This is a genomic window from Amycolatopsis sp. NPDC004368 (assembly GCF_053602515.1).
Map to the genome: position 1 here is coordinate 130,244 of NZ_JBSGDT010000016.1, position 43,307 is coordinate 173,550.

Annotated in this window: 41 protein-coding genes; 18 read left to right on the forward strand and 23 right to left on the reverse strand. The window is 71.7% G+C overall.

What is annotated here, in order from left to right; translation table 11 throughout:
* Positions 1-48: 48 nt before the first annotated feature.
* A complete protein-coding gene (locus ACWEOE_RS22895) occupies positions 49-735 on the reverse strand; it encodes a hypothetical protein (RefSeq protein ID WP_452012334.1) in 687 nt (228 codons plus the stop codon).
* Here ACWEOE_RS22895 and ACWEOE_RS22900 point away from each other — a divergent pair.
* A complete protein-coding gene (locus ACWEOE_RS22900) occupies positions 725-1,078 on the forward strand; it encodes a DUF488 domain-containing protein (RefSeq protein WP_452012335.1) in 354 nt (117 codons plus the stop codon). The two genes, ACWEOE_RS22895 and ACWEOE_RS22900, sit on opposite strands and share 11 nt — an antisense overlap.
* A gap of 117 nt (positions 1,079-1,195) precedes the next feature.
* On the opposite strand, the gene ACWEOE_RS22905 is transcribed toward ACWEOE_RS22900, so the two are convergent.
* From ACWEOE_RS22905 to ACWEOE_RS22915, 3 genes are all read right to left on the reverse strand, one after another.
* A complete protein-coding gene (locus ACWEOE_RS22905) occupies positions 1,196-2,821 on the reverse strand; it encodes a M4 family metallopeptidase (RefSeq protein ID WP_452012337.1) in 1,626 nt (541 codons plus the stop codon).
* A 212-nt stretch (positions 2,822-3,033) separates the two neighbouring features.
* The gene (locus tag ACWEOE_RS22910; RefSeq protein ID WP_452012339.1) at positions 3,034-4,062 is read right to left on the reverse strand and encodes a serine hydrolase domain-containing protein; all 1,029 of its coding nucleotides are present in this window, start codon (positions 4,060-4,062) and stop codon (positions 3,034-3,036) included.
* Entirely contained in the window at positions 4,052-4,858 is an 807-nt protein-coding gene (locus tag ACWEOE_RS22915; RefSeq protein WP_452012340.1) for an IclR family transcriptional regulator, read from the reverse strand. Before ACWEOE_RS22915 ends, ACWEOE_RS22910 begins: the two co-directional genes overlap by 11 nt.
* 81 nt (positions 4,859-4,939) lie before the next feature.
* On the opposite strand from ACWEOE_RS22915, the gene ACWEOE_RS22920 reads away from it, so the two are divergent.
* The 5 genes from ACWEOE_RS22920 to ACWEOE_RS22940 are packed head-to-tail and all read left to right on the forward strand — an operon-like array spanning position 4,940 to position 9,933.
* On the forward strand, positions 4,940-6,487 hold the full coding sequence (locus ACWEOE_RS22920) for an ABC transporter substrate-binding protein (RefSeq protein WP_452012341.1): 1,548 nt from the start codon (positions 4,940-4,942) through the stop codon (positions 6,485-6,487).
* Positions 6,484-7,458, forward strand: coding sequence for an ABC transporter permease (locus ACWEOE_RS22925; protein WP_452012343.1), 975 nt, complete (start codon positions 6,484-6,486; stop codon positions 7,456-7,458). The genes ACWEOE_RS22920 and ACWEOE_RS22925 overlap by 4 nt, the downstream gene beginning before the upstream one ends.
* Positions 7,455-8,348 (forward strand): ABC transporter permease, encoded by an 894-nt coding sequence (locus ACWEOE_RS22930; protein ID WP_452012344.1) that lies wholly within the window; start codon positions 7,455-7,457, stop codon positions 8,346-8,348. Before ACWEOE_RS22925 ends, ACWEOE_RS22930 begins: the two co-directional genes overlap by 4 nt.
* The gene (locus ACWEOE_RS22935; RefSeq protein ID WP_452012346.1) at positions 8,345-9,136 is read left to right on the forward strand and encodes an ATP-binding cassette domain-containing protein; all 792 of its coding nucleotides are present in this window, start codon (positions 8,345-8,347) and stop codon (positions 9,134-9,136) included. The genes ACWEOE_RS22930 and ACWEOE_RS22935 overlap by 4 nt, the downstream gene beginning before the upstream one ends.
* A complete protein-coding gene (locus tag ACWEOE_RS22940; RefSeq protein WP_452012347.1) occupies positions 9,133-9,933 on the forward strand; it encodes an ATP-binding cassette domain-containing protein in 801 nt (266 codons plus the stop codon). The genes ACWEOE_RS22935 and ACWEOE_RS22940 overlap by 4 nt, the downstream gene beginning before the upstream one ends.
* A gap of 2 nt (positions 9,934-9,935) precedes the next feature.
* On the opposite strand, the gene ACWEOE_RS22945 is transcribed toward ACWEOE_RS22940, so the two are convergent.
* Positions 9,936-10,865, reverse strand: coding sequence for an ROK family protein (locus tag ACWEOE_RS22945; protein ID WP_452012348.1), 930 nt, complete (start codon positions 10,863-10,865; stop codon positions 9,936-9,938).
* A gap of 41 nt (positions 10,866-10,906) precedes the next feature.
* Here ACWEOE_RS22945 and ACWEOE_RS22950 point away from each other — a divergent pair, with 41 nt between their 5' ends.
* Together ACWEOE_RS22950 and ACWEOE_RS22955 are read left to right on the forward strand one after the other, a co-directional pair.
* The gene (locus tag ACWEOE_RS22950; protein ID WP_452012349.1) at positions 10,907-11,656 is read left to right on the forward strand and encodes a creatininase family protein; all 750 of its coding nucleotides are present in this window, start codon (positions 10,907-10,909) and stop codon (positions 11,654-11,656) included.
* The gene (locus ACWEOE_RS22955) at positions 11,653-12,780 is read left to right on the forward strand and encodes a mandelate racemase/muconate lactonizing enzyme family protein (protein ID WP_452012351.1); all 1,128 of its coding nucleotides are present in this window, start codon (positions 11,653-11,655) and stop codon (positions 12,778-12,780) included. Before ACWEOE_RS22950 ends, ACWEOE_RS22955 begins: the two co-directional genes overlap by 4 nt.
* On the opposite strand, the gene ACWEOE_RS22960 is transcribed toward ACWEOE_RS22955, so the two are convergent.
* From ACWEOE_RS22960 to ACWEOE_RS22990, 7 genes are all read right to left on the reverse strand, one after another.
* On the reverse strand, positions 12,770-13,354 hold the full coding sequence (locus ACWEOE_RS22960; protein WP_452012352.1) for a TetR/AcrR family transcriptional regulator: 585 nt from the start codon (positions 13,352-13,354) through the stop codon (positions 12,770-12,772). The two genes, ACWEOE_RS22955 and ACWEOE_RS22960, sit on opposite strands and share 11 nt — an antisense overlap.
* Complete coding sequence (locus tag ACWEOE_RS22965; RefSeq protein ID WP_452012353.1) at positions 13,355-13,651, reverse strand: putative quinol monooxygenase; 297 nt, start codon at positions 13,649-13,651, stop codon at positions 13,355-13,357.
* 10 nt (positions 13,652-13,661) lie between these two features.
* Entirely contained in the window at positions 13,662-14,546 is an 885-nt protein-coding gene (locus ACWEOE_RS22970) for a sulfurtransferase (RefSeq protein WP_452012355.1), read from the reverse strand.
* Positions 14,547-14,620: 74 nt separating this feature from the next.
* The gene (locus ACWEOE_RS22975; RefSeq protein ID WP_452012356.1) at positions 14,621-15,793 is read right to left on the reverse strand and encodes a glycoside hydrolase family 64 protein; all 1,173 of its coding nucleotides are present in this window, start codon (positions 15,791-15,793) and stop codon (positions 14,621-14,623) included.
* A 19-nt stretch (positions 15,794-15,812) separates the two neighbouring features.
* Positions 15,813-16,331, reverse strand: coding sequence for a lytic polysaccharide monooxygenase auxiliary activity family 9 protein (locus tag ACWEOE_RS22980; RefSeq protein WP_452012358.1), 519 nt, complete (start codon positions 16,329-16,331; stop codon positions 15,813-15,815).
* A 182-nt stretch (positions 16,332-16,513) separates the two neighbouring features.
* Complete coding sequence (locus tag ACWEOE_RS22985; protein WP_452012360.1) at positions 16,514-20,362, reverse strand: ABC transporter ATP-binding protein; 3,849 nt, start codon at positions 20,360-20,362, stop codon at positions 16,514-16,516.
* Positions 20,359-20,832: a MarR family winged helix-turn-helix transcriptional regulator gene (locus ACWEOE_RS22990; protein ID WP_452012362.1), complete on the reverse strand. Its 474-nt coding sequence runs from the start codon at positions 20,830-20,832 to the stop codon at positions 20,359-20,361. The genes ACWEOE_RS22985 and ACWEOE_RS22990 overlap by 4 nt, the downstream gene beginning before the upstream one ends.
* Before the next feature lie 152 nt (positions 20,833-20,984).
* Here ACWEOE_RS22990 and ACWEOE_RS22995 point away from each other — a divergent pair, with 152 nt between their 5' ends.
* Positions 20,985-22,505 carry a long-chain-fatty-acid--CoA ligase gene (locus tag ACWEOE_RS22995; protein WP_452012364.1) on the forward strand — a complete coding sequence of 507 codons (1,521 nt, stop codon included), beginning with the start codon at positions 20,985-20,987 and terminating at the stop codon, positions 22,503-22,505.
* A gap of 76 nt (positions 22,506-22,581) precedes the next feature.
* On the opposite strand, the gene ACWEOE_RS23000 is transcribed toward ACWEOE_RS22995, so the two are convergent.
* On the reverse strand, positions 22,582-23,154 hold the full coding sequence (locus ACWEOE_RS23000) for a CGNR zinc finger domain-containing protein (protein WP_452012366.1): 573 nt from the start codon (positions 23,152-23,154) through the stop codon (positions 22,582-22,584).
* A 190-nt stretch (positions 23,155-23,344) separates the two neighbouring features.
* Between ACWEOE_RS23000 and ACWEOE_RS23005 the strand changes: the two genes are divergently transcribed.
* From ACWEOE_RS23005 to ACWEOE_RS23030, 6 genes are all read left to right on the forward strand, one after another.
* The gene (locus ACWEOE_RS23005) at positions 23,345-24,274 is read left to right on the forward strand and encodes a polysaccharide deacetylase family protein (RefSeq protein ID WP_452012368.1); all 930 of its coding nucleotides are present in this window, start codon (positions 23,345-23,347) and stop codon (positions 24,272-24,274) included.
* A 37-nt stretch (positions 24,275-24,311) separates the two neighbouring features.
* A complete protein-coding gene (locus ACWEOE_RS23010) occupies positions 24,312-25,160 on the forward strand; it encodes an alpha/beta fold hydrolase (protein WP_452012370.1) in 849 nt (282 codons plus the stop codon).
* A 30-nt stretch (positions 25,161-25,190) separates the two neighbouring features.
* Complete coding sequence (locus tag ACWEOE_RS23015; RefSeq protein ID WP_452012372.1) at positions 25,191-25,547, forward strand: hypothetical protein; 357 nt, start codon at positions 25,191-25,193, stop codon at positions 25,545-25,547.
* 91 nt (positions 25,548-25,638) lie between these two features.
* Positions 25,639-26,055: an ArsR/SmtB family transcription factor gene (locus tag ACWEOE_RS23020; RefSeq protein ID WP_452012374.1), complete on the forward strand. Its 417-nt coding sequence runs from the start codon at positions 25,639-25,641 to the stop codon at positions 26,053-26,055.
* Positions 26,055-26,546 carry an SRPBCC family protein gene (locus ACWEOE_RS23025; RefSeq protein WP_452012375.1) on the forward strand — a complete coding sequence of 164 codons (492 nt, stop codon included), beginning with the start codon at positions 26,055-26,057 and terminating at the stop codon, positions 26,544-26,546. The genes ACWEOE_RS23020 and ACWEOE_RS23025 overlap by 1 nt, the downstream gene beginning before the upstream one ends.
* Position 26,547: 1 nt before the next feature.
* Positions 26,548-27,108: a dihydrofolate reductase family protein gene (locus ACWEOE_RS23030; RefSeq protein ID WP_452012377.1), complete on the forward strand. Its 561-nt coding sequence runs from the start codon at positions 26,548-26,550 to the stop codon at positions 27,106-27,108.
* A 96-nt stretch (positions 27,109-27,204) separates the two neighbouring features.
* Here the strand turns inward: ACWEOE_RS23030 and hpnH are convergent, their stop codons facing one another.
* Genes hpnH through hpnC form a run of 7 tightly spaced genes read right to left on the reverse strand, consistent with a single transcriptional unit; the run spans position 27,205 to position 35,732 of the window.
* Positions 27,205-28,206 carry an adenosyl-hopene transferase HpnH gene (hpnH, locus tag ACWEOE_RS23035; RefSeq protein WP_452012378.1) on the reverse strand — a complete coding sequence of 334 codons (1,002 nt, stop codon included), beginning with the start codon at positions 28,204-28,206 and terminating at the stop codon, positions 27,205-27,207.
* Positions 28,207-28,210: 4 nt separating this feature from the next.
* A complete protein-coding gene (gene ispH, locus ACWEOE_RS23040) occupies positions 28,211-29,680 on the reverse strand; it encodes a 4-hydroxy-3-methylbut-2-enyl diphosphate reductase (protein WP_452012380.1) in 1,470 nt (489 codons plus the stop codon).
* Positions 29,677-31,596: a squalene--hopene cyclase gene (gene shc, locus ACWEOE_RS23045; RefSeq protein ID WP_452012382.1), complete on the reverse strand. Its 1,920-nt coding sequence runs from the start codon at positions 31,594-31,596 to the stop codon at positions 29,677-29,679. The genes ispH and shc overlap by 4 nt, the downstream gene beginning before the upstream one ends.
* Positions 31,596-32,645 (reverse strand): polyprenyl synthetase family protein, encoded by a 1,050-nt coding sequence (locus ACWEOE_RS23050; protein ID WP_452012384.1) that lies wholly within the window; start codon positions 32,643-32,645, stop codon positions 31,596-31,598. The genes shc and ACWEOE_RS23050 overlap by 1 nt, the downstream gene beginning before the upstream one ends.
* On the reverse strand, positions 32,642-33,994 hold the full coding sequence (gene hpnE / locus ACWEOE_RS23055) for a hydroxysqualene dehydroxylase HpnE (protein ID WP_452012385.1): 1,353 nt from the start codon (positions 33,992-33,994) through the stop codon (positions 32,642-32,644). The genes ACWEOE_RS23050 and hpnE overlap by 4 nt, the downstream gene beginning before the upstream one ends.
* On the reverse strand, positions 33,991-34,863 hold the full coding sequence (gene hpnD / locus ACWEOE_RS23060) for a presqualene diphosphate synthase HpnD (protein ID WP_452012387.1): 873 nt from the start codon (positions 34,861-34,863) through the stop codon (positions 33,991-33,993). Before hpnD ends, hpnE begins: the two co-directional genes overlap by 4 nt.
* Entirely contained in the window at positions 34,860-35,732 is an 873-nt protein-coding gene (gene hpnC, locus ACWEOE_RS23065; protein ID WP_452012388.1) for a squalene synthase HpnC, read from the reverse strand. The genes hpnD and hpnC overlap by 4 nt, the downstream gene beginning before the upstream one ends.
* Before the next feature lie 153 nt (positions 35,733-35,885).
* Between hpnC and ACWEOE_RS23070 the strand changes: the two genes are divergently transcribed.
* The gene (locus tag ACWEOE_RS23070; RefSeq protein WP_452012390.1) at positions 35,886-37,082 is read left to right on the forward strand and encodes a PucR family transcriptional regulator; all 1,197 of its coding nucleotides are present in this window, start codon (positions 35,886-35,888) and stop codon (positions 37,080-37,082) included.
* Positions 37,083-37,233: 151 nt separating this feature from the next.
* On the opposite strand, the gene ACWEOE_RS23075 is transcribed toward ACWEOE_RS23070, so the two are convergent.
* Entirely contained in the window at positions 37,234-37,995 is a 762-nt protein-coding gene (locus tag ACWEOE_RS23075; protein ID WP_452012392.1) for an SDR family NAD(P)-dependent oxidoreductase, read from the reverse strand.
* A complete protein-coding gene (locus tag ACWEOE_RS23080; RefSeq protein WP_452012393.1) occupies positions 37,995-38,648 on the reverse strand; it encodes a VC0807 family protein in 654 nt (217 codons plus the stop codon). Before ACWEOE_RS23080 ends, ACWEOE_RS23075 begins: the two co-directional genes overlap by 1 nt.
* A gap of 115 nt (positions 38,649-38,763) precedes the next feature.
* Here ACWEOE_RS23080 and ACWEOE_RS23085 point away from each other — a divergent pair, with 115 nt between their 5' ends.
* Complete coding sequence (locus tag ACWEOE_RS23085) at positions 38,764-39,750, forward strand: DMT family transporter (protein ID WP_452012394.1); 987 nt, start codon at positions 38,764-38,766, stop codon at positions 39,748-39,750.
* Between the two features lie 10 nt (positions 39,751-39,760).
* A complete protein-coding gene (locus ACWEOE_RS23090; protein WP_452012396.1) occupies positions 39,761-42,322 on the forward strand; it encodes a wax ester/triacylglycerol synthase domain-containing protein in 2,562 nt (853 codons plus the stop codon).
* A 4-nt stretch (positions 42,323-42,326) separates the two neighbouring features.
* On the opposite strand, the gene ACWEOE_RS23095 is transcribed toward ACWEOE_RS23090, so the two are convergent.
* Entirely contained in the window at positions 42,327-43,088 is a 762-nt protein-coding gene (locus tag ACWEOE_RS23095; protein WP_452012397.1) for a DUF427 domain-containing protein, read from the reverse strand.
* Positions 43,089-43,307 lie beyond the last annotated feature (219 nt).

Sequence of the window (43,307 nt, forward strand, 5' to 3'; positions counted from 1 at the left end):
GAAACCTCAGCGCCAAAACCTCAGCGCCGAAACCTCAGCGCCGAAACCTCAGTGGCCAGACCTCAATGCCGAAGCATCGATCTGCACCGGATAACCGGCGCGTAGCACGGCGATCGTCGCGGGTGGGGTGATGACCTGGGCGGTTCCGCGTCGGGGCAGTGGGTGCCGGGCACCGTAGCCCGACGTCGTCCACGCCGTGAGGCCACCGTCGACGACCACCGCGGGCACGCCGTCACGCAGCACGAACACCCCGGCCGGCAGCCCGGCCCACGACTGGGAGTGCACCCGCAGCCGGCCACCGGCGAGCCGTTCCCCGTGCAGCCGCCGGTTCATCTCCCGAGCGGACGGCGGGGGCACCGCCAGCGCCGAGGCCCACCCGTCGCGGTAACGCACGTACGACGAACGCCGGCACTCCCCACACGGCCGGTGACCGGCCGCGAACGACACCGCCTCGTCGTGGAAGTACAGGTGCGTGTAGCGGTGCGGCAGCCACTGCTCACGCCACCGGCCGCGGAACTCGAGCCGGCAGGTGAGCCACAGATCGCTCGCGTGGGAGCGCACGATCTCGCGTCCGGAGTGGAGGATGCCGCGGTTGCCCGTCCCCGCGCCGCGCAGCGGGATCGCGACGATCTCGCCCGGCGGCGTCACGCGGTTGCAGGCGGGCCCGGGCGCGCTAGCCACGATCGCCCCGGCGGTGCGCGACACCACCGTGGACAATGACGTGATGGTGCACATCGCCCGCGTCTACGACCCCGCCGCCCCCGGCGACGGAACCCGAGTCCTGGTGGACCGCGTCTGGCCCCGCGGCCTGGCCAAGGCGAAGGCCGCCCTCGACGACTGGTGCAAGGCCGTCGCCCCGACCACCGAGCTGCGCAAGTGGTACGGCCACGACCCCGACCGCTTCGCCGAGTTCACCCGCCGCTACCGCGCGGAGCTCGCGGAACCCGGCCCGGCCGCCGACGCCCTGGCCGACCTGCGGGCCCTGGCCGCGAAAGGACCGCTCACGCTGCTGACCGCGAGCCGGGCGCTCGACATCAGCCAGGCCGCCGTGCTCGCGCAGCTGCTTTCGCAGGAGTGACACAGGCTCCATGGTGCGCCAGCACCACCACACACGCCGGCAGGTTCGCGACGTCGCCGCAAAAGGCTGCCGGCGCCCGGAAAACCGAGCGCCGGCAGCGGCCGGGAGAGAAATCCCTCACGGAGCCAGGTTGAGCTGCGTTGCCTTCACCGCGTTGGCCACCTGGGTGCAGTCGGCCGTGGTGGTGCCGGCGATGCCGGTGCGGGCGTTGGTGGAGCAGGCGGAGTTCAGCGCCGTGCCGAGGTCCCTGAAGGTGGACGTGGGGCGCAGCAGGTTCTCGACCTTCCACCACAGCGCGATGGCCTTGTTCTCCCCGATGCCGCGCACGGTCTGGCCGTTGAAGGTCGCGCCGTCGGTGATGAGGAAGTCGGTCTTGTCGACGACGCCGGCGTTGATGTGCGGGTCACCGTTCGCGCCGACCCAGTACTGCCCGTTCACGCGATCGGGGCTGGGACCTTCGCCGGAGTTCGGCGGGTTCTTCATGTCGCGCACCTGCCCGATCGACGAGCCCGCGCCCATCAGCCAGCGGTTGGCGCCCTGCACGTTGACGTCACCGGCCTTGATGGCGATGAACTGGCCCATCACGTCGGACATGCCCTCGTTGAGCGCGCCCGCGTAGCCGCTGCCGAGCTGCGAGGTGTGCTGGGTGACGCCGTGGGTGAGCTCGTGCCCGGTGATGTCCATTGTGGTCACGCCCTCGCCGAAGGCCATCTGCTCGCCCTCCCAGAACGCGTTGGCCCACGGGCACTGCGTGTGGCGGCGGCCGTCGCTTTCGGTCTCGACCTCGCACATGCGCACGGTGCCGCGCAGCGCCTTGCCCTTGCCGTCGTGGTAATCGGCGCCGATGTTGGCGGTGAGGTCGTAGGAGGCGAACTGGGAATAGAAGTCCTGCGCCTTGCCGAAGAAGTCGTACACGCTGTTCACGTCCGCCGTCGCGACCGCGGCCTGGCCCTCGGCGCGCGTGACGCCGAACGCGGTGCCCACGCCGCAGCGCAGGTCGGCCAGGGTGGCGATGTCGAGGTCCACGACCTTGCGCTTGGCGTCGCACACCACGCGGTTGGTGGCGGCGTGCGAGTCGCCCCGCACCTGCAGCACCTGGCCGGTGTCGGCGCCGACGACGACCGTCCACTTGTCCTCGGGGTCCACGCCGTTGACGGGCACGAAATAGGTCGGCACGGCGGTGGCGCTCGTGCCCTCCCCGCCGAGGCTCGCGTCGTACCAGTAAGCCGTTTCAGCGCCGGTCTTGATCGCGCCGGCGTCCTTCTCCGCCACGGCGTCGTGTGCCGATCGGGCCGCGCGGGCCTGGGCGCCCTTCGCGTCGGCCGGGAACGCGCCCTGCGTGCGCCGCGTGGTCTTGCCGAGCGCGGCCATGAGCGCGCCGCTGCCGTCGAGGTCCTGCACGATCTGCGCGCCGTACACCGGCACGCCGCCCACCTTCTGCTGCAGGCGCGCGATGCTGCCACCCGGCACGGACTGCACGCTGGTGAGCGCGAGGTCGCCGACGGAAAGACCGAACTGCCGGGCCAGGTCCGCGGTGTGCGACCGGGCGGCCGCGGCGGCGTTGCCGGCGAGACCGCGCGCGGCGGCCAGCGGCGCCGCGGGTTGCACGGCGATGACGCGGCCGAGGGAGTCGGTGCTCACCTGGTCGGTCTGCCGGGGCGACGCGTTCGCGGCACCCGCGGCCACGAGGATCGATGACGCCGTCACGGCTGTCGCCAGCACGGCCAGTCGTTTCGAAGACATCCGGTCCACCTTCCGCACGGAGGACCAACCCGAGTGGCCCGTGGGAAGAGTTTCGGATTCAGGCGGAAAACCCAGAAGCGCCGAAAGTAGGGAGTGGATCGTGGTCCAGCCGTTGGGCGGAAAAGCCGCAAACCGGACATGACACAAGAGATGTCGTTCTCCGCCAACGACTTCCGAAGCGGAACAGTTTCCCGAGTGTCCAGGATCCGGGATCAGAGCAGGACGGCCGAACCGTGGAACTCACGCCGCACCCGCTCGATTCCCGGGGTGGCTCGCGACGGGTGCACGCGGTTGGTCAGCAGCACGTAGTACCGGCCGCGGTCCGGCTCCACCCACAGGCTGGTGCCGGTGAAGCCGGTGTGGCCGTAGGACGTGGGCTCCAGCGCGGTGCCGACGGGGGAGCCCGGCACGTCGAGGCCCTGCCACGCGAGCCCGCGGCGCAGCGCGAGTCCTTGTGTGTGGCAGGCGATCATCTCCGCGTGCGACGCGGGTTTGAGCAGTGCCTGCGCGCCGCCGGCGAGCACCTGCCCCAGCCGTTCGACGTCACCGAGCGGGGCGAACAGCCCGGCGTGCCCGCACACTCCGCCCAGTACCACGGCGTTCTCGTCATGCACCTGTCCACACACGACCCGGCCGCGCCACGGACAGTCCTCAGTGGCCACCGCGTCGGCCAGCAATCCTTTCGCCGGGCCGAAACCGGTGGCTTCGAGCCCGGCCGGTCGCGCCACGAGGTCGGTCACGAGTTCGTCGAGCGGTGCGCCGCTCGCGACCTCGGCGATGAGCCCGAGCAGGATGAACCCCTGCGACGAGTACTCGACCCGCGTGCCCGGCTCCGATCGCAGCGGTCCGGTACGGATCGCCTCCAGCAGCGCGGCGCGCGTGGTGTGCTCGCGGTAGAGCGGCGTCCCGCCCGGCAATCCGGACGTGTGCGTGAGCAGCTGCCGCACGGTGACGAGCGCCTTGTCGCCACCCGCGTACGCCGGCAGGTGGCGGGGGAGCGGGTCGTCGAGGTCGAGCAGACCGCGTTCGGCCAGGGCCACCACGACGATCCCGACGATCGGCTTCGTCACCGACGCGAGGTCCCAGCGGCTGTCCTCGGTCGCCTCCGGCCCGTCGTGCCAGCGCGTGCCGAGCACACCCCGGTCGAGCGCGCCGTCGGCCGTGCCCACGGACCACGCGGCAGCCGAGAACACGCCGGCTTCCCGGGCGCGCAGCAGCATCGAGCCGAGTTCAGTCCTCATCGGACACCGCCTGCAACGTGGCCGGCCCGAGCTTGGCCGAGATCCGGTTCGCCGCCTCCGCGACGAGCGGCCCGAGCTCGGCGAACGCGTCCGGCTGCAGCGTGAAGGTCAGGCCCGACACGCTTACCGCCCCGGTGACCTCCCCGGCGGCGTCGACCACCGGCGCCGCCACGCAGCGCACGTGGGCCTCGTACTGCTCGTCGTCGACGACGTAGCCGAGACTGTCCACAGTGGCGAGTGACGCACGGATCTCCGCCGGATCCGTGAGTGTCTTCGCGGTCCACGCACGCAGCGGCGCCGCGTTGAGCACCGCGGCGACGTCGGCGTCGGGCAGCCGGGACAGGATCGCGCGCCCGACGCCGGTGCAGTACAGCGGCACTTCGCCACCCGGCCGCGTGTTCAGCCGGTACGCCTGCTCCGGCTCCAGCTTCTCCACGTACACTGCCCGGTCGGCGTGGCGCACCGCGTAGTGCACCGTGTGCCCGGTGCGTCGCCGCAGGTCGGCCAGCACGGGCCGGGCGGAGCGGGTGGCGTGGCTGCCCGCGAGCACCGCGGCCGACAACCCGAGCAGTCGCGGCCCGACGTTGTAGCGACCGCTGCCGGCCGAGGCCGCGAAACCAGCGTCCGCGAACGTCTGCAGCATCCGGTGCGCGGTGGGTTTCGGCAGGTCACAGGCCTTCGCGAGGTCGGCGAGCCGGTGGGGTCCACCCGGGCGCGCGAGCGTCGCCAGCACTTCCAGCGCCTTGTCCACCGCGCCGCGGGGACTGGTCGCCGAGTCGTTGACAGCCTTGGTCACGGCGCCTACCTTAGCGCAATCGCATTCCGTCTGACGGAACGGTCTTTCACTTCACGAAACGATCGAAAGGAGTCGGCACCCGTGGCAGCTCCGCGTCCCCGCCTGTCCCGCCGCGACGCTCTCCGGCTCGGCGGCCTCGCGCTGCCCGCACTGGCGCTGCCGAGCCTGCTCACCGCGTGCGGCAGCGCCGCCGGCTCGTCCGGCAACGTGCTGCGCGTGGCCCAGAGCTCGGACCCCAAGACGCTGGACCCGCAGAAGCAGGGCGACCTGACCTCGATGAACGTGTTGATCAACATGTTCGACACGCTCACCACCCGAGGTCCGGACAACCAGCTGAAGCCGGGCCTGGCGCTGTCCTGGACCGCGCCCGACCCGCTGACCTGGCGGTTCAAGCTCCGGCCCGGCGTGAAGTTCCACAACGGCGAGCCGTGCGACGCGGCCGCGGTCGCGTTCAGCATCAACCGGCTGCTCGACCCCGCGACGAAGTCGCCGATCGTCGAGCTGCGGTACGTGAAGCACGCCGTCGTCGTCGATCCGCTCACGGTCGACCTGCGGTGCAGCATGTCGGACCCGATCATCCCCGCGAAGGTCTCGTTGTTCGGCGGGGTCGCGGTGCCACCGAAGTACCTGAAGCAGGTCGGTTCCGCGGGCTTCGCCAAGCACCCGGTGGGCACCGGGCCGTTCACCTTCGAGGAGTTCGAGCGCGACCACCAGCTGCGGATGCGCGCGAACCCCGCCTACTGGGGCGGCAGACCGGCCTACGACGAGCTCGTGTTCCTGCCGATGGCCGACCCGTCGTCGGCGCTCGCCTCGCTCCAGAGCGACGAGGTGGACATCGTCGCGGGGCTGACCCCGGACGCGGCGCTGCAGATCCAGGGCTACCCGGGTGTCGAGATCCGCCACTTCCCGGGCATCCGCACCTCATACCTGTCGCTGGACACCACCCAGGGCCCGCTGCGCGACGTGCGGGTGCGCCAGGCGCTCAACCACGCCGTGGACGTGCCGCTGCTGATCAAGGCGGTGCTCGACGGCAAGGCGCGCGAGGTGCCGACGATGTTCCCGCGCGAGTCGTTCGGCTTCGACCCGTCGATCGCCCCGTACACACGCGACCTCGGCGAAGCCAAGCGCCTGCTCGCGGAGGCCGGTTTCCCGAACGGGTTCGACACCTCGATCACCGCGCTCACCGCCGACTCCAACATCGCCGAAGCCATTTCCGGACTGCTGGCGAAGGTCGGCGTCCGGGCCCGGGTCGACCTGATGGACTCGGGCACCTACACGAGCCGGCTGACGTCGAACAACCGCAGCGCGCTCGGCCCGATCTACCTCGCCGCCAGCACCGGTTGGACGCTCGACGCCGAGAGCCTCGTGCAGTCCAACGTGCGCCACGACCGGCGCCAGAGCCGCTGGCACAACCCCGAAGCCGACCGCCTCGTCGACGCCGAGGAGCTCTCCCTCGCACCCGCCGACCGGCAGAAGGCGTTCACGTCCCTGCAGAAACTCCTCAAACAGGAGGCGCCGTTCGTGTTCCTCTACCAGATCGACAACACCTATGCGGTCAACACGCGACCGACGTGGCAGCCCGGTGTCGTCGGCGTGCTCGCCATGGCCTCGGCGAAGGTGACCCCGTGACGGCGCCGGTCACCACCGCCGTCCGAGCCCCCGCGCGGGCCGGCGCCGGGGTGCTGCGGGTGGTCGTGACGAAGGTGCTCACGGCGATCGTGGTGCTGTTCTTCGTGGCCACGGCGGCGTTCCTGCTCGTGCGGCTCTCGGGCGACCCGGTGAAGCTGATCCTGCCGCCCGACGCCACCGCGGCGCAGGAGGCGACGCTGCGCGCGAGCCTCGGCCTCGACCGGCCGCTGATCACCCAGTACCTCGACTACCTGGCGGGCCTGCCGCGGCTGCAGCTGGGCACTTCGCTCGTCTACGACCAGCCGGTGACCGACGTGCTCTTCTCCCGGGTCCCCGCGACGCTGGAGCTGGCCGGGGCCGCGCTGCTCGTGGCGCTGGCGCTCGCCGTGCCCGCGGGCACCTTCGCGGCGATGCGGCGCGGCCGCGCGGGTGACTCCGGCGTGATGGCCGGTGTCCTCGTCGGACAGTCCACCCCGGCCTTCTGGGTGGGGATCCTGCTGATCCTGATCTTCGCCGTGCAGCTGAAGATCCTGCCCGCGTCGGGCTACGGCGGCATCGAGCACCTGATCCTGCCGGCGGTCACGCTGGCCGTGTACTCGGTGGCGGTGATCGCCCGGCTGCTGCGCTCGTCGCTCATCGACGTGCTCGGCTCCGACTTCATCCGCACCGCGAAGGCGAAGGGCCTGGGCACCGGTGGCGTCGTGCTCGGCCACGGCATGCGCAACGCCGCGCTGCCCGTGGTCACGGTCGTCGGTCTCGAAGTCGGCTCGCTGCTGGGCGGCGCGATCCTCACCGAGCAGGTGTTCTCGTGGCCCGGCCTCGGCCGGCTCACGGTCGAGGCGATCCAGAACCGCGACTTCCCGCTCGTGCAGGCCGCGGTGCTGTTCTTCGCGGCCACGTTCGTGATCGTGAACCTGCTGGTGGACCTGTCCTACACGATTCTCGACCCGAGGGTGCGGGTGACGTCATGACCGCCATCACCGCTGTCGCCGCCGCCGCGCGGTCGGCCCGGCCGAGCGCCGTGCGCGCGATGCTGCGCAACCGGCTGGGCGCGGTCGCCGTGACCGTGTTGGTGCTGATGGTGCTCATCGCACTGTTCGCACCGCTGATCTCGCCGTACGACCCGGGCGCGCAGGACCTGCTGGTGCGCCTGCACCCGCCGGCGTGGGAGTCGGGTGGCGACGCGAGCCACCTGCTCGGCACCGACCAGCTCGGCCGCGACATCCTGTCGAGGCTCTTCTACGGCGCCCGGATCTCGCTGCTCGTCGGTGCCTGCGCTGCGCTGCTGGCGGGGATCGTCGGCGCCGCGATCGGGCTGGTGGCCGGGTTCCTCGGCGGCTGGTTCGACCGGATCCTCATGCGCCTGGCCGACATCCAGCTCGCGTTCCCGCCGATCCTGCTCGCGCTCGCGATCGTCGGGTTCCTCGGTTCCGGCCTGTGGTACGTGGTGCTCGTGCTCGGCTTCACGGGCTGGGTGTCCTACGCCCGCGTGATCCGCTCCGAGGTGCTTTCCCTGCGCACCAGGGAGTTCGTCACGGAGGCGCGGGCGATCGGCGTGACCGACCTCGCGATCATGCGCCGGCACCTGCTGCCCAACGTGATGGCGCCGCTCGCGACCATCGGCACGCTGCACGTGGCCGCCGCGATCGTGGCCGAGGCGTCGCTGAGCTACCTCGGCCTCGGGGTGCCCAAGCAGACGGTGACGTGGGGCGGCATGCTCAGCGACGGCCAGCTGTACCTGGGCACGTCGTGGTGGGTCGCCGTGTTCCCCGGCATCGCGCTGATGCTCACCGCGCTGGCCGTCAACATCACCGGCGACGTCCTGCGCGACGTCGCGGACCCGAAGGCGTACCGCTCATGAGCCTCGTGGAGATCAAGGACCTGCGGGTCGAGTTCCGGCTGGACACGGGCACCGTCACCGCCGTCGACGGCGTGAGCTTCGCCGTGGAGGAGGGTGAGACCCTGGCGGTGGTGGGGGAGTCGGGCAGCGGCAAGACCGCCACGGCCCTGTCGCTGCTGCGGCTCAACCCCGAACCGCCGTGCGTCTACCGGGGCGAGGTGCTGCTCGACGGGCGTGACGTGCTGCGACTGTCCGAAAAGGATCTGCGGAAGATCCGCGGCAACGACGTCGCCATGGTGTTCCAGGATCCGATGACGTGCCTGAACCCGGTGAAACGCGTGGGTGCGCAGGTCGCGGAAGTCCTGCGCCGCCACGCGAGTGCATCCAGGGCCGAAGCGGCCAAAGCTGCCGTCGAAGCGCTGGCCGAGGCCGGGATCCCGGACCCGCAGCGGCGCGCGGCCCAGTACCCGCACCAGCTTTCGGGCGGGCTGCGCCAGCGCGTGATGATCGCGATGGCGCTCGTCGGCCGGCCGCGGGTGCTGATCGCCGACGAGCCGACGACCGCGCTCGACGTGACCGTGCAGGCCCAGATCCTCGAGCTGCTCGTGGACCTGCAACGCCGGCACGGCATGGCGATCGTGCTCATCACCCACGACCTGGGTGTGGTGGCCGAGGTCGCCGACCGGGTCGTGGTGATGCGCTCGGGCCGGGTCGTCGAGACCGGCGACGTGCTGCCGGTGTTCGAGACACCGCAGGAGGACTACACGCGCGAGCTGCTGCGCGCCACACCGAAGCTGGAGCGGGTATGACGAACCTGGTCGAGATCCGGGGCCTGCGCAAGGAGTACGGCGCCCTCGCGGCCGTCGACGACGTCGACCTCGAGGTGGTCGCCGGCGAGACCCTCGCCGTGGTCGGCGAGTCGGGCTCCGGCAAGACGACGCTGACCCGGCTGCTGCTGCGGCTCGAAGAACCGACGACCGGCTCCGTCCGCTTCGACGGAGCGGATCTGGCGGCGCTGCCGGCGGCGAAGCTGCGCAAGGTGCGCCGCGAGATGCAGGTGGTGCTGCAGGATCCGTACTCCAGCATGAATCCGCGGCTGCGCGTGACCGAGATCGTCGGGGAACCGCTCGTCACGCACGAGCGGGGCCTGCGGGGCCGCGGCGGCCGCACGCGGTTGCGCGCCCGGGTCGGCGAGCTCCTCGACGCCGTGGGGCTCGCGCCCGAGGTGCAGGACCGCTACCCGCACGAGTTCTCCGGCGGACAGCGTCAGCGCATCTCCATCGCCCGGGCGCTGGCGCTGGAACCGCGGCTGGTCGTGCTGGACGAGCCGACGAGCGCCCTCGACGTGTCGGTGCAGGCACAGGTGCTCGACCTGCTCGCCGAGCTCCAGTCGCGGCTGGAGCTGACGTACGTGTTCGTGTCGCACAACCTCGCGGTGGTGCAGCAGATCGCCGACCGCGTGGCGGTGATGCGGGCGGGCAAGATCGTGGAGTTGGCGCCGAAACGGCAGCTCTTCTCGGCGCCGGGCCACGAGTACACGCGGAGTTTGCTCGACGCCGTGCCGGACCCGGACCCGCGGCGGGCCCGGCGACGGGTGGCGTCGTGAGCTCAGTGCCGCGACAGCACCAGGCCCGCGCCGCCGAGCAGCACGATGTCGTCGGCCGGGCCGGTGTCGACCAGCACCCGCGGGGGTTCCGCGCCGGTGGCCCACGACGAGTCCTCGCGCAGCCGGTGCTCGATGCGGGCCCGAAAGGCCTCGCCGCCTTCGGACGCTTCGCCGTGCAGGATGAACAGGCCGGGCGCGAACAGCTGCTGGATGTTGACCAGGCCGAGCGCGATGTTGCCCGCGTACTCCTCCAGCAGCGGATCTCCGGCCAGCTCGGCCACGCCGCGGCCGGCCAGGCCCCGCCGTGCGGCTTCCGCTCGCAGCCACGACGTGGTGGCGACGGTTTTCCAGCAGCCCCGCGCGCCGCAGGTGCACGGCAGGCCGCTGGCGGCCACCGTCATGTGCGCGCCGCTGCGCCCGCCGGGCGGGGCGAGCACCTCGCCGTCGTACAGGATGCCGACGCCGAGCACTTCGCCGGTGGACACGGACGCGAACGTCGTGCGCCCGCGGCCCGGGCCGAACCAGCGGTCGCCGAGCACCTGCACGCGGGCGCGGTGCTCCACGTGCACGGGGACACCCACGAGCCCGGTCAGCACGTCGGCGACCGGATAACCGTGCAGCGCGGGCACTTCGTGCACCTCGATGATCACGCCCGCCGCGGCGTCGACCAGGCCCGCGGCGGCGATCCCGACCCCGGTCGGCGGGCTGGGGAAGCGCGTCGCCGACGCGAGCGCGGCGTCGATCTCAGCGGGGTCGGTCGTGCCGTGCGGGTAGGTCGCCTCGGCCTGCCAGACGACCGTGCCCGACAGGTCGAGCAGCGCGGCGCGCACGCGCCCGGGCACCAGCTCGACGGCGCCCAACAGCGGCGCTGGAGCCTCGGCGGTGGCCGGGGCCGGGACCAGCCTCAGTGCTGGCCGTTCGCCGGAACTCATGCGGTCACGATGCCACGCCCGGCTCGACGAGGGGAGCCCACATGCCCGAACTGACGCGGATGACCTGGCGGGAGGTGCGCGCGGCCGCGTCGTCGGCCATCGCCCTGCTGCCGATCGGCTCGCAGGAGCAGCACGCCGGCCACCTGCCGATGGGTACCGACACGATGCTCGCCGAGGCCGTGGTCGACGGCGCGCTCGCGCGGCTCGACGGCGAGCCCGAGGTCGTGCGGCTGCCCGCGCTGCCGTTCGGGCACAGCCCGCACCACCTGTTCGCCGCGGCGGTGTCGCTGTCGGCCGCGACGCTGCAGGCGGTGCTCGCCGACGTGCTCGACTCGCTCGTGCGCAGCGGGTTCCGCCGGGTGTTCGTGGTCAACGGCCACGGCGGCAACGACGAGATCATGCGCCTGGCGGTGAAGCAGTACGCGCTGAAGGCCGACGTCGCGCTCGCCGCGTGCTCGTACTGGTCGATCGGGGACGCCGCTTCGCCGGGGCACGCTGGGCTGTTCGAGACCTCGCTGATGCTCGCCGCGGAACCGGACCTGGTGCGCGAAGCCGCACCGCGCCCGGACATCGCCCCGCCGCCGTTGTTCGACCGGCCGCCCTACCCCGGGCTCACGGTCGAGCGCCACGGCGAGTGGGCCCGCGTCGGCGGGTCGACCGACGACGCCACCGCGGCGACCGCCGAACGCGGCGCCGACCTGCTCGACCGCCGGGCGGCGGCGCTGGCCGCCGCGATCCGCGCCTTCGCGAGCGCCACTCGTGAACACGCACACACCGAAGGGGAGGCATGAAGATCACCGACGTCGACGTGCAGGTCGTGAACCTGCCGTTGACCAACCCGTTCACCAGCTCGTTCGAGACCAAGACGGGGGAGACCCGCACGGTCGTGCGGCTGCGCACCGACACCGGGCTCGAGGGCTGGGGCGAGACGATGTGGGGCCGCCCGGTCGCCGAGCTCACCCGGCAGCTCGGCGCGGAGCTGATCGGCCGGAGCCCGTTCGCGCTCGAAGCGTTCCACCGGCGCCACCACATGGTGCCGTTCTTCCACGGCTACCTGGGCTACGCGGCTCTGGCGGCGCTCGACGTCGCCTGCTGGGACGTGATGGGCAAGGCCACGGGGCAGCGCGTGACCGACCTGCTGGGCGGGCCGGTGCGCGAGGAGGTGCCGATCACCGCGCTCGTGACCCGCGCCGACGCGCCGGGCGCGCAGGGTCTTGAGCTGGCGCAGGGGATCGCCGAGCACGCCGCGAAGGTCGTGGCCGAGGGCGGGTTCTCGGCCGTGAAGCTCAAGGGCACCACCGACGTCTTCGGCGACGTGAAGATCATGCGCGAGCTGCGGCGCGCGCTGCCCGACGTCGAGCTGCGTGTGGACCCCAACGCCGCGTGGTCGGTGCCCGACTCGATCCGCGCCGGGCTCGCGATGGAGGAGCTCGACCTGGAGTACCTCGAAGACCCGTGCGTGGGCATCGACGGCATGAGCCAGGTACGCGCGAAGGTGCGGATTCCCTTGTGCACCAACATGTGCTTGGTGCGATTCGAGGAGTTCGCCCCGGCGGTGCGCCTCGGCGCCGTGGACGTGGTGCACGGCGACGTCTACAAGTGGGGCGGCATCGCGGCCACCAAGGCACTGGCCGCGCACTGCGAGACGTTCGGCCTCGGCATGAACCTCCACAGCGGCGGCGAGCTGGGCATCGCGACGGCCGCGCACCTCGCCGTGGTCGCGAGCACGCCCGTGCTGTCGCGGGCGATCGACAGCATGTACTACCTGCACGTCGACGACATCGTCGAGCCGCTGCACCTGGAGAACGGCCGGCTGCGCGTGCCGACCGGGCCAGGCCTCGGGGTGACGGTCGACGAGGAGAAGCTGGCCTTCTACGCGGCGAAGAACGCGGCCGAGGGTGACCTCACGGGCTGACGCTGCTCAGCACCCGGTCGAGGGACCGGGCCAGGGCCTCGGGCGAACCGTGCAGATGCGACAGCGCGGTGCCGCCCTGCTGGGCGGTGAGCAGCGCCAGGGCGAGGTCCTCGGCGGAGGCGTCCGGGCGGACCGCGCCCGCCGCCTGGGCTCGGCGGACGAGGGTGGTGATCGCGGCCAGCCAGCGGTCGAAGAGGCGCGCGAGCGTGGCGCGCAGCTCGGCGTCGTCGTCGACCTGGCCGACGAAGGCGCCGAGCGGGCAGTTGCCGTAGCCGCTGTCGGTGGCCGCGGCCAGCACCTCGTCCCGCCAGCGGCGCAGGTCGGCGCAGTTCTCGTCGTGCAGGGAAGGCTGCGCGGCGAGCACGCGCTCCAGCTGGTGCTCCAGCACGGCGACGGCGAGGTCGTGTTTGCCGCCGAAGTAGTGGTACAGCTGGGATTTTCCGGTGCCGCTCTCGGCGAGCACGTCCTCCAGCGGCGTGCCGCCGAGACCGCGTTCGTGCATCAGCCGCGCGGCCGTGGTCACGATCTTCTCGCGGGTGCGGCGCCCGCGGCTCGTGGTCGGTTCGGGGCGCATCTACGCGGGGTAGCGCTCGTAGTGGCGGGTGTCGAGCGACGCGGGGTCGAACAGGCCCGCGATCGAACCGATCCACTGCCGAAACAGCGGGCTCGCGCGAAAACCCTGTTCGTGCGCCGCGACCGAGGTCCAGTTCACCGACACGGTGAAGCGGCCGGGTTCCTCCAGGCACCGGCTCACCGACGCCGAGAGGCAGTCCGGGTGCCGGCGCAGGTAAGGCACACCGGCGGCGATGGCGCGGCCCAGGTCGTCCTCGCCGCCGGGCAGGGCGGTGAGGATGGCGAGCTCGGTGACCACAGTGGCCTCCTCAGGCGGTTTCGACGGGCAGGTCGGCACGGGCGCTCCACTCGTTCCACGAGCCGTCGTAGTTGGTTCCCAGGGGAAAACCGGCGAGCGCGAGTCCGAAGAGGACGCTCGAGGCCGCGACGCCGCCGTTGCAGTAGGCCAGGATCGGCCGCCGCGGGTCGAGGCCGGCGGCGTCGAAGCGGTCCATCAGCTCGGCCTCGGACAGCCAGGTGCCGGTGCCGAGGTCGACGAGGTCCTCGCGCGGCACGTTCACGGCGCCGGGAATGTGACCGGGCCGGTTGCCGGGCCGGGCGATCGCACCGGTGTACTGGCCGGGATCGCGCGCGTCGACGAGCTGCACGTCGGGTTTCTCCAGAGCCGCCAGCACGTCCTCGGCCGTGGCCCGCAGCTCGGGGCGCGGGCGCGGGGTGAACACCGCGCGCGGGTACTCCGGCACGGCGGTGCCGACGGGCCGGTTCTCCCGCAGCCACTTCGGGAACCCGCCGTCGAGCACGACCACGCGCCGGTGGCCGTAGTGGTGCAGCGCCCACCACAGACGCGTGGCGAAGGTCGACGCCGGGTGCGTGTCGTAGGCCACCACGAGGTGCTCGTCGCCGATGCCGGCGCGCGCCATGGCGTCGGCGAACTGCCGCTCGGTCGCCACCTGCACGGGCACCGGGTCTTCCGGGTCGACGATGTCGCGCGTCCAGTCGAGGAACACCGCACCCGGCACGTGGCCGGCGGCGTACTCGTCGGCCGAGCTCTCGTAGCCGAGGCCCGCGGGCTGCGACGCGCCCTCGCCGGGCAGCGGCGGCACGGAGCCGCGGATGTCGACGACCCGGACGTCCGCGTCGTGCAGGTGCTCGGCCAGCCATGCGGTGGTGACCAGGAAATCGGTGCGTGGCATCGGTTCGGCCCGTCGCCGGAGCAGGCCTCGCGCCCGCCGTCTGTCTGTACCATACAGTACAGTTTCGGGGTGCGTCAGCGCAGCGCGTTGATCGTGATGGTGAGCGTGTGCGGATCACCCGCCTGCACGGCGCCGCTGAAATCCGGGCCCGGGGAGACGTCGTCGTAGGGGAAGGCGTAGCCGCGGTTGTCGGGCAGGTGGCTGTGGACGATGCGGGCGTAGTGGTTGGTCTGCGCGGCGGTGTAGAACTTCGCCGGGTCTTCGGCGTCGGGCTGGTCCGGGTTGTCGAGCAGCGTCGTGCGGTTCAGTGCGGCCGCCAGAAGCGGGACGATGGCCTTGCGGGCGGCGCTGTCGCCGTCCTTCAACGCGAACGGGCCGCTGTTGCAGCTCCACACGTCGGCCGTGACCGGTTTGGTGAAGCGTTCGCCGTTGCCGAAGGTCAGGACGTCGTCGCCGCCGACGCGGCCGGTGAACTTCCCCAGCCCCGGGATCTGCGAGTCGACGGTGAGGTCGGTGCCCGCGTACTTCTCCCACACCGAGGCGAGGTAACCGTCGAGGTAGCCGGCGAAGCGATCGGCGCGGTGCTGCGCGGACAACGCGCGCAGCGGACGCCCGTCCGCACCCGCGTCGACCAGCTCGGCCCACGCACCGCCCTGGGCCTTGAGCGCGTCGCAGATCGGGCCGAGCGAGCCGGCGGGCAGGCCGGGCACGGTCTGGTCGCCCGAGCCGATGGTCGTGAGGTGCAGGCCCATCGGGATGGCGACGAAGTCGACGTAGCTGATGTTGGCGAACAGCACGGCGTCGTTGAAGGTGAACTCGCAGAACGACCAGTTGCGACCGTGGTTCGGGTCCGCGGTGTTCACGAAGCTCGGGTGCACCAGTGCGGGGCCGGGGTTGACGAAGAAGTCGAGCTTCGCGTCGGTCACCACGTAGATCCGCGCGCCCGCCATCTTCGGCACGCTCACCTGCGACAGCGAGTTCACCGGGATGGCGCAGTCCTCGGCGAGCGGGGTCTGCGGCGCCGAGGGTGACGGCGGGTAGTACGGCGTGCCGTCGGCCTTGAGGAGCACGGTGCGGCCGTCGGGTGCGATTCCCGTGACGTAGGCGTAGGTCTGGCCCGCGCCGGTGCGGTCGTCGAACGCGACCTTCACGGTGTCCGGGGTGGCGGCCCACGCGGATCCGCTGCCCCACAAGGGAAAAGTCGCCGCGGCCGCGGACGCGCCGAGGAAGGTTCGCCGGGAAATCACCGAGATCACCTCCGGGGAGTCAGCCGACCTGCAGGTCGATGCAGGAGTAGAACGCGTTGGCCGTGTCGGCGATGTTCCACACGGCGAGCACGGTTTGGCGGCCGGTGTGCCCGCTCAGATCCACCTGGTGCGTCACGGTTTCCGGCGGTTGCTGGTTGTGGCCGTCGAAGCTCGCGACCTGCTCGTTCCCGATGAAGTACTCGTAGCTCGCGGTGCTGTGACGCGCGGTGAAGGTCCACGTGAACGTGACCGTGCTGCCGACGGACGCGGCCTGCCACGGCTTCGAGTTGTCGTCGAGCTCGGCGTACTCCTGGTGCCCGCCGGCGCAGCTGTGCAGGCCCTTCGGCCCTTCGACGCTCTGCGGCTCGTACTTGATCGCGCCGCACTCGACCACGCCCTGCGCGCACTGTGCCTGGCGGCTGGCGGGGGAGTTGACGTACCCGTGGGCGCTCGCGATGCCGGCGGGCCCGATCAGCACGAGCACCGGTGCGAGCACGGCGCCCGCGAGGCCGGCGAGGATCTTCCGGTTCGCTTTCATCCCAGCTCCTTCGGGGAATGCCCGCGATCCGGCCGCGGCACGCCGGTCAGGCGCGACCGCGGGGTGTCACCGGATGCGAGCGAAGGGTGATATTGTGGTCTAGACCATAACTCCAGGATCCAACTTGGTCAACAACTGGCAAAGAGCTTTGTCGGGTTGGTGACTGGCCAACCGAAGATCGACTACGAACTCTGCCCCGACAGGAGTTCGAACGCCTCCCACATCCCGGCGTAGCGACCGCCGCGCGCCAGCAGTTCGTGGTGGGCACCGGTCTCGGCGACGCGGCCGCGGTCGAGCACCACGATGCGGTCGGCCGACTGCGCGGTCTGCAGCCGGTGGGCGATCACGATGGTCGTGCGCCCGGCCGAGAGCGTGCGCATCGCCTCGGCCACGTGGGCCTCGGCCGCGAGATCGAGGTTCGAGGTCGCCTCGTCGAGGAGCAGGATCGCCGGGTCCACGAGCTGCGCGCGGGCCAGCGCGAGCAGCTGGCGCTGCCCGGCCGAGAGCGAGCGGCCGCGTTCGGCGATCTCGTGCAGGTACCCGCCGGGCAGCGTGGCCACGAACTCGTGGGCTCCGACGGCCCGCGCGGCCGCCTCGACCTCCGCGTCGGTGGCGTCGGCCCGGCCGTAGGCGATGTTGTCGCGCACGGTGCCGGTGAACAGGAACGCCTCCTGCGGGACGTACCCGAGCGCACGGCGGTAGGCGGTGAGATCGAGCGAGCGCAGGTCGTGGCCGTCGACGCGGACGCTGCCGGTGTCGGGGTCGTAGAACCGCGCGAGCAGCTTGACCAGCGTCGACTTGCCCGCACCGGTCTCACCGACCAGCGCGACGGTCTCGCCGGGCGCGATCGTCAGGTCCACCTCGCGCAGCGCCTCCGGCGGTTTCGCCACGGCCGACGAGCCCGCCACCAGCCGCGGGTCCGCGGGACCACGGCGTTCGCCCGGGCCCGGCATCGGTGCCGACGGGTAGGCGAAGCGCACGCCGTCGAAGGTGACCTCTCCGCGCAGCCGGCCCGGATCGACCGGGTGGGCGGCGGACGGGGTGAGCGTCTCCAGGCGCATCAGGTCGGCGATGCGGCTCACCGACACGCGCGTCTGCAGCCAGGAGTCGAACACCTGCGAGAGCTGCTGGATGGGGGAGAAGAACAGGTCGATGTAGAGGATGAACGCGATCAGCGCCCCCGCCGTGAGGTGTCCCGAGTGGATCATCCCCGCGCCGACGCCGAGCACGATCGCATCGGCGCCCGCCGAGAGGAACTGCACGAACGGGAAGTACGTGGCGGCCAGCCGCTGCGCCGAATACCGCGAGTCGAGGTAATCGCGGCCGAGGCGGCGGAACCGGCGGATCGTCTCGTCCTCGTGCGCGAACGCCTGCGACTCGCGCACGCCCGAGAGGCTTTCCTGGAAATCGGCGTTGACGATCGCCACGCGTTCGCGGGCCACGTCGTAGAGCTTCGCCGCGCGCCGGCGGAAGATCACCGTGCCGATCGCCAGCGGCACCACCACCGTGAGCGTGCACAGGCCCAGCACCGGGTTGACCACGACCAGCGTCACGCCGACGCCGCCGAAGGTCACGAACGCGACCAGCGCCGAGAGCAGCCCGTTCTGGATGAGCGACTCGAACTGGTCGACGTCGGTGGTCATCCGCGTCATGATCCGGCCGGCCATCTCGCGCTCGTAGTAGTCGAGCGAAAGCCGTTGCAGCTGAGCCCAGATCCGGATGCGCAGCGACAGCATCACGCGCTGCGCGGTCCGGCCGGTGACGAACGTCTGGGCCACCTCGTCGAGGAACGCCACGAGCGTGATCAACAGGAACAGCCCCGCGGCACCGAACAGCACGGCCTGCGAGGCCTGCAGCACGCCGTCGTCGATGCCGCTCTTCACGAACACCGGCCCGATCACCGACGCCACGGCGTCGATCACCACCAGCAGCAGCCCGAACAGCAGCGGGCGGCGGAACTCGCGCAGCAGCGTGCGCAGGGAGAACGTGCGCTGCTGGCGGGATTCGGCGGCGAGATCGAGCTTCGCGAAGTCCCGCACGGATTTCAGCTCGTCGACTCGGGCGAGCAGCTGCGGCGTCGGGGGCAGCGCGGCGCGCCAGCCGCTGCCGCCGGCCGAGCCGCCGAGCCCGGCGCCGATGCCGGGGGCGCCCGTGGCGCGGGTGGTACCGCGCCGACCGTTGCGGCTCCGCCCGTTTCCGTTGTGGCCGTTGCGGTCCGCGCGCCAGGCCGACGCCGTGGTGCCGGAAGCGGTGAGGGCCTCGATGTGGCCGGCGGTGGCCCCGCTGCGTTCGGCGGCTTCCTCTTCGAGCCCGGTGAGCAGCGTGCGGTAGAGCGCGCTGCGGTCGAGCAGCTCCTCGTGCGTGCCCTGGTCGGCGACCACCCCGCCGTCGAGCACCACCACGCGGTCGGCCAGGTGCAGGGTCGAGCGGCGGTGCGCCACCAGCAGGGTCGTGCGCCCGGCCAGCACCGTGCGCAGGGACGCGTTGATCGACTCCTCGGTGTTGGCGTCGACGGCGCTGGTGGCGTCGTCGAGCACGAGCACCCGCGGGTCGGTGAGGATGGCGCGGGCCAGGGCCACGCGCTGGCGCTGCCCGCCGGAGAGCGAGAGCCCGCGTTCGCCCACCACGGTTTCGTAGCCCTGCGGCAGTGCGCGGATGAAGGCGTCGGCCTCGGCGACCTCGGCCGCGGCCACGATCTCCTCCTCGGTCGCGCCCGGGCGGCCGTAGGCGATGTTGGCGCGGATGGTGTCGGAGAACAGGAAACTCTCCTCGAACACCACCCCGACCTGTGACCGCAGTGACCGCAGGCGCACGGTGCGCAGGTCCTGGCCGTCGAGCAGCACGGCGCCGGAATCCGGGTCGTGGAAGCGCGAGACGAGGGTGGTCGCGGTGGTCTTGCCGCTGCCGCTCGGGCCGATCAGCGCCACGCGCTCGCCGGCGGCGATGTGCAGGTCGAAGCCCCGCAGCACCGGTGCGTCTGGAGAGTATCCGAAGTGGACGTCCTCGAACGTGATCTCGCCCTTCGCCTCGGGCAGGTCCACGGCGCCGGGGGCGTCGGCGATGTCCGGTCGCAGGTCGATCAGCTGGAAGATCCGCTCGACCCCGGCGCGGGCCTGCTGGCTGATCGCGAGCACGCCGGCGAGCTGGCGCGCGGGTGCCATGAGCTGCCCGACGTAGGTGGAGAAGGCGAGGAAAGTGCCGAGACTCAGACCGTGGTGCAGGGCGAGCCAGCCGCCGAGCACGAGGATCGCGACCTGCCCGAGCGCCGGGATCGCCTGCAGCAGCGGCTGGTAGCGCGACTGCAGCCGCACGGCCCGCACCTGCATGCCGTAGAGGTCGCCCGAGGTCTCGGCCAGCCGGCGCAGCTCGCGGTCCTCCTGGCCGAAGGCCTTGACCACCCGCACGCCGTTGACGTCCTCGTCCACGATCTGCACCACGTCGCCCTCCCGCTGCTGCGCGGCCCAGGTGGCGGGGAAGATCCGCCGGCGCATCCGGTAGGAGACCGTGAGCAGCAGCGGCACCATGACCAGGCTCACGAGCGCGAGCAGCGGCGAGAGGACCACCATCACGCCCAGCGACAGCAGGACGAGCAGGATGTTGCCGCTCATGATCGGCAACAGGCTGAGCAGGCCCTGCACGAGCGCGGAGTCGGACGTCGCACGCGACACCAGCTGGCCCGTGGGCATCCGGTCGAGGTTCGCGAAGTCCATGCGCTGCAGGTGAGCCTGGATGTCGTTGCGCAGGTCGTACTGCACGGCCAGCGCGACGCGGCCGCCGTGGTAACGCCGCAGGTAGGCGAACACGAAGGCGCCGGCGGCGAGCACGAGCAGCGCGATGAGCCACGGCCACAGCGAGGCCGAACGGCTGAGGATCACGCCGTCGACGATCTGGCGTTCCAGCAGCGGCACAACGGTCTGGCAGGCGCTGCCGAGCACGGCGGCGCCGAACGCGACCAGCAGTTCGCGGCGGTGGCGCAGGACGTAGCCGCCGAGGCGGCGCAACCAGCGGGACTTCCCCTCCTCGCCGCTCACCGGTTTCCGGCCTGCTTTTCGGCCTGCTTTTCGATCAACCGTTCGGCCGTGACCTCGTCGAGCGCGTCGCCGAGGCGGCCGAGTGACTCGAGCACCACTTCGGCGTCGGGTGTGCGGGCGACGAGTGCGCCGAGGACGTCGACCATCCGCGCTTCGGTGCTCGCGAGCAGGCGTTCGCCTTGCGGGGTCAGGGAAAGCGCCGTGGCCCGGTGGTCGGCGTCGACGTCGCCGCGGATCAGCAGCCCGCGTTTCGTGAGCGCGTCGACCGCGGCGCTGATCGCGGGCCGGCCGAGCGCGAGCCGCTGGGCCACGCGCGAGGCGCGCTCGTCGCCCGACGCGATGGCCGAGAGCACGCGGTAGTGGGCGAGGTTCAGCTCACCCGACGAGCGCTCCACCAGCCGCGACAGGCGGGCCAGGGCGCGCACGGCGTTCGTCGCGAGCTGCTCGCGGGATTCTCCGGGGGACGGCATGATCCCGACTGTAATCCGTGTTTGTTCGATCGTCGAACCAGTTCGTCTCGAATGACCGAACAGGATTCGGTAACCTGGTCTTGACCGGACTGGGTCGACAACGAAGTTTCCTGTCCGCGGGTGCTGCGGGCAGAACGAGGTTCGGAGGTAGCGTGAGCTTCAACCTGGCCACGATGCTGCGCAAGTCCGCTCTCGCCCATCCGGAAAAGGACTTTCTGCGTTTTCCGGGTGGAACCCACTCCTACGCCGAGGTGGACGAGGCCTCCGGCCGAGTTGCGACGGCGTTGCGGGCACGGGGTTTCGCGCCGGGGGACAAGATCGCGGTGCAGCTGGCGAACGTGCCCGAGTTCGTGTTCGCGTACTTCGGGATCCTCAAGGCCGGGCTCACGATGGTGCCGCTGAACCCGCTGCTCAAGGCCGACGAGATCGCCTACCACCTCACCGACTCCGACTCGCGGCTGCTCATCGCCGACGCCGCGCTCGTCGACGAGGTGACCAAGGCGCTGGCCTCGGTGCCAGAGGTCGCACCGGTCGTCGTGGGCGAACCGGCCGGCTGGCCGTCCTCGGCCGTCGAGTTCTCGGCCCTGCTTTCCTTCGGCGACGACGGTGATCTGCACCCGGGTGCGGCCGACGACACCGCTGTGCTGCTGTACACCAGCGGCACCACCGGGCGTCCGAAAGGCGCCGAACTGTCGCATTTCTCGCTGTACATGACGTGCACGATCGGCGGCGAGACCTTCGGCGCGCAACCCGACGACGTGGTGCTCGCCGTGCTGCCGTTCTTCCACGTCTACGGTCTGTCCAGCATCCTCAACTCCGCGGCTCGCCACGGGCGCACGGTGTCGGTGGTGCGCCGCTTCGAAACGACGGCGGTGCTCGAGGCCATCGAGCGCGACCGCGTGACGATCATGGCCGGCGTGCCCACGATGTACCACGCGCTGGCGGTCGCCGACAGCTCGCCGTACGACACGAGCAGCCTGCGCATCGGCAGCTCCGGCGGCGCCGCGATCCCGGAGCAGGTGCTGCTCGCGTTCGAGGAGAAGTACGGCATTCCGGTCCTGGAAGGCTACGGCCTGTCCGAGTCCGCGTCGACGACCACCGTGAACCCGGGTGCCGCGCATCGCAAGGTGCTCTCCATCGGCAAGCCGATCTGGGGCGTGCAGCTGCGGATCGTCGACCAGCAGGACCGTCCGCTGCCTCCCGGCGCGGAGAACGTGGGCGAGATCGTGCTGCGCGGGCACAACATCACCAAGGGCTACTACAAACGCCCCGCCGAAACCGCCGAAGCCTTCCGCGGTGGCTGGTTCCACACCGGCGACCTCGGCTACGTCGACTCCGACGGGTTCGTGTTCGTGGTGGACCGCAAGAAGGACCTGGTGATCCGCGGCGGGTACAACGTGTACCCGAGGGAGGTCGAGGAACTGCTGTACCGCCACCCGGCCGTGGCGGAGGCGGCGGTGATCGGCGAGCCGGACGAGCGGCTGGGGGAGGAGGTCGTCGCGGTGGTCTCGCTGAAGCCGGGGGCTTCCGCGGAGCCTTCCGAGATCGTCGCGTGGGCCAAGGAGCGGATCGCGGCGTACAAGTACCCGCGGCGGGTGCGGATCGTGCCGGAGCTGCCGAAGGGGCCGACGGGGAAGATCACGAAGCTGCCGTTGCGGGGGAGTGAATCGTAAGCGCAGTAGGCAGGTTTGCGCGCAGCATTCGCAACTTCTCGGAAGAGTGCGCAATTCTGCGCACAATCAGGCGTGGTCAGCCGGTCTGGCGTGACGTGGTCAGGGGTGGGTTGCCGCGCCGGCGGGCGCGGTAGGCGGCGGCCTTCATCTTGTTCCCGCAGGTCGCCATGGCGCACCATTCGCGCCGGGAGCCGCGGGAGCGGTCGAGGTAGACCTCGGTGCACGCGGGGCGGCCGCATTCCTTGAGGAGGTCGGCGTCGGGACCGCCGAGAATGGCCACGGCGTCGCGGGCGACCGACGACAGGGCCTGGCTGGCGCTCGCCTCGATGCGGCGGCCCGTGGGGGTCAGCTGGGGCACCGTCGGGGGCTGGGCGGCGAACTCGTTGACCACGTCCATGGCCCGCGGGTCCGGCTCGTGGCCCGACAGCCGCGCCGCGACCAGGGCGTAGATCGCCTCGCGCAGCTCGATGGCGGCAGCCACGTCGTGGGGCCGGCTGCCCGGGCCGGTGTCGGTGACCCCCGACTCGCGCAACCACGTGTCGAGGCTGCGCGGCGAGCCGAGCTTCTCCAGGGGTTCGGCGTTGCGCCGGGCGCGCAAGGTCCCGACGAAATCGAGCGCCGGGTTCCCGCAGGGGAAGGCGTGTTCCATCGCGCCAGGCTGACAGGTGACGAATGAGAGCGCAACAATCACCGACCGGAAAGACCAATCCCCTCGGAACACCCGGCGGAAATGGGTGACCACCTTGGCTGGTGACGAATTTCGGGGCGAGAGCTTCGGCGTCGCCACCGCGGAAACGGCCTGGCCTGCCGGAACGCGGCAGCCGTGCCACGCTGGGAACGTGCCTGAACCCCGTGCTGCCGCGTCCCCGCGTGATTTCGTCGGTTACGGTCGCTACCCGCCCGACGTGCGGTGGCCGGGCGGGGCCAAGGTGGTGGTCAACATCGTGGTCAACTACGAAGAGGGCGCCGAGTACTCGATCCCCGACGGCGACGGCCGCAACGACGGCTGGGGCGAGTACGCCTACGAGACCGGCCCTGAGGTCCGTGATCTCGGCACCGAGACGCACTACGAGTTCGGCAGCCGTGTCGGGATCTGGCGGCTGGCGCGGATCTTCGACCGGTACGCGGTGCCGGTGAGCGTCGGCGCGTGTGCGGTGGCGCTGGAACGCAACCCGGGCGTCGCGGAGTGGATCCGGGAGCGCGAACACGACGTGATCGGCCACGGGTACCGCTGGCTCGACTACGCGCGGATGAGCGTCGACGAGGAGCGCGACCACCTGCGCCGCGCGATCGAGTCGCTGGAGCGCACGACGGGACAGCGCACACGCGGGTGGTACGTGCGGTCGTTCCCGAGCGAGCACACCCTCGACCTCCTCGTGGCCGAGGGCGGCTTCGTCTACGACTCCGACCCGTGCAACGACGAGCTGCCGTACTTCTCCGACCGCGGGCTGCTGATCGTGCCGTATTCGAAGGTGAACAACGACACCCGCTACCTGCTGAGCCCCACCTACGGCTCGCCCGCGCAGTTCTTCGAAAGCCTGCGGCTCGCGCTCGACTACCTGTGCGAGGAAGCCGACGACGGAGCCGGGGCGCGGATGATGACGGTGGGATTGCACCCGCGCTGGAGCGGACAGGCCGGGCGTGCCTCGGCCGTGCGGGACTTCGTCCGGTACGCCGGTGACCGTCCGGGCGTGCGGTTCATGCGGCGCCTCGACATCGCGCGGTGGTGGCTCGACCACCACGACCAGTGGGCGCCGGTCGGTCCGTGACCGTCCACAGTGGTCCCGCGAGCGCTACGGTGGGGTGATGGTGAGCCGAACGACAACCGTGCCGGTCGACGGCGGCGCGCTGGCCGTGGAGGTGGTGGCGGGGACCTCGGCGCCGGTGCTCGCCGTCCACGGCGTGACGAGCAACCGGCGGCTGTGGAACTGGCTGCGGGCCGAGGCGCCGGACCTGTCGCTGATCATGCCGGACCTGCGCGGGCGGGCGGGCAGCTTCGCGGTGGCCGGGGCGTCGTCGCCGCGGCAGCACGCCGCGGACCTGGTGCGGGTGCTCGACGCGCTGGGCCACGACCGCGTCGACGTGTGCGGGATGTCGATGGGCGGGTTCGTGGCCGTGGAGCTGGCCACGCGGTGGCCCGAGCGCGTGCGCGGCCTCGTGCTCGTGGACGGCGGGCTGCCGATGGCCGTGCCGCCGGGGCTCACGCGCGACACGGTGGCCGCCGCGTTCGCGGTGCAGCTCGAGCGCGTTTCGCGGCGCTGGGCGGACGTCGGCGAGTACCTCGAGTACTTCACGCGCGCCAACCCGCTGCTCGACGCCGCCGACCCGCTCCTGCGTGACTGCCTGGATCACGACCTGTCCGACGGCCGCGTGTTCCTCGGCCGCGAAGCCGTGCTGGCCGACGCGGCCGAGGTTTTCTTCGGCGAGTCGCACTGGCGGGAGATCACGGTGCCGACCGAGTTCGTGTGCGCGGAGTGGGGCGTCGGCGAGGGCACGCCTCCCGCGTACGACGACGAAGCGCTGGCAGGCTTCCGCACCGCACTGCCCTCGCTGCGCCGCCCGCGCCGCATCGCTGGCGCCGACCACGCGGCGACGATCATGACCCACTCCGGCGCAGCCGTCGTCGGCGTGGCCCTGCGGGACCTGCAGGCTTGACAGTTATGACAGCTGTCATAACCTTGGGGTGTGACCGAACCCTGGTTCTTCTCCCGCCTGGCCCCCGGCGTGCGCCTGGCCGGCACCATCCTCGACGACGTGCTGCAGGGCCCGGAAGCCGTGAAGACGCAGGTCCGCGCGGTCGTGGCGAGCTACGACGACGGCCCGGCCTTCCGTTACCGCGCCGACTTCGGCGACCGGCACGTCGAGGAGTACACGGCGCAGGTGCGCGGCCACACGATCCACGGCACCGCCACGTTCCACTTCGACGAGCACGGTGAGATCGACGAGATCGTGGTGAACCACCGGCCGCTCACCGCCGCGCTGACCCTGGCGGGCCTCGTGGGCGGCGCGATCGCACCGGGACTGACGGCGTCCGCCGAGTGATGTTCCCGGGTCGGATGTCTCCGCCGGCTCGGTGCCCGCAGCTCCCTTGACGGACCTCACCCAAGTCTCCTACGTTTAACAGGTTCGTTAAATGAAGGGGGTGGGAGTGCCCGGCACCGATCAGCTCAGCGCCGTCTTCTCGGCGCTCGCGGACCCGACCCGGCGAGCGATCCTCGCCGAACTGGCCGAGCGCGATGCCACGGTCACCGAGCTCACCGCACCCCTGTCCATCTCGATGCCGGCGGTATCGCGACATCTGAAGGTGCTCGAACGCGCCACGCTCATCTCGCGGACACGCTCGGGCAAGTGGCGCGCGAGCCACCTCGAAGCTGCCCCGCTGCGCGAGGCGGCGGACTGGATCGAGCGATATCGGAAGTTCTGGGACTCGTCGCTGGCCCGCCTCGACGCCCACCTCGCCGCGGTGCAGGCCGCCGAACGCGCGCCGAACCCGGCGGACCGCAATCCCGAACCGCCCGCCGACGCGGCCTCGGCCCCCAAGGAGCCCTGATGCAGGCAGAAGCCCCGCAGATCGACATCTCGCGCGTGCTCGACGCGCCGCGGGCGCTCGTCTACCGAGCGTTCACCGATCCGGACCACTTCGTCTCCTGGTGGGGTCCGGTCGGCAACGCCCTGCCGCGCGAGGAGATCGAGTTCGACGTGCGCCCGGGCGGCCACCAGCGATGGACGGAGGTTTCCACGGCCGATCCCCGCATCCGGGTCCACATCCACGTCGACCTCACGGACGTCACCGAAGGCGAGCTCCTCGACGGCCTCATGCACGTCACCGGCCGGCTCCCGGACGGCGTCGAGCCGTTCGACACGAGGGTCCGGGTCGAGTTCCACGACGAGGCCGACGGGCGGACGCGGCTCGAGATCCGCCAATGGCTTCCCCCGCAGCAGACGGGCAATGCCGAGCAGGGTTGGTTCGAAGCGTTGACCACACTCGACACCACGCTGATCGATGCCCGGACCTCGCCGTCGATCGTCGAGGTGCAGTGACATGGCCAAGCTGAGCTACGTGACGAACGTGTCCCTCGACGGGTACATCGAGGACGAACACGGCGACTTCACCCTGTATCCGCACAACGACGAAGTGTTCGCGGCCCACACCGACCTCATCCGTTCGGCGGGCACGCTCCTGTATGGACGGCGCCTGTACGAAACGATGGCCCCGTGGGAAACCGATGCCGCTCTCGCCGCCCAGTCCGATCTCACCGCCGCCTTCGCGGCCGCCTGGCAAGCGGCGGGCAAGGTTGTCTACTCCACGAGCCTGGCCGCGGTGTCCACCGCCGATACCCGGCTCGAACGACGCTTCGACGCTGCTTCGGTACGCGACCTGAAGGCGTCTGCGGCCCGCGATCTCACCGTGGGTGGTGCACACCTGGCGGCGCAGGCGTTCGCCGCCGGGCTGGTCGACGAGTGCGGGCTGTTCGTCTGGCCGTGGATCCTCGGGGGAGGCAAGCCGGCGCTGCCGGGTGGCGTCCGCGCCGAGCTGGAACTCCTCGACGAGCGCAGGTTCGAAAACGGCGTTGTGCATCTCCGATATCGCGTCGCGAACTGAGGCCGCAGACCCACGACCTCGTCCACTTTCGGTGTGTGACAACGAAGAAAGCCGCAGGTCCCGAAAGACCTGCGGCGTTCCCGGCCAGCAAGAGCCTCAGTGCCCCACAGCCGCCCGCACGGACTCCTTCAGGGAGCCCAGGGTGGCGATCACCGCGGTGGGTTCGTAACCGCAGTGGGCCATGCAGTTGTCGCAGCGGGGGTCCTTGCCGCGGCCGAAGGCGTCCCAGTCGGTGTCCTCGATGAGTTCCTTGTAGGTCTTGGCGTAGCCGTCGTCGAGCAGGTAGCACGGGCGTTGCCAGCCGAGCAGGGAGTACGACGGGATGCCCCAGGGGGTGCACTCCAGGTCGCGCTTGCCTTCGAGGAAGTCGAGGAACACCGGTGAGTGGTTGAGGCGCCAGCGTTTGCGGTTGCCGCCGCCGAAGGCCTTCGTGAACAGCTCTCGGGTCTGCTGCACGCCGAGCCAGTGTTCCTGGTCCGGGGCCTTCTCATACGCGTACGCGGGCGAGATCTGCATGTTGTCGACGCCCAGGTCGTTGAGGTAGTTGAGCACGTCGACCACGTCGTCGGCGGTGTCCCCGTCGAAGAACGTCGTGTTCGTCATGACCCGGAAACCCTTGGACTTGGCCAGCTTGATCGCCTCGACGGCCGCCGCGAAGCCGCCCTCCTTGCGCACGGAGGCGTCGTGGCGTTCTTCGAGGCCGTCGATGTGCACCATCCACGCGAAGTTGTGGTGGGGCTTGAACTTGTGGATGTGCTTGTGCAGCAGCAGGGCGTTGGTGCAGAGGAACACGATCTTGCGGCGGTCGAGCAGCTGCCGCACGATCTCGTCGATCTTCGGGTGCATCAGCGGCTCACCACCGGCGATCGACACCATCGGCGCGCCGCTCTCTTCGATGGCGCCCACCGCCTGCTCCACCGGCATCCGCTGCTTGAGCAGCGTGTGCGGTTGCGCGATCTTGCCGCAGCCGGCGCATTTGAGGTTGCAGGCGAACAGCGGCTCAAGCTCCACCAGCAACGGGAACTTTTCCTTGCGCAGCAGCTTCTGCTTCATCAGATAACCGCCCAGTCGCACGGACTGACGCAACGGCATGGCCATGGCTCTACAGCACCTCCCGAGGTAGGGTGAAAGTGATTTCTTCCTCCGTCAGCCGGCTTTCGGCGACGGTGACCGGCCCGAGTCCGCCCAGACCCGCCACGACCTCGTCCACGAGGTGCGGCGGCGCCGACGCGCCCGCGGTGAGGCCGATCCGGCCCGCGCCCGCCAGGCGGCGCAGGTCGATGTCCGAACTTCCGTCGACCAGCACGGCCGCGGTTCCCTCGCGCTCGGCGACCTCCACGAGCCGGCGCGAGTTCGACGAGTTGGCCGAGCCCACCACCAGCACGAGGTCGACCGAGCGCGCGATCGCCCGCAGTGCCTGCTGCCGGTTGGTGGTGGCGTAACAGATGTCGTCCTTGCGCGGCGCCGAGAGCCCGGGGAAGCGCGTCCGCAGCACGGACGCGATCTCCTCGGCCTCGTCGAGCGCCAGCGTGGTCTGCATGGTGTAGGCGACACCCCCGGCGGGCGCGGGCACCGTGCGGGCCGCTGCGACGTCCTCCACCACCACGACCGAACCGGGAGCTTCGCCCACCGTTCCTTCGACTTCCTCGTGCGCGGCGTGCCCGATGAGGAACACCGTGTCGCCGCGCCCGGCGTAGCGGCGCACCTCGTTGTGCACCTTGGTCACCAGCGGGCACGTCGCGTCGATCACCGACAGGCCGCGGTCGGCCGCGTCGCGCCGCACCGCCGGGGTCACGCCGTGGGCGGCGAACACGAGCGTCGCGCCTTCGGGCACTTCCTCGACCTCGTCCACGAACACCGCGCCGCGCTCCTGCAGCTGCCGAACCACGTGGGTGTTGTGCACGATCTGGCGCCGCACGTACACCGGCGCGCCGTGCTTGGCCAGCGCGCGGTCCACGATGTCGATCGCCCGCTCCACGCCGGCGCAGAACGACCGCGGGCTCGCCATCAGCAGCTCCCGCGGTCCGGTCGCCGCCGCCCACGCCGTGAGCGCCGGCACGGTCGCGCGCAGACCGCGCAGCCCCGCCAGGCCGTGGGAAACCGTGGCGGGCCGCACCAGGGGCGCGCCTACAGTGTCCACAATGGAGCGAACCACGGCGAACGGCTGCCCGGCTGAAGCCAGCCGGTGTGACTCCATGTCGACCGCCAACGCGCCCGTCGCCGCCAGGTCGGCCCGTTGCCGTTCGCCCACCACGTGGTCGACGCCGAGCACCGGTCCGAGGTGGACGGTCAAGCCGAGCCTCCGCAAGGCCCCGGCCAGCAGCGGCGCGGACGCCACCGGGACGACCCCGTCGGGCCCGCGAACCTCGTCGGCCACCACCACGTCACCCGGGCGCACGTGCGGCGCCAGCCCGCCGCCGATCCCGGCGACGATCCGAGGTCCCGCGGGCAGCCGGGCCGCGGTGGCCGCCGCCCGGCGCGGCCCCATTCCCGTGCGCACCGTCGGCAACCCGGCCGCGCGCAACGCCGCCCGCTCGATCCGCAGCGGCGCGCACAGCACGGCCGGTCTCACGAGCCGCTCCGCACGTAGCGACCCAGCGCCGAGAGCGGGAACACCACGCGGTAGAGGTGGTAGGACAGGTAGAAGTCGCCGGGAAAACCGGTGCCGGTGTGGAAGTCCTCGTCCCAGCCGCCGTCGGGCCGCTGACGGTCGCACAGCCACGCCACGCCGCGCGTGACCACCGGCGACTCGCGTTCCCCGGCCGCCAGCAGCGCGAGCAGCGCCCACGCGGTCTGCGACGGCGTCGACTCGCCGCGGCCCGACCAGTGCTCCGGGTCGTCGTAGGACCGCAGGTCCTCACCCCAGCCGCCGTCGGCGTTCTGGTGGTCGGCCAGGTACCGCACGGCACGGCGGATCCGGAGGTCGGACGCGGGCACACCGGCGAACACCAGCGCGGGCACGACGGCACCGGTGCCGTAGACGTAGTTCGCGCCCCACCGGCCGAACCACGAGCCGTCGGCCTCCTGGTTGTCCAGCAACCACTTCACGCCGCGGCGGCACTCGCGCGAACCCGACTTCCCTTCCGCCGCCAGCATTTCCACCACGTGGGCGGTGACGTCGGCCGACGGCGGGTCGATCACGGCCCCGAAATCGCAGAACGGCAGCTTCGTGGCGAGCACCTGCGTGTTGTCCGCGTCGAACGCACCCCAGCCGCCGTCACTCGACTGCATGCCTTCGAGCCACTTCACACTGCGGTCGATCGCGCCGCGGATGCGCAGGTGGTCGGGCCGGCCCATGCGCCGCAGCGCCAGCACGACCTCGGCGGTGTCGTCGGTGTCGGGGTAACCGTCGTTGGCGAACTCGAACGCGAACCCGCCCGGCGCAAGCGACGGGCGGCGCACCGTCCAGTCGCCCGGCACGCTGATCTCCTCGCCCAGCATCCACTCCGTCGCGCGCACCAGCGTCTCGTCGCCGGGGGAGACGCCGGCGTCGAGCAGCGCGGTCATCGCGAGTGCGGTGTCCCACACCGGCGACTGGCACGCTTCGAGCCGGCGCACCCAGCCCTGCTCGGTCTCCTCGCGGATGGTGAACCCGGCCAGACCTTCGAGGCCGGCCTTGAGCGCGGGGTGGTCGAGCGGATAACCGAGCAGGTGCAGCGCGAGGATCGAGTACACCCACGGCGGCTGGATGCCGCCCCATGACCCGTCGGCCTCCTGGCGCGCCAGGATCCACTCGGCGGCTTGGCGCAGCGCGACCTTGCGCACCGGGTTGAACGGCAGCTTGGCGTACGTGTGCAGCGCGGTGTCGAGGTTCTGGAAGACCCCGTCCCACGTCCACGGCGCCGCGGCCTTCTCCGGGCTCTTGCCCACGCGCAGTTCCGCGACGTCGAACGGGAGCGACCGCGTCGGCCGCAACGTGCCGACGATCGTGAGCGGCACGATCGTCTGGCGCGCCCAGCACGCGAAGTCGTAGACGTTGAGCGGGAACCACGACGGCAGGAAGATCAGCTCCGGCGGCAGGTTCGGCAGGTCGGCCCACGACCACTGACCGAACATCGCGAGCCAGATCCGGGTGAACACCCGGGTGCTCTCGAGCCCGCCGTGCGCGCGGATCCACTCGGCCGCCTCGGTGAGCCACGGCGCGTCGGCCGGGTCGCCGGCCAGCCGCAGCGCGACCCACGCCTCCACGGTGGTGGACAGGTCGGCCGGGCCGCCGGGGAAGTTGGCCCACGTGCCGTCTTCCCGTTGCTGCGAACGGATCCAGCGCGCGGACTCCTCCTTCTCCTGCTCGGTGAGGATGCCGAGGAACTGGCGCAGCAGCAGGTCTTCGGCGTCCATCGTGACGTTGGTGGCGAGCTCGCCCTTCCACCAGCCGGCCGCGTGCTGCTCGCCGCGTAGGAACGCCACACCGGCGGCGACGGTCTCCGCCGGCGTGCGCCCGGGCTCCGGAAGGTCCGAAGTGGACGTTTCGGGGACGGTCTGCGTCATCACGCCTCCCGGCGCACGATGAACCGCGCGATGCCGATGAGCTCGTCGCGCGGTCCGGCCGGGATCGCCGACAGCGCGCGCTCGGCCTTCGCGACGCGGCGCGCGGCCTCGGCCGTGGCCCAGTCGCGGCCCCCGGCCGACTCGACGAGCGCGGCCACCCGCGCGAGCTCGGTCTCAGTGACCGCGCCGCCGGTTTCCCCGCCCGCCAGCCACTCGGCGAGCTCACGGCCCTTCGCGCCGCCGTGGGTCGTCGCATACGTGACGGGCAGCGATTTCTTGCGCGCCCGCAGGTCGGAGTACACGGGTTTGCCGGTCACGGCCGCGTCGCCCCAGATGCCGAGCACGTCGTCGACGAGCTGGAACGCGAGCCCCACCTCCTCGCCGAACACGGCGAGCGCGTCGACGGTCTCGGCGGGCGCGCCGGCGAGCACAGCGCCGATCGCCGCGCTGGCCGACAGCAGCGCGCCGGTCTTGCCACCGGCCATCGTCACGCACTCGGGCAGCGTCACGTCGTCGCGCTGCTCGAACTGGACGTCGAGCACCTGGCCGTGGATGAGCCGGCGGGTGGTCTCCGACAGCAGCCGCGCGGCGGGGATCGCGTGCGGGGAACCGCTGTCCAGCACCACTTCCTGAGCGAGCGCCAGCATGGCGTCGCCGGTGAGGATCGCGGCGGGCGCGCCCCACAGCGCCCACACGGTGGGGCGGTGGCGGCGTTCGGTGTCGCCGTCCATGAGGTCGTCGTGGACGAGGGAGAAGTTGTGCACCAGCTCGACGGCGACGGCGCCGGGCACCCCGGCCTCGGCGGCCGCGCCGGCCGCCTGCGCCGAGAGCACCGCGAGCGCGGACCGCACGGCCTTGCCACCGTTGCCGCTCACCGGGTTGCCCTCGGCGTCGGTCCAGCCGAGGTGGTACGCGCTGATCGCGCGGCTGGTCTCGTCCAGCCGGTCGACGGCTTCGCGCAGCGCGGGCTGCACGGCGTCACGGGTGCGGCCGAGTGTGGCCGGCACCGCAGGGGCCGCCTCGGCGGCGGAACGCATGGTGGCGGTCATGCTCCGACTCCCTCCTTCTCCTCGTGCACGTTCTTCTCGAGGAGGGCGGTCGCCGCGGCCGCACCGCTGCGGGCAGCGCCCTCCATCGTCGCGGGCCAGCCGGTGGCGGTCCACGCCCCGGCCAGGTAGAGCCCCGGCGCGCTCGTCCGGGCGGCCGGGCGCAGCGACGCCGTGCCCGGCCCCGGCCGGAAGGTCGCGTGCCGTTCCCTTGTCACGAAAAAGTCGAGCACCTGAGCGTCCCGGGCCTCCGGCAGCAACCCGGTCAGCTCCGGCAGGAGCCGCTCGCGCAGGGTCGCGGTCGGCAGGTCGATCAGGTCGTCGGCGGCCGAGAGCGACATCGCGAGGTACTGCCCGGTGTCCAGACCCGACTGGCGGGTGCGGTCGAACACCCACTGCACCGGTGTGCGCACCCCGGCCACGAACGGCTCGTCGAGCACCCGCCGGTCGAGCACCACGTGAACGTTCACGATCGGTGAGCTGCCCAGTCCGCCGGACCAGCCGGGTGGCAGCGGGATGGCGCCCGATGGCGCGAGCTTCTCCGTGACCGGCGGTGGAGCCGCGAGCACCACCTGGCCGAACACCGCATGCCCCTCGTCGGTGCGCACGCGCCAGCCGCCGCTCGTCTCCTCGATGCCCCGCACCTTCGTGCCCGTGCGTACGTCGGCGCCCGCCGCGGTCAGCACATCGAGGGCAGCGTCACCGTGCAGCTCGCGCAGCGGCACGAGCGACCAGCCGATGTCCGCCGCGGCCGGGTCGGTGAGCAGGCCCTCCTGGAACACAGTGGCGGCCAACGCCAGCGACGCTTCGTCGGCCGTGGCGTTGAGCGTCGCGACCCCGACGAGGTCCCACAGCGCTTCGATCGCGGCGGCGCTCTGCCCGTGGCGGCGCAGCCATTCGCCGAACGATTGCCGGTCCGTGCGGTCCGCGGTCGGGTCCACCCGCCGCAAAGCCAGCGCCGCCAACGCGAACCGCGCCCGGTCGAGCGGGCGCAGCGGGTCGTAGCGCAGCAGGGCGGCGGCCAGGTGCAGCGGTGCGGGCAGATCGCCGCGGCGCAGCCACGTCGGCTCCGTGGCGCCGGGGGTGCGGATCGGGATCTCCAGGCGCGGCTGCAGCATCACGCGGTCGGCGACGCCGAGGCGCTCCAGCAGCGCGAGATATGCGGTGCAGCAACGCAGGAACACGTGCTGGCCGTTGTCGACGTGCAGCTCGCCGCGCGTGAACGAGTGCGTGAGCCCACCCAGGTGCGGCCTCGCCTCGAACAGCGTGACCGGGCGCCCGGCGTCGGCGCAGCGCAGCGCGGTGGCGATGCCCGCGAGCCCGCCGCCGACGATCGCGACCTCGGCGCTCATCGGCCGACCCCCGTGAGCGCCCGCACGGCGACCACGGCCTTTTCCCGGCCGGACAAGGAAAGCCTGCGGTCGAAGACCAGCGAGGGCTGCTCGTCGATGCGGTCGAGCAGCGTGCGGTAGATCCCGGACATCGCCGTGCAGCACGCGGCGCTGCGCCGGTCGAGCGAGGGCACGAGCTTCAGGCCGCGGCCGTACCAGTCGCGAGCGCGGGCGGCGCTGAAGTGGACCAGCGCGGTCAGCCCGCCGTCGGGATCGGCCAGCCGGCCGTCCTCGCCGACCTCCAGCCCGACCCCGAACCGGTCGAGGTCCTCCTTGGGCAGGTACACCCGCCCGTTGAGGAGGTCTTCGCGGATGTCGCGCAGGATGTTGGTCTGCTGCAACGCGATCCCGAGCTCGTCGGCGTAGGTCGGTGCCTCGGGTTCGGGCTTGCTGCCGAACACCCCGAGGCACAGCCGCCCGACGGAACCGGCGACGCACCGGCAGTACTCGACGAGGTCGTCGAACCGCACGTACTCGCGCCCGGTCACGTCCATCTCCACGCCGTCGAGCAGTTCCTCGAAGGCCCCCAGCGGGATCGGGTAGCGCCGTGCCGCGTCGGCGACCGCGACGTACACCGGGTCGGTGCTCGCGGACAGGTCGCCGAGCGACTTGCGGATGCCCGCCAGACCCTGCAGTTTCGCCTCGGCGGTGAGGTCGCCGTCGCCGATGTCGTCGACGATCCGGGCCAGTGCGTAAACCGCGCACAACGCGGAACGCTTGTCGGGCGGCAACAGCCGGATCCCGTAGTAGAAGTTGCGCGCCTGCTCCTTCGTCACCCGCGCGCAGTGCTGGTACGCCTCCTCGATCGTGCTCGTCCCGACCGTGCTCATCCCGACCGCCTCCCCGTCGTCTCACCCACTTGCAGCCACACGAGCCACGCCAGCACATCGGCCTTGCCGGGTTCGGCCTGCGTCGCGAGCACGTCGCCGTTCGTCGCCCGCAGCGCGTCGACGGTCGCCAGCCCACCGGCCAGGAATCCGCTCACCGCGAGCCGGCCCCAGCCCCGCAGGTGGCCGACCAGACCAGCGCCGCTGCCCAGAAGGGCGGCGGCGCGGTCGATCTCGAAGCGCATCAGCTCTCTCAGGCGGCGCGACGCCCGCGCCGCGCCCAGTTCGTCCTCGGTCACGCCGTACGCGTCGAGGTCCTCCCGGGGCAGGTAGATCCGCCCGTTGCGGTGGTCCTCGGCCACGTCCTGCCAGTGCTCCAGCAGCTGCAGCGCGGTGCACACGCGGTCCGACAGCTCCTCGGCCACCGGGTCGGTCACGTCGAACAAGCGCAGCACGATCCGGCCCACCGGATCGGCTGACAGCCGGCAGTACCCGCGCAGCTGGTCGTAGGTCTCGTACCGCGTCACGTGCTGGTCCTGGAGGTTCGCCTCGACGAGCCGGCGGAACGGTTCGAGCTCGACCCGGCCCGCGCGCATCGCCGGCACCAGGCCGCGGATCGCGGGATCGGCCGGCTCGCCACCGTCGAAGGCGGCCGAGAGCTCGTCGCCGAACGTCTTGAGCAGCGCGATCCGGTCGCCTTCGGCCTCGTCACCGAGATCGTCGATGGTGCGCGCCACCGCGTACACGGCCCGCAGGTCGGCTCGCAGCCGGCGGGGCAGCACTCGGAGCGCGACCGGGAAGTTCTCCGCGTGCCGCTTCTCCCGCAGACCGTCCGTGTCCGCTGTGTGACCATCGGCTGAAGTCGATCTCATCGAACAAAGTCTGACTCGCACTTATGGGCGGCTTCTGCGATCGGAAGAAGAAATTGCTGGCTTCGACTTGGCACGAGCGGACAAAGTGGGGTGAGGATAAGGCGGACCGACCCCGTAGACCTGCGACCTGCTACGGAAGGACAAGCTGCGCACATGGGATCAGACCAGGTGACCCGACTGGGTGAGCTGGAGACCGTCGTGACCAGACGGCTTCCGGCCATTTTGAACGAGGTGCGCGACCAGCTCATCGAGCAGCACCCCGACTACGCTGCGTTCCTCACCGAGGAGCTGGCGGAGATCGTGACGGCCAGCGCGGGCTTCGTGCGCCGGCTCATCAACCTCGCCGAAGAGCCGGACGAAGACCTGCCCGAGCTGGGCTCGGGCGTCGAGCAAGTGGTGTTCGAGGAGATCGGGCGGACGCAGTACCGCCAGGGCCGGCGCGTGACGAGCCTGCTGTCGGCCTACCGCATCGGCGCGCGGGTGGCGTGGCGGCACGTCTCGGAGGCCGCGCTCGACCTCAACGTGCCCGCGGAGCTCTTCGCCTCGCTCGCCACCACCGTGTTCGCGCTGGTGGACCAGCTCTCCGAGTCTTCGCTCAAGGGCTACCTGCAGGAGCAGTCCGACGCCGTGCGCATGCGCGAGCGGCTGCGCGACGAGCTGACGGAGCTGCTGCTCTCCGATCGCGCCGACGCGGCGGCGGTGCAGGCGGCTTCGCTGCGCGCGGAGTGGCGACTGCCGCGCACCGCCACCGTGGTGCTCGTCGAGGACGACAACCAGCTGGGCCGCGAGCTCGTGGCCCGCCTCGACGACACGTGCCTGCGGCTGCGCCGCCCGGGCCAACTCGTGACGATCGTGCCGGACCCGGGTGGCCCGGGCCGGCGCGCGTGGCTCGCCCGGGCGCTGCGCGGCGGCGGCGCGGTGGTGGGCGCGACCGTGCCCGTCGACCGGCTGCCCGCGAGCCTGCGGATCGCCGAAGTGACGCTGCGGCTGCGCCGCGACCGCCTGCTGTCCGACGACCCGGTCTTCGCCGACGAGCACCTCGACGCGATCATCGTGCACCGCGACGACCGGCTGCTCGACGTGCTGCGCAAGCGGTGCCTCGCCCCGCTCGACGAGCTCGGCGACTCCTCGCGCGGGCGGCTGCAGACCACGCTGCGGTCGTGGCTGCTGCACCTCGGCGACCGCAAGGCCGTGGCCGAGGACCTGCACATCCACCCGCAGACGGTGTCCTACCGCCTCGGCCGGCTGCACGAGCTGTTCGGGCCCGCGCTCGACGACCCGGAAGCCCGCGCGACCCTGCTGCTCGCCCTGGCCTGGGGCCCGCCGGGGGGCGAGCCGGCGGAAGAGTGACGCGGGGAATAGATCGACGACAGGAATGGTTAGCAGGGCTAAGTTTGTTGACGGCGATGACAGGCTGAGACAACAGCCGGGACACCAGGAGACGCTTGGCGACATGACCCGGTTCAAGGGAGGTGCCGTGCGCGATCCGCTGGGGAAGCGGTCACCTCTCGGCGCCGAAGCGCGTGGCCAGCGCGCGGTACGGGCCGGGCACGACGCCGCGCAGCGCGACCGGCAGCCGCAGCCAGCGGGGCACGTAGTAGTCGCCGGGTCGCTGCGTCGCGCGCACCACGGCGGCCGCCACCCGCTGGGCGGACACCGGCCGCGGGGTAGTGCGGGCGTACGGCCGGCCGCGGCGCTCGAAGAACGCCGTGCGCACCACGCCGGGCACCACCACGCCCACGGCCACGCCCGTGCCGTGCAGCTCGAAGCGCAGGCTGTCGGCGAACGCGTCGAGGCCGGACTTGGTCGCCGCGTACACCGCTTCTCCCGCGACGCCGGTGCGGCCGGCGATCGAGGTCACGAACACGATCCGGCCGTGGCCGCGTCCCAGCATGTCCGGCAGCAGCGCCCGGGTGAGCTCCAGCGGGGCCGTGAGGTTCACCGTGACCAGGCGCGTGAGGTGCTCGGGCGAAAGCTCGGGCAGGGGCCCGGCCCAGCCGAGGCCCGCGTTGTTCACCAGCGTGTCGACGCGCCCGGTCACGGCCAGTGCGCGTTCGGCGAGCTTGCCCGCGGCTTCGGGATCCGCGAGGTCGGCGTCGAGGACGGTGCCGCCGGTTTCCGCGGCGAGCGCGGCCAGGCGCTCGCGCTCGCGACCGTGGAGCAGCACGTGGGTGCCCGCGGCGGCCAGCAGCCGCGCGGTGGCTTCGCCGATCCCCGAGGACGCACCGGTGACCAGCGCGGTGCCTGCGGGGGAGCGGGACATCAGACGGCGGTCAGCGCCGGCTTGCGCGAAGCCATCCGCAGCACGATGCCCTCCGAGCGCAGCGAGCGCCGGAACCACCACAGCGAGCCGACGATCGCCAGGCCCACCAGCGTGTACGAGCCCGCGGTGCTGACCATGAGGAAGTTGCCGACGGTCGCCCTCGCGAGCATCACCAGCGTCACGGAACCGTTGACCGCGAACACCAGCGCCCACAGCACCGACACGCGCTGGAAGAACCGCCGCATGCCGGGGTGCCCGGACAGCGTGTCCGGGAACGAGCAGAAGTCACCGGCCAGCCGCGCGAGCAGCGGTTTGTTGAACGGCGCGGAAACCAGGAACAGGCTGGCGATAACGAAGTTCTGTAGGGTCGGCTGCAGGAAATACAGGAAGGCACTGCCGGTGGCCAGGCCCAATGCGGTCCTCGCGATCAGCAGTGCGGAGGTCAGCCACAGCACCGCCGGGACCGGCTTGCGCAGTGCCAATCGGGTCACGACCACGACCACCGACCAGCACAGCGCGGCGATGACTCCGCTGTCGAAGCTGACGAGGGTGAGGAGGAGGTAGAACAGGCCCGCCGGTACGAGCGTCGACTCCAGCAGATGCCGACCCCCGCCCACGACCAGGTGACGCAGTGAGGGGAGGTCGATCGTCATGTGGTGTCGCATGCGGTTCAAGTACCTCCGGTGCGGGGTGACCATCCCCCCACGGCCCACGAATTTTTCAACAGCATAGGCACGGCGGATGGGAATGGTGTGAGGTGAGTATTCCATGAGTGTCACGGGGGTGTCGCTTTTCGTGGCCGTCCCTGCCGCGGTGCTGGGTGCTGCGTGCATGGGAATCGCCAGCGCCGCCCAGGCGAAGGCGGCGAAAGAGGTCGAACAGGCCCGCCCGCTCGATCTCACGTTGTTCAGGCGCCTCGTCGGTCGCCCATTGTGGCTCATCGGCATCGTGGCGACCGTACTGGGGCTCGTTCTGCAGCTCGTCGCGCTGGCGTTCGGGCCGTTGCTGCTGGTCCAGCCGCTCCTGGTCACGTCGTTGATCTTCGCCGGCTTCGTCTTCGCGCGGCTCGAGCGCCGCGGCCCGGACCGCGTGATGAGCGCCGGCACCGCGCTGTGCGTCGCCGGGCTCGCGGCGTTCCTGGTGATCGCCCGCCCCAGTGGCAACCGCGATGTGCTCGTGACCGGTACCGCGTTGCTGCCGCTCGGTATCGCACTGGCCGTGGTGACCTTGGCCGGGCTCGCGCTGGCCGCGCTGAGCCACAACGGTTCCGGGCGCGTGCTCGGGCTGGCCGCCGCGACCGGCGTCCTCTACGGGCTGACCGCCGGTCTGATGAAGGTCGTGGCCGGGCAGTTCCGCCAGGGCATCGACGAGCCGTTCAAGCACTGGACGCTCTACATCGTGTGCGTGGTGGGCCCGCTCGGGTTCCTGCTGAGCCAGAACACGTTCCAGCAGGGCCGCTACCTCACGCCGGCGCTGGCCGTGATCACGGTGCTCGACCCGCTCGTGGGGGTGGCGATCGGGCTGTCGTGGATGGGGGAGAGCGCCAACGGCACGCCGTGGGCGCTCACGGGCGAAGCGCTGGCCGGGCTCGTGGTCGTGGTCGGCATCGCGATGCTCTCGACGCGTGCGGCGCACCTCGACGTGGTCGCGGTCGAGGAAGAACGAATCGAGGAAGAACACCACGAACACGCCGAGGCGGAGCACGCCGGATCGGACCCCGACGACGGGTACGGTCTGGCCGGGTCCACCTGTTAGCAAGCAGCCGGTGACCGCCGCTCGCGGCACCTCTGGCGAAGGGGGCGCGTTGGAGCGCGTGCTGATCGTCTCCGCGAACATGGGGGAAGGCCACAACGCCACCGGGCGGGCGCTGGAGGGCGCCGTGCGCGAACGGTGGCCCGGCGCCGAGGTGAAGTGGCTCGACGCCCTCGACCGGCTGGGGCCCGGGTTCGGCGGCCTGTTCCGCCGCATCTACGTGGCGAACGTCGAGACCACCCCGTGGCTCTACGAGTTCTTCTACGGCGCCATCTGGCGTCTCGCGTGGTTCGCGGCGGCGTCGAAGCGCTTCACCGCTTCGTGGTGCGGGCGGCGGCTGGCGAAACCGGTTGCGGACTTCGCGCCGGATCTCGTGCTGTCCACGTATCCGATGGGCACGGCCGGGCTGGCGTGGCTGCGCCGGCGCGGGAAGCTCGACGCGCCGATCGGCGCGTGGGTCTCGGACTTCGCGCCGCACCCGTTCTGGGTCTACGGCTCGGCCGACCTCACGATGGTGATGCACGACGTCGCCGTGGACCTCGCGCGCCGGTGCGCGCCCTCGGCCGTGGTGGGGGTGTCGGCGCCGCCGGTGCGGGCCGAGTTTCGGCCTGGTGATCGGGCGGGTGCACGCCAGCGGCTCGACCTGCCGCCGGAAGCGTTCGTGGCGCTGGTGTCGTGTGGTTCACTCGGCTTCGGTGACGTCGAGGGCACCGTGCGCGAACTGCTCGCCGCCGGACCCGACGTGCTGCCCGTGGCGATCTGCGGCCGCAACGAAGCGTTGCAGCAGCGGCTGGAGCGGCTGGGTGAACCGCGGCTGCGGGTCGTCGGCTGGACCGACCGGATGGCCGACCACACCCTCGCGTCCGACGTCGTGGTCACCAACGCCGGCGGCGCGACCGGGCTCGAAGCCCTGGCGTGCGGTCGGCCCGTGCTCATGCACCGCCCGATCGCGGCCCACGGCAAGGCCAACGCGCGGCTGATGGCCGAGGCCGGCCTCGCGCTCGTCACCGAGAAGGACGGCGAGCTGACCGCCGCGGTCCGCACGCTGCTCGCCGAACCCGCCCGCCTCAAGGCGATGGCCGAGGCGGCCACGCGCCACTGCGACTCCGCCACCTCGCTCACCGACGCGCTCGAGTCACTCGTGGCCTCGCCGCTCAACCCGGCGCCCCAGCGCCTACGCCCCGAGGACGCGCTGTTCCTGCACGTCGCCACCCCGCAGGTCCCCCAACAGGTCGGCGCGGTCCTCATGCTCGACCCGAAGGCCAACGGCTCCCGCCCCACCCACGCCGACGCCGTGCACCTGCTCACGGCCACCCCGGGCCTGCGCGCCCGCCTGCTCCCAGGAGGCGGCCTCTGGCGCGCCAAGTGGCAGGAGGATCCGGCCCGTACGGCCGACGGCATCCTGTCCGACGTCGTGCTTCCGCCGGGGAGCGACCTCGAGTCCTCGCTCACGGCGCAGATGGACGACTTCTTCTCCCGGCCCGTCACCCTGGAACACCCGGTGCGCGCCCGCCTCGTGACGGGACTCGAAGGCGAGCAGGGCGCGTTGCTCATCGCGTTGCACCACGCGGCCAGCGACGGGATCGCGGTGATCGGCGCCCTGGTGGGCCAGGCGAAGGGCAAACCCCCGCTCGACCCGCCTCCCGCGCCGGTACGGCGGAAGGGGTTGCGCGCGGCGGCCGATAGGACCGGCGCCGTGGTGCGGGACACCCGGGCGATCGGTGCGAAGAAGGGCGCGAAGCGCAAGGAAGCCGGAGAACTCGCCCGTGGCATCTGGGCGCTCGCGCGGGCCGGCACAGCGCCGCGCGTGGCCTGGGACACCGCGATCGACGGCCCGGCCCGGCACTACGCGCGGGCCCACCTCTCGGCGCCGCAGGTGCGGGCGGCGGCGCGCGCGGTCGGGGTGCCGACCACGGACTTCGTGCTCGCGCTCGTCGCGGAGGCGGTGCACCGCGAGCTGGGCGCGGCGGCGCCGGAGCGCGTGCGGGTGCTGATCCCGATGTCCATTCGCGACACCGGCACGTTCCGGCAGCTGGGCAATCACACCGGCGCCGCCAGCGTGGACCTGCCGACCGGCGCGATGACCCTGGCCGAACGGGTGCGCGCGACGCGCGTGCTGCTGGCCGAGCAGGTGACGCGGGGCGCGCCGCGGGCCGGCAACGCCGTGGTGCGGGTGATCGGGATCCTGCCGCCGTGGGCGCACCGGCGCGTGGCGCGGCTGGTGTACCGCGGCACGTGGTTCAGCATGATCGCCTCGGTGCTGCCGGGGGCGCGCTCGCCGGTGGTGCTCAACGGTTCACTCGTGCGCACGGTCTACCCCGTGCTGTCGCTGGCGCCGGACGTGCCGGTGGCGGTGGGCGTGATGACGTGGGCCGACCGGTTCACCGTGTGCGTGACGGTGCCCGCCGGCCACGCCGCGCGGGGCGATCGGCTGGCGGGCACGGTCACGGAGGCGTTCGCCCGGTTGCAGTCGGAAGTGTCCCAGTCCGCGGTGTCCCAGTCCGCGGTGTCCCAGTCCGGAGTGTCCCCATCGGAAGTGTCCCCATCGGAAGTGTCACGGTCCGAAGTGGACTAGCGCGTCAGGAGAAGTGCGTCTTGGGCCGCGGGATCTCGACCCCGTCGACGAAGAGGTCGACCTTTTCGTTGTAGAAGCAGATCAAGTTCGAGATCGCGCTGAGCGAGCGGGTGGGGAAGTCGTAGGACCACGCCAGGTCCTGGTGCAGCACGTCGCCGACGCGGACCGACCAGTAGCCGGTGGTGGTGCCCTTGTACGGGCACTCCGTCACGGTGCTCGTGGGCACCAGGTGCGAGAAGTCCACCTCGGTGCGGTTGAGGTAGTACCGCGTCGGCAAACCGGTTTCGAACAGCAGCACCGGCGACGACGACTCGGCGAGCGTGCGGCCTTCCAGAGCGACGCGTACGTGACGCGTGGACCGCAGGGCGTCCACGCGCGTGTACGGGCTGCGTGGGTGGACGAACACCTGCTCGTCCTCCTCGAACCACGCGTCGAGGGCGGCCCACTCGAACCGGACGTGGTCGGTCAGCCCGCCGGCGTCGGCGCCGTAGACCCGCGCGCCGGCGGGCCTGACCTCGCTGCCGGCGCGCAGCGTCTGGCGGCGGGCGGTGCCGCGCTTGAGGTGCTGCGGGTGGTCCTCGTCCACGAGCACGCCGGGCTTCACGTCGGCGACCGGGATGTAGTACTGCGGGTAGTTCGGCCATTCCCACACGTACAGCGCGCGGGTGGTGTCCACCACCGTCTCACCGCCGAGCACGGCGCGGATCCGCCGGGGCACCGGCTCGACGTGGTCGGTCGGGGTGATCGCGTCCGGGTAGTCGCGCATCGGGCTCTCCGTGGGTTCGGGGGGCTGGGTTCGGGGGGCTGGGTTCGGCGGGCTGGGCTCACCGGGCTGGGCTCGGCGGGCTGGGAACTGAAAACGTGCCGGACTGCGCCGGTGAACCGGCGCCAGTGAAACGGCGCGGCGACGACTCGGTCGAAGACGAGCTGCTGTACCACGAAAACCGGTACTGGCGCGCGCGTGCGGCCGAGTCCGACCTCGGCA

Bases quoted from the DNA above. Each gene is read 5' to 3' on its own strand.
- ACWEOE_RS22900 (WP_452012335.1), top strand. From the start codon at position 725: ATGGTGCACATCGCCCGCGTCTACGACCCCGCCGCCCCCGGCGACGGA.
- ACWEOE_RS22895 (WP_452012334.1), bottom strand. From the start codon at position 735: ATGTGCACCATCACGTCATTGTCCACGGTGGTGTCGCGCACCGCCGGG.
- ACWEOE_RS22905 (WP_452012337.1), bottom strand. From the start codon at position 2,821: ATGTCTTCGAAACGACTGGCCGTGCTGGCGACAGCCGTGACGGCGTCA.
- ACWEOE_RS22910 (WP_452012339.1), bottom strand. From the start codon at position 4,062: ATGAGGACTGAACTCGGCTCGATGCTGCTGCGCGCCCGGGAAGCCGGC.
- ACWEOE_RS22930 (WP_452012344.1), top strand. From the start codon at position 7,455: ATGACCGCCATCACCGCTGTCGCCGCCGCCGCGCGGTCGGCCCGGCCG.
- ACWEOE_RS22935 (WP_452012346.1), top strand. From the start codon at position 8,345: ATGAGCCTCGTGGAGATCAAGGACCTGCGGGTCGAGTTCCGGCTGGAC.
- ACWEOE_RS22940 (WP_452012347.1), top strand. From the start codon at position 9,133: ATGACGAACCTGGTCGAGATCCGGGGCCTGCGCAAGGAGTACGGCGCC.
- ACWEOE_RS22945 (WP_452012348.1), bottom strand. From the start codon at position 10,865: ATGAGTTCCGGCGAACGGCCAGCACTGAGGCTGGTCCCGGCCCCGGCC.
- ACWEOE_RS22950 (WP_452012349.1), top strand. From the start codon at position 10,907: ATGCCCGAACTGACGCGGATGACCTGGCGGGAGGTGCGCGCGGCCGCG.
- ACWEOE_RS22955 (WP_452012351.1), top strand. From the start codon at position 11,653: ATGAAGATCACCGACGTCGACGTGCAGGTCGTGAACCTGCCGTTGACC.
- ACWEOE_RS22960 (WP_452012352.1), bottom strand. From the start codon at position 13,354: ATGCGCCCCGAACCGACCACGAGCCGCGGGCGCCGCACCCGCGAGAAG.
- ACWEOE_RS22970 (WP_452012355.1), bottom strand. From the start codon at position 14,546: ATGCCACGCACCGATTTCCTGGTCACCACCGCATGGCTGGCCGAGCAC.
- ACWEOE_RS22980 (WP_452012358.1), bottom strand. From the start codon at position 16,331: ATGAAAGCGAACCGGAAGATCCTCGCCGGCCTCGCGGGCGCCGTGCTC.
- ACWEOE_RS22990 (WP_452012362.1), bottom strand. From the start codon at position 20,832: ATGCCGTCCCCCGGAGAATCCCGCGAGCAGCTCGCGACGAACGCCGTG.
- ACWEOE_RS23000 (WP_452012366.1), bottom strand. From the start codon at position 23,154: ATGGAACACGCCTTCCCCTGCGGGAACCCGGCGCTCGATTTCGTCGGG.
- ACWEOE_RS23010 (WP_452012370.1), top strand. From the start codon at position 24,312: ATGGTGAGCCGAACGACAACCGTGCCGGTCGACGGCGGCGCGCTGGCC.
- ACWEOE_RS23020 (WP_452012374.1), top strand. From the start codon at position 25,639: ATGAAGGGGGTGGGAGTGCCCGGCACCGATCAGCTCAGCGCCGTCTTC.
- ACWEOE_RS23025 (WP_452012375.1), top strand. From the start codon at position 26,055: ATGCAGGCAGAAGCCCCGCAGATCGACATCTCGCGCGTGCTCGACGCG.
- ACWEOE_RS23030 (WP_452012377.1), top strand. From the start codon at position 26,548: ATGGCCAAGCTGAGCTACGTGACGAACGTGTCCCTCGACGGGTACATC.
- hpnH (WP_452012378.1), bottom strand. From the start codon at position 28,206: ATGGCCATGCCGTTGCGTCAGTCCGTGCGACTGGGCGGTTATCTGATG.
- shc (WP_452012382.1), bottom strand. From the start codon at position 31,596: ATGACGCAGACCGTCCCCGAAACGTCCACTTCGGACCTTCCGGAGCCC.
- ACWEOE_RS23050 (WP_452012384.1), bottom strand. From the start codon at position 32,645: ATGACCGCCACCATGCGTTCCGCCGCCGAGGCGGCCCCTGCGGTGCCG.
- hpnE (WP_452012385.1), bottom strand. From the start codon at position 33,994: ATGAGCGCCGAGGTCGCGATCGTCGGCGGCGGGCTCGCGGGCATCGCC.
- hpnD (WP_452012387.1), bottom strand. From the start codon at position 34,863: ATGAGCACGGTCGGGACGAGCACGATCGAGGAGGCGTACCAGCACTGC.
- hpnC (WP_452012388.1), bottom strand. From the start codon at position 35,732: ATGAGATCGACTTCAGCCGATGGTCACACAGCGGACACGGACGGTCTG.
- ACWEOE_RS23070 (WP_452012390.1), top strand. From the start codon at position 35,886: ATGGGATCAGACCAGGTGACCCGACTGGGTGAGCTGGAGACCGTCGTG.
- ACWEOE_RS23075 (WP_452012392.1), bottom strand. From the start codon at position 37,995: ATGTCCCGCTCCCCCGCAGGCACCGCGCTGGTCACCGGTGCGTCCTCG.
- ACWEOE_RS23080 (WP_452012393.1), bottom strand. From the start codon at position 38,648: ATGACGATCGACCTCCCCTCACTGCGTCACCTGGTCGTGGGCGGGGGT.
- ACWEOE_RS23085 (WP_452012394.1), top strand. From the start codon at position 38,764: ATGAGTGTCACGGGGGTGTCGCTTTTCGTGGCCGTCCCTGCCGCGGTG.
- ACWEOE_RS23095 (WP_452012397.1), bottom strand. From the start codon at position 43,088: ATGCGCGACTACCCGGACGCGATCACCCCGACCGACCACGTCGAGCCG.